The organism is Shewanella sp. SP2S2-6, assembly GCF_031931965.1.
Classification (GTDB): domain Bacteria; phylum Pseudomonadota; class Gammaproteobacteria; order Enterobacterales; family Shewanellaceae; genus Shewanella; species Shewanella baltica.
Map to the genome: position 1 here is coordinate 1 of NZ_JAUOEQ010000027.1, position 57,671 is coordinate 57,671.

At 44.9% G+C, this 57,671-nt stretch carries 48 protein-coding genes, 1 pseudogene and 1 other annotated feature (1 of these 50 running past the window's edge); of the genes and pseudogenes, 25 read left to right on the forward strand and 24 right to left on the reverse strand.

Features of this window, described 5'->3' with window-relative positions:
- The first annotated feature begins 293 nt into the window (after window positions 1-293).
- From Q4Q57_RS16260 to Q4Q57_RS16305, 10 genes are all read left to right on the forward strand, one after another.
- Complete coding sequence (locus Q4Q57_RS16260) at window positions 294-650, forward strand: STAS domain-containing protein (protein ID WP_006083683.1); 357 nt, start codon at window positions 294-296, stop codon at window positions 648-650.
- Window positions 651-673: 23 nt separating this feature from the next.
- Complete coding sequence (locus tag Q4Q57_RS16265) at window positions 674-1,915, forward strand: polysaccharide biosynthesis/export family protein (protein WP_311891389.1); 1,242 nt, start codon at window positions 674-676, stop codon at window positions 1,913-1,915.
- A gap of 13 nt (window positions 1,916-1,928) precedes the next feature.
- Window positions 1,929-3,344 (forward strand): hypothetical protein, encoded by a 1,416-nt coding sequence (locus Q4Q57_RS16270; protein WP_006083681.1) that lies wholly within the window; start codon window positions 1,929-1,931, stop codon window positions 3,342-3,344.
- Window positions 3,299-4,552: an O-antigen ligase family protein gene (locus Q4Q57_RS16275; protein WP_311891390.1), complete on the forward strand. Its 1,254-nt coding sequence runs from the start codon at window positions 3,299-3,301 to the stop codon at window positions 4,550-4,552. The genes Q4Q57_RS16270 and Q4Q57_RS16275 overlap by 46 nt, the downstream gene beginning before the upstream one ends.
- Window positions 4,553-4,763: 211 nt before the next feature.
- Window positions 4,764-6,104 carry an oligosaccharide flippase family protein gene (locus Q4Q57_RS16280; protein WP_311891391.1) on the forward strand — a complete coding sequence of 447 codons (1,341 nt, stop codon included), beginning with the start codon at window positions 4,764-4,766 and terminating at the stop codon, window positions 6,102-6,104.
- Window positions 6,101-7,156 (forward strand): glycosyltransferase family 2 protein, encoded by a 1,056-nt coding sequence (locus Q4Q57_RS16285; RefSeq protein WP_063883077.1) that lies wholly within the window; start codon window positions 6,101-6,103, stop codon window positions 7,154-7,156. The genes Q4Q57_RS16280 and Q4Q57_RS16285 overlap by 4 nt, the downstream gene beginning before the upstream one ends.
- Before the next feature lie 277 nt (window positions 7,157-7,433).
- Window positions 7,434-9,371, forward strand: a complete 1,938-nt coding sequence (locus Q4Q57_RS16290; RefSeq protein WP_311891392.1) for a WecB/TagA/CpsF family glycosyltransferase — start codon at window positions 7,434-7,436, stop codon at window positions 9,369-9,371.
- Window positions 9,372-9,381: 10 nt separating this feature from the next.
- Window positions 9,382-10,827 (forward strand): sugar phosphate nucleotidyltransferase, encoded by a 1,446-nt coding sequence (locus Q4Q57_RS16295; RefSeq protein ID WP_006083677.1) that lies wholly within the window; start codon window positions 9,382-9,384, stop codon window positions 10,825-10,827.
- Between the two features lie 2 nt (window positions 10,828-10,829).
- Window positions 10,830-11,261 carry an adenylyltransferase/cytidyltransferase family protein gene (locus Q4Q57_RS16300; RefSeq protein WP_006083676.1) on the forward strand — a complete coding sequence of 144 codons (432 nt, stop codon included), beginning with the start codon at window positions 10,830-10,832 and terminating at the stop codon, window positions 11,259-11,261.
- 8 nt (window positions 11,262-11,269) lie between these two features.
- Complete coding sequence (locus tag Q4Q57_RS16305; RefSeq protein WP_006083675.1) at window positions 11,270-12,517, forward strand: CDP-glycerol--glycerophosphate glycerophosphotransferase; 1,248 nt, start codon at window positions 11,270-11,272, stop codon at window positions 12,515-12,517.
- Here Q4Q57_RS16305 and Q4Q57_RS16310 read toward each other — a convergent pair.
- Window positions 12,510-12,947 carry a hypothetical protein gene (locus Q4Q57_RS16310; protein WP_006083674.1) on the reverse strand — a complete coding sequence of 146 codons (438 nt, stop codon included), beginning with the start codon at window positions 12,945-12,947 and terminating at the stop codon, window positions 12,510-12,512. The two genes, Q4Q57_RS16305 and Q4Q57_RS16310, sit on opposite strands and share 8 nt — an antisense overlap.
- A 269-nt stretch (window positions 12,948-13,216) precedes the next feature.
- Window positions 13,217-13,354, reverse strand: a complete 138-nt coding sequence (locus Q4Q57_RS16315) for a hypothetical protein (RefSeq protein ID WP_311891393.1) — start codon at window positions 13,352-13,354, stop codon at window positions 13,217-13,219.
- A gap of 209 nt (window positions 13,355-13,563) precedes the next feature.
- Here Q4Q57_RS16315 and Q4Q57_RS16320 point away from each other — a divergent pair, with 209 nt between their 5' ends.
- Both Q4Q57_RS16320 and Q4Q57_RS16325 read left to right on the forward strand, forming a co-directional pair.
- Window positions 13,564-15,030, forward strand: a complete 1,467-nt coding sequence (locus Q4Q57_RS16320; protein WP_311891394.1) for a hypothetical protein — start codon at window positions 13,564-13,566, stop codon at window positions 15,028-15,030.
- Complete coding sequence (locus Q4Q57_RS16325) at window positions 15,023-15,886, forward strand: hypothetical protein (RefSeq protein ID WP_311891395.1); 864 nt, start codon at window positions 15,023-15,025, stop codon at window positions 15,884-15,886. Before Q4Q57_RS16320 ends, Q4Q57_RS16325 begins: the two co-directional genes overlap by 8 nt.
- Before the next feature lie 525 nt (window positions 15,887-16,411).
- Here Q4Q57_RS16325 and xthA read toward each other — a convergent pair.
- The 16 genes from xthA to Q4Q57_RS16405 form a co-directional block, all read right to left on the reverse strand.
- The gene (gene xthA / locus Q4Q57_RS16330) at window positions 16,412-17,224 is read right to left on the reverse strand and encodes an exodeoxyribonuclease III (RefSeq protein WP_259579260.1); all 813 of its coding nucleotides are present in this window, start codon (window positions 17,222-17,224) and stop codon (window positions 16,412-16,414) included.
- The gene (locus Q4Q57_RS16335) at window positions 17,224-17,523 is read right to left on the reverse strand and encodes a YciI family protein (protein ID WP_006082200.1); all 300 of its coding nucleotides are present in this window, start codon (window positions 17,521-17,523) and stop codon (window positions 17,224-17,226) included. Before Q4Q57_RS16335 ends, xthA begins: the two co-directional genes overlap by 1 nt.
- Window positions 17,523-18,068 carry a septation protein A gene (locus Q4Q57_RS16340; protein WP_012587356.1) on the reverse strand — a complete coding sequence of 182 codons (546 nt, stop codon included), beginning with the start codon at window positions 18,066-18,068 and terminating at the stop codon, window positions 17,523-17,525. The genes Q4Q57_RS16335 and Q4Q57_RS16340 overlap by 1 nt, the downstream gene beginning before the upstream one ends.
- A 120-nt stretch (window positions 18,069-18,188) precedes the next feature.
- A complete protein-coding gene (locus Q4Q57_RS16345) occupies window positions 18,189-19,322 on the reverse strand; it encodes an IucA/IucC family C-terminal-domain containing protein (protein ID WP_311891396.1) in 1,134 nt (377 codons plus the stop codon).
- Window positions 19,323-19,463: 141 nt separating this feature from the next.
- A complete protein-coding gene (locus Q4Q57_RS16350; protein WP_311891397.1) occupies window positions 19,464-21,707 on the reverse strand; it encodes a TonB-dependent siderophore receptor in 2,244 nt (747 codons plus the stop codon).
- Window positions 21,708-21,785: 78 nt separating this feature from the next.
- Window positions 21,786-23,711 (reverse strand): IucA/IucC family siderophore biosynthesis protein, encoded by a 1,926-nt coding sequence (locus tag Q4Q57_RS16355; protein ID WP_311891398.1) that lies wholly within the window; start codon window positions 23,709-23,711, stop codon window positions 21,786-21,788.
- Window positions 23,712-23,720: 9 nt separating this feature from the next.
- Window positions 23,721-24,386, reverse strand: coding sequence for a GNAT family N-acetyltransferase (locus Q4Q57_RS16360; protein ID WP_311891399.1), 666 nt, complete (start codon window positions 24,384-24,386; stop codon window positions 23,721-23,723).
- Window positions 24,386-25,891, reverse strand: a complete 1,506-nt coding sequence (locus Q4Q57_RS16365) for a SidA/IucD/PvdA family monooxygenase (protein WP_311891400.1) — start codon at window positions 25,889-25,891, stop codon at window positions 24,386-24,388. The genes Q4Q57_RS16360 and Q4Q57_RS16365 overlap by 1 nt, the downstream gene beginning before the upstream one ends.
- Before the next feature lie 857 nt (window positions 25,892-26,748).
- Complete coding sequence (locus tag Q4Q57_RS16370) at window positions 26,749-27,033, reverse strand: DUF2798 domain-containing protein (protein ID WP_006082193.1); 285 nt, start codon at window positions 27,031-27,033, stop codon at window positions 26,749-26,751.
- 236 nt (window positions 27,034-27,269) lie between these two features.
- The gene (locus tag Q4Q57_RS16375) at window positions 27,270-27,680 is read right to left on the reverse strand and encodes a glycerate kinase (protein ID WP_311891401.1); all 411 of its coding nucleotides are present in this window, start codon (window positions 27,678-27,680) and stop codon (window positions 27,270-27,272) included.
- A gap of 363 nt (window positions 27,681-28,043) precedes the next feature.
- Window positions 28,044-28,865 carry a tryptophan synthase subunit alpha gene (trpA, locus tag Q4Q57_RS16380; RefSeq protein ID WP_311891402.1) on the reverse strand — a complete coding sequence of 274 codons (822 nt, stop codon included), beginning with the start codon at window positions 28,863-28,865 and terminating at the stop codon, window positions 28,044-28,046.
- 5 nt (window positions 28,866-28,870) lie between these two features.
- Window positions 28,871-30,061, reverse strand: coding sequence for a tryptophan synthase subunit beta (gene trpB, locus Q4Q57_RS16385; protein ID WP_311891403.1), 1,191 nt, complete (start codon window positions 30,059-30,061; stop codon window positions 28,871-28,873).
- A 188-nt stretch (window positions 30,062-30,249) separates the two neighbouring features.
- A complete protein-coding gene (gene trpCF, locus Q4Q57_RS16390; protein ID WP_311891404.1) occupies window positions 30,250-31,737 on the reverse strand; it encodes a bifunctional indole-3-glycerol-phosphate synthase TrpC/phosphoribosylanthranilate isomerase TrpF in 1,488 nt (495 codons plus the stop codon).
- Window positions 31,738-31,741: 4 nt separating this feature from the next.
- On the reverse strand, window positions 31,742-32,815 hold the full coding sequence (trpD, locus tag Q4Q57_RS16395; RefSeq protein WP_311891405.1) for an anthranilate phosphoribosyltransferase: 1,074 nt from the start codon (window positions 32,813-32,815) through the stop codon (window positions 31,742-31,744).
- Window positions 32,812-33,414 carry an aminodeoxychorismate/anthranilate synthase component II gene (locus tag Q4Q57_RS16400; protein WP_311891406.1) on the reverse strand — a complete coding sequence of 201 codons (603 nt, stop codon included), beginning with the start codon at window positions 33,412-33,414 and terminating at the stop codon, window positions 32,812-32,814. The genes trpD and Q4Q57_RS16400 overlap by 4 nt, the downstream gene beginning before the upstream one ends.
- A 9-nt stretch (window positions 33,415-33,423) precedes the next feature.
- Window positions 33,424-35,097, reverse strand: a complete 1,674-nt coding sequence (locus tag Q4Q57_RS16405; protein WP_311891407.1) for an anthranilate synthase component 1 — start codon at window positions 35,095-35,097, stop codon at window positions 33,424-33,426.
- A gap of 98 nt (window positions 35,098-35,195) precedes the next feature.
- Window positions 35,196-35,303 (reverse strand) — a sequence feature (Trp leader region).
- Between the two features lie 210 nt (window positions 35,304-35,513).
- Here Q4Q57_RS16405 and rnm point away from each other — a divergent pair.
- From rnm to Q4Q57_RS16435, 6 genes and pseudogenes are all read left to right on the forward strand, one after another.
- Window positions 35,514-36,374, forward strand: a complete 861-nt coding sequence (gene rnm, locus Q4Q57_RS16410; protein WP_041411197.1) for an RNase RNM — start codon at window positions 35,514-35,516, stop codon at window positions 36,372-36,374.
- Window positions 36,371-36,991, forward strand: a complete 621-nt coding sequence (locus tag Q4Q57_RS16415; RefSeq protein ID WP_311891408.1) for an L-threonylcarbamoyladenylate synthase — start codon at window positions 36,371-36,373, stop codon at window positions 36,989-36,991. The genes rnm and Q4Q57_RS16415 overlap by 4 nt, the downstream gene beginning before the upstream one ends.
- 159 nt (window positions 36,992-37,150) lie before the next feature.
- A complete protein-coding gene (locus tag Q4Q57_RS16420; RefSeq protein ID WP_011847143.1) occupies window positions 37,151-37,939 on the forward strand; it encodes a segregation and condensation protein A in 789 nt (262 codons plus the stop codon).
- Window positions 37,940-37,942: 3 nt separating this feature from the next.
- Window positions 37,943-38,539: an SMC-Scp complex subunit ScpB gene (gene scpB / locus Q4Q57_RS16425; RefSeq protein WP_012089553.1), complete on the forward strand. Its 597-nt coding sequence runs from the start codon at window positions 37,943-37,945 to the stop codon at window positions 38,537-38,539.
- Window positions 38,532-39,407 carry a 23S rRNA pseudouridine(2605) synthase RluB gene (rluB, locus tag Q4Q57_RS16430; protein ID WP_011847141.1) on the forward strand — a complete coding sequence of 292 codons (876 nt, stop codon included), beginning with the start codon at window positions 38,532-38,534 and terminating at the stop codon, window positions 39,405-39,407. Before scpB ends, rluB begins: the two co-directional genes overlap by 8 nt.
- A 101-nt stretch (window positions 39,408-39,508) precedes the next feature.
- A pseudogene (locus tag Q4Q57_RS16435) lies at window positions 39,509-40,474 on the forward strand (exo-alpha-sialidase).
- A gap of 145 nt (window positions 40,475-40,619) precedes the next feature.
- Here Q4Q57_RS16435 and Q4Q57_RS16440 read toward each other — a convergent pair.
- Complete coding sequence (locus Q4Q57_RS16440; protein WP_311891409.1) at window positions 40,620-41,357, reverse strand: YciK family oxidoreductase; 738 nt, start codon at window positions 41,355-41,357, stop codon at window positions 40,620-40,622.
- 262 nt (window positions 41,358-41,619) lie between these two features.
- Here Q4Q57_RS16440 and Q4Q57_RS16445 point away from each other — a divergent pair, with 262 nt between their 5' ends.
- Together Q4Q57_RS16445 and sohB are read left to right on the forward strand one after the other, a co-directional pair.
- Entirely contained in the window at window positions 41,620-44,100 is a 2,481-nt protein-coding gene (locus Q4Q57_RS16445; RefSeq protein WP_311891410.1) for a VolA/Pla-1 family phospholipase, read from the forward strand.
- 111 nt (window positions 44,101-44,211) lie between these two features.
- Complete coding sequence (sohB, locus tag Q4Q57_RS16450; protein ID WP_311891411.1) at window positions 44,212-45,228, forward strand: protease SohB; 1,017 nt, start codon at window positions 44,212-44,214, stop codon at window positions 45,226-45,228.
- Window positions 45,229-45,435: 207 nt separating this feature from the next.
- Here the strand turns inward: sohB and Q4Q57_RS16455 are convergent, their stop codons facing one another.
- A complete protein-coding gene (locus Q4Q57_RS16455; RefSeq protein ID WP_311891412.1) occupies window positions 45,436-45,618 on the reverse strand; it encodes a hypothetical protein in 183 nt (60 codons plus the stop codon).
- Window positions 45,619-45,827: 209 nt separating this feature from the next.
- On the opposite strand from Q4Q57_RS16455, the gene mprF reads away from it, so the two are divergent.
- On the forward strand, window positions 45,828-48,380 hold the full coding sequence (gene mprF / locus Q4Q57_RS16460; protein ID WP_311891413.1) for a bifunctional lysylphosphatidylglycerol flippase/synthetase MprF: 2,553 nt from the start codon (window positions 45,828-45,830) through the stop codon (window positions 48,378-48,380).
- A gap of 7 nt (window positions 48,381-48,387) precedes the next feature.
- Window positions 48,388-49,113 carry an AcvB/VirJ family lysyl-phosphatidylglycerol hydrolase gene (locus Q4Q57_RS16465; protein WP_311891414.1) on the forward strand — a complete coding sequence of 242 codons (726 nt, stop codon included), beginning with the start codon at window positions 48,388-48,390 and terminating at the stop codon, window positions 49,111-49,113.
- A gap of 90 nt (window positions 49,114-49,203) precedes the next feature.
- On the opposite strand, the gene Q4Q57_RS16470 is transcribed toward Q4Q57_RS16465, so the two are convergent.
- Both Q4Q57_RS16470 and Q4Q57_RS16475 read right to left on the reverse strand, forming a co-directional pair.
- Window positions 49,204-50,271: a DUF3083 family protein gene (locus tag Q4Q57_RS16470; RefSeq protein WP_006082174.1), complete on the reverse strand. Its 1,068-nt coding sequence runs from the start codon at window positions 50,269-50,271 to the stop codon at window positions 49,204-49,206.
- A 145-nt stretch (window positions 50,272-50,416) separates the two neighbouring features.
- On the reverse strand, window positions 50,417-51,016 hold the full coding sequence (locus tag Q4Q57_RS16475; protein WP_311891415.1) for an arylesterase: 600 nt from the start codon (window positions 51,014-51,016) through the stop codon (window positions 50,417-50,419).
- Between the two features lie 52 nt (window positions 51,017-51,068).
- On the opposite strand from Q4Q57_RS16475, the gene Q4Q57_RS16480 reads away from it, so the two are divergent.
- The 3 genes from Q4Q57_RS16480 to lepB all read left to right on the forward strand — a co-directional run bounded on the left by Q4Q57_RS16480 (window position 51,069) and on the right by lepB (window position 55,588).
- Window positions 51,069-51,797 carry an ABC transporter ATP-binding protein gene (locus Q4Q57_RS16480; RefSeq protein ID WP_311891416.1) on the forward strand — a complete coding sequence of 243 codons (729 nt, stop codon included), beginning with the start codon at window positions 51,069-51,071 and terminating at the stop codon, window positions 51,795-51,797.
- A gap of 2 nt (window positions 51,798-51,799) precedes the next feature.
- Complete coding sequence (locus tag Q4Q57_RS16485) at window positions 51,800-54,328, forward strand: FtsX-like permease family protein (RefSeq protein WP_311891417.1); 2,529 nt, start codon at window positions 51,800-51,802, stop codon at window positions 54,326-54,328.
- Window positions 54,329-54,925: 597 nt separating this feature from the next.
- A complete protein-coding gene (gene lepB, locus Q4Q57_RS16490) occupies window positions 54,926-55,588 on the forward strand; it encodes a signal peptidase I (protein WP_107404292.1) in 663 nt (220 codons plus the stop codon).
- Window positions 55,589-55,707: 119 nt separating this feature from the next.
- Here the strand turns inward: lepB and gltS are convergent, their stop codons facing one another.
- Both gltS and Q4Q57_RS16500 read right to left on the reverse strand, forming a co-directional pair.
- Entirely contained in the window at window positions 55,708-56,931 is a 1,224-nt protein-coding gene (gltS, locus tag Q4Q57_RS16495; protein ID WP_006082169.1) for a sodium/glutamate symporter, read from the reverse strand.
- A 529-nt stretch (window positions 56,932-57,460) separates the two neighbouring features.
- Window positions 57,461-57,671 carry the end of a TIGR01777 family oxidoreductase gene (locus Q4Q57_RS16500; RefSeq protein WP_311891418.1) on the reverse strand. Its footprint extends 683 nt past the window's final position, so only the last 211 of its 894 coding nucleotides appear in the window; its start codon lies off the right edge, out of view — the gene reads right to left on this strand; the stop codon is at window positions 57,461-57,463.

Below are 57,671 nucleotides of genomic sequence, written 5' to 3' on the forward strand. Positions count from 1 at the left end.
TTGTGGCGAAACTATTCAAAAAATCCTATTCACACTTACTACAGTGATGTGATGACCATTATTTAACAGGTTAATCAAACAAGAATAATCATAGTAGAATTGAGTACTACTTTTATATGGTTAGCAATTTGCAATGCAAATTGCTAACCGACCATAAACAGAGTTGATAATTTAGAAAATCAATTAAAAATCAATTAAAAATCAATTAAAAATCAATAGCTAAAGTATTGGCCTAATAAATGCTTTCCCAATATGCATACTAAATTGTTAACAGCCTTAAAGAGGAAAGCATCATGAAATTCTCCCCGATAGAAAAACAGAATGCGAGCATAGTGACATTCCCAACTGAAATGATAATGGCCAATACTCCAACTCATAGAGCAGCTTTGTTGCGGCATATGGAAAATGGTACCAATCGGCTAATTATTAATCTTGAAGAGGTGAAGTATATTGATTCAAGTGGATTATCAGTGCTTATCTCAGCCCTTAAATATGCACAGTTACACGATGGTGAGATTTTACTCTTATCCCCATCTGATAATGTTAGATCATTAATTGAGCTCACTCGACTACATCAAATCTTCACTATTTATGAATGCCAAGATGCTGCTATCGCACATCTAAGCCATAGTTCGATGCAAGTTAATTAAGCATCAATATCAAGGGGAAGCTCATGAATAACCGTCAAGGTAACCAATCATTAGTACTGAACTGCAGCTCCGCACTGCTTTGCTTAGCCTTAAGTGCCTGCACCACCCCTATGCACTCACAACAAGATAAGCTGTGCCAGCAGCAGTCAGATCAATATTGTCATTACTTCGGTACACAAGTTCCTTATCAACGACAGGCAAATCTCGCACTACTCAATAGTCAAACAGAGGGCGTGGTACTTAATTCTGATGAAAATCAGATGATTAGTGCGGACTTTTATCAAGAAACCGTCCTTAACTTACAGCTTTCTGTGGGGGATAAGCTACATATTAGTATTTTTAATGGGGATGATTTCAATGCCGACGTTGAGATTGATGCAAACGGACAAATTTACTTACCTTATTTACCGCCGATTTTAGCTAAAGGCAGTAATATTAATACGCTTAAAACAAAGATCGCTCAAACCTTGGTAAACGAGCAACTAATGCACCCTAATAAAATTAGGATCAGCATCAGTCCAATCGCTTGGGCTCCTATAGAGGTCACTGTACTTGGTGCCGTGTTTGAACCTGGCCAACATTTGATAAATAAAAAATCCGATACCGAAATCAAAGACGACGATAAAATTCATAGCGGAGATCAAGCACTAGACAGAACTATTAGTGCCGCACTGCGTTCATCTGGTGGTGTGCGCCCAGATGCAAAAATAAATCAAGTCTGGGTTATCCGAGGAGATAAACAGTATTCTTTTGACTTAACGGGCGTAATGAACGGTGAACCAGTTCCCGATTTTTTATTAAGTGCGGGAGATCAAATCCTCGTTCCCAGTTCCCACAATTTCCAAGACAAACTAGTACGGCCTTCACAAATTACTATACCAGGTATAAGAGTTTTTATTTCAAATTTAACACAGCCAGCCAGTAGCAATTCTCAATCTGGGCTCGACACTGAAGCAACGCGTTTCCCCTATGGCACACGCTTACTCACAGGAGCGATAGCGGCAAATTGTATAGGTGGAGCTCAAAGTACTAATGCTAGCCGTCATGTACTTTTAGTAACCCGAAATCCCTTATCCGATGAAACCGATATTGTTGAGCGATCAATGGATAGCTTGATCCGTCAGTCTTGGCAACCCCAAATGAATCCAGTGCTGCTGCCTGGTGACGGCATAGCCTGTTATGACTCAGGTATAACCAATATTCGAGAGATAGCTCGCAGCCTGACCGATGTGCTGATTCCCACCAGTATTTTGGGTTTACTCTAATACTGAGGACATTATGATGAAAGCACGTCATGAGACACATCAACTGTTGTGGATAAAACGCGCTCTCGTCAATGGCAGCAATTTATCTCCAATAGCGCGCCGTAAGTTATACATAAAAACCGTACTATTAACTTTAGCTTTGATCTGGCTACTTGTACTCGTGATACTGTTCATCACTCCAACGCGCTACACCAGTAAATGGGTATTAATTTTACCCGGCGCAGGTGCTGGCGCCATGGTAAGTTTAGATAGTATTGGTCAAGCAAGCAGTTCAAGCAGTTCACCTTATTTAAGTTCGGCAATTGATCCTCGCGAAAACTATAAGGCTATTGCTTTGAGCGATATTTTACTCAGTACAACGGCCAAAGAACTAAATATCACGGCTTCGGCATTAGGTATGCCTAAACTGAAGTTACCCAGTCAAACCGGCTTAATGGAATTCACTATAAATGCCGCGACTCCAGAGTTAGCCGAGAAAAAAGCATGGGCACTATATCAACATTTACAAATAATGTTGTCACAGCTCAGAACAGATGAAATCCTTATCCGGGAAAATGGGGTCAGAATTGGACTCGAAGGATTCGCCAGTAAAGTAAAACAGAGTCAGTCAAATATTTTAGCATTCCAATCAAAAACAGGGCTGGTTTCTCTCGATCAATTTAAAGAAGTGGCACTCACAATAGAGCGCCTTCGTCAAAGCCAAGTCAATCTCAGAGCCAAACTTGAAGGCGGGCTAGCCAGTCAACACCTATTGGAGTCTAGCCTGTCGCTTACTGCCAGCCAATCTGCGGATCTACTCAAACTTAAGAATGATCAATTATTCCAGCAGTTATTGCTCAAATATACTGAGTCCAGCTCACTCTTAGTCAGTTTAAGCGGTAATTTTGCTCAACAACATCCCCAAGTTTTAACTGCAAAAACTGAACAAAAAGTCATGCTAAATGCACTTAATAGTCGTTGCCAGAAACTCCTTTTACGTTGCGATCCACAATTAATGGTGATCCTATCTGTGGATGATATTGATGGCCGAGCCGAATTGATGCAAAAACTAATTAATTTCGCCACTGAAAATGCAGGGTTTAGCGATGAACTAGCATCATTAACTGAACAAATTGACCTATGGGAAACTCGCTTAAAACACAGTAACGATGATGCCGCTAAATTAGAAGATTTACATCGAGATCATCAACTGGCGACGGCAGTATTTACCTCTGCAATTGCTAAAATAGATGTAGGTAAAGCTGATATTTTCTCTGCATATCCTTTATTACAACTATTTTCACCGCCCAGCCGTCCAGAAAAAGCCGATAAGCTAGGGTTTATTTTGACTCTCATTGGTGGCATTGCCGCCTCTATCATGGTAATTGCAGGATTGAGTATATTATGGATACGCAAACCCTTACTCCAGAGAATCCTGACGAACGAGTAGTTTGGCTAGCAATTACTGGGACCTACATCTTTTGGATCCTTGGCGCTATGTATTTAATAGCACCAGTAATTGGTTGGATTTTAGTTCTTAAGATCATTGGACGAGTACTCTTCCATGCCGAAGGTATACGCATTTCTTTTCCCGTAATAAGTTGGATTGGCGCGATGCTACTCATGTTATTTGCCCTAGTCATTGGGCATTTAATAGAAGGGTTGGGTCTTGCTCAGCTGATAAAATCCTCTATCGGCTGGGCAAAGGGCTGGGCATTATTGGCTATTTTCCCACTCATAGGCGGAATGCAAATAAGACCAGAATTAATTTATCGGGCTAGCTGTGTGGTCGGTAAACATACATTAATACTATTTCCATTATTCATTTTAGCTTGGAGAGTAGGTTTACCAAGTACGCTCTATGTCTCACCGTTAAGTATTATTGGTGGTCCTGGTCCTGAGTTTTTCAGCGTAAGCTTATATGAAATCGACCCTGGTAGCGGAATTCCACGCTGGCGCCTATTTACTCCATGGGCTCCTGCTCTTGGTATGGTGGGTAATCTGTATTTTTTATTTGCTCTTCAGGAAACGGATAAACGCTATCGTTTGTACGGGATCATTGGGAGCATAATCATGGTACTCATTTCCCAGTCAAGACTTGCGATACTTTGCTGTTTTGCACTAATCGTTTATTTCAATTTTATTCGTTATGCTAAATATCCTTGGCTTTATCTGCTATTGAGCCCAGTCTTTTTATTGGCCGGGGTGCTCGGAGAGACTGTGCTATCCACGATAGAATCAAGCATTCATAGCGTCAAAGCTGCCAGAGCAGATTCAACTCGTGTGCGCGAAGCTCTTGGGAATATTGCCGTCGAACGCTGGGCAAATGAGGCCGTAATATGGGGTCATGGCATAGTTGAACGTGGTCCCCATATGGTTGAATACATGCCAATAGGCTCACATCACACTTGGTATGGGTTATTATTCGTAAAAGGTATTGTCGGTGCTATAGCGCTTGTATTACCACTGATAGTAAGCGTTTGCTGCCTACTATCCTCTGTTATGCAATCACGGCTTTCTGCCGTTGGTATGGCAATTATACTCATACTACTGTTATATACTTTTGGAGAAAATCTCGAGATCCTTGCTTACCTTTTCTGGCCTGGATTAGTTATTCTCGGCGCCGCTCATACTCAAACTAAATACCCCACCAATTAAGCCTTATTTTACGATACCGGCCTCTTACGTGTTATTTGCATCTTGATTTGCATTTTGCAACCAACAAATGTTTATAACAAAAGCATCGACTATACTCATTATCACAAGCAAACCTAAGATATTGTTATTTAATAAAATAAATAAAATTTTGAATTATGGCACAGAAACTGTATTACCTCATCAGGACAAACTCAGTTGAATAGGTTGTTTGATGAAAACGTTAGCGCAGATAGGTGCCATATGGCACATACAAGGCACTAAACGCCTTGCAACTAATATGCTTTGGCTTGGTTCAGCACAGGTATTAGGGCGTGTCGTTCGTTTAGGCAGCAGTATTATTCTTGCGCGTTTACTCACGCCAGATATCTTTGGCCAAGTGGCAATTATTCTAACTTCGTTTGAAATTATAAGTATTTTTATTCGCAGAATAACCTCTGCACCATTAATAAAAATGCAAGACTCTGATTTCATATCCCATTTAGCCAGTGCCAACGGACTTAACTGGTTTGTGTGTTTATCGTCTTTTGTTGCCTTGAGCTTACTCAGTGGCCCCATCGCTATTTACTATCAAGATATGTCGATAGTTAAGCCTATGATACTCATGGCAACAAGCTTCTTATTACTCCCCTTTGGTATGATCTATGCCACAGCAAACTTAAGAAACAATAGAATGCGCGTTGTTGGTAGAGCAAGTCTTTGGCAAACCATTGCTGATAGTGTTCTTACTGCAATATTGGTACTTTGTGGTTTTGGAATATGGGGAATAGTTATTCCCAAAGTGTTGGTAGTATTAATTTGGATAGGGATCCATCGTTATCACAATCATCTCACCATCAGTTCGACATCAATTTTTGATAGACAAGGGAAATATTTTATTAAACATTCCTGTGCACAAAAATGCCGGAATTTATTGCACTTCGGACTTATGGTAGGTATTGGGGATTTTAGTTTAGCATTAAGACAGAATATCGATTATTTATTAGTAGGTTATTTTTTAGGCGCAGAAGCACTTGGTGTATATTTTTTTGCAGTAAATGCCAGTTTAGGTGTAAGCCTTGGCCTAGTACAAAGTTTTGGTACCGCGTTTTACTCCCACCTCTGTCATCCCGATAGTGAAAACGCATTACAGAAATACCGTCACGCCCTGCTCAGTATCATGTTAGTTACACTTCCCATTATTAGCTTGCAAAGCATACTCGCACCTTGGTATTTACCGATTGTTTATGGCGAACATTGGCTTGATGCTGGCGCTTTGCCTATATTTATTTTGCTGTGCTTAAGTGGTTTAACGCGCCCATTAGGTGAAGCTGCAAGCCAACTGCTCATCTCAAGCGGCCTAAATCAATTAAATCTCTTGTGCAATTTTGGATTTGTTGCGCTTCTCACTCTTGCTATAAGCCTAGGATCACTGTGGGGACTTACAACTGTCGCCATGAATATCTTCGTTTGCTACCTGATTTACATGCCACTATTTGCTTATTTTGTTATGAAACCCACGGCCAAAAAACTTGGCTTAATCACTCTATCTCCCTCATTAGGAGGTTCATTATGATCCCTTCAGTTTCAGTCATTATGCCTGTTTACAATGTTGAAGCCTTTGTGTCTAAGGCGATTCAGTCCGTGTTAGCTCAAAGTTATACTGATTTTGAACTCATCATAGTGAATGATTGCGCAACCGATAACAGTTTAGCTAAATGCCAGAACTTCTCCGATAGTCGCATAAGAATAGTGACCCATACTGCTAACAAAGGGCTGGCCGCGGCGCGTAATACTGGAATACGCCACGCAATTGGTCGCTATGTGGCTTTTATCGACTCGGATGACCTTTGGCATCCTGATAAATTAATGCTCCATGTTGAGCACCTGAAAAACTCTCCAAAGGTAGGGATCAGCTTTTCACGGTCTAGTTTTATTGATTACCATGGAAATCCTATTAACTTTTTCCAAATGCCACAATTAACCAACATAAATCCTGGTCATCTACTGTGCAGAAACCCAGTTGGTAATGGTTCCGCCCCTGTGATCCGCCGCGAAACATTGAATGAAATCCGTTTTCAAGCATTGAATCATACCGAAAGCTACAGTTGTTATTTTGATGAAAATTTTCGCCAGTCAGAGGATATTGAATGCTGGTTTCGTATTTTGGCCACCACACAGTGGAAAATGGAAGGTATTCCCGAACCCTTAACTTATTACCGATTAAATCATGGTGGTTTATCGTCAAACTTAACTAAGCAGCTCGCGTCTTGGGAGCAAATGATAACTAAAGCACGCCGTTTCGCGCCTAAAATCTTAAAGATTCACGAAAATGCAGCTAGAGCCTATCAACTTCGCTATTTAGCACGGCAAGCTATTCGCCTTGGGGATGGGAAAATGGCAAAAAATCTAGTTAATCAAGCTTTAATTACCTCGCCGACAATATTGATCACAGAGACGAGTCGCACACTAACAACGCTATTTGCAGCTTATTTGCAGTGGTTACTACCCAGCAGTATCTACAAAATCTGTGAAACTGCGGGGCAGTATTATATAGGATACCGCCAAAAAATGCGGATTAAACGTGATGGTGTAAAGCCTTCAGTATTGTCATCAAATCTTAAGTAATCTTTATCGACCTTATCCCGCATATGCACATGCGGGTTAATAACCCTAACGTTAAACTTTATCACTGTAGTTCGTTTGATTTATTCCGACTTTTATTTGCAGCTTGCATTGCAAACTGCAAATAAGAAATTTTCTTTGTTAAAAAATAAGTTAAATCAATGATTTTCAATGAGTTTAAAGTATGGCCTACATTGTGCATTGTTAGGTAAAGGCTCTGAGTTAAATAATAAGTAGCAGTAACTCTTGAGCAACCAATAAAGTCAGTTAGGAGTTAATGATGAACACATTGAACCTGAGTAAAACATGTATACCAACTCTTTGGTCAATACAATTCGCAGATCGCATTATCGCACTAGCTGCATTGCTGCTTTTCTTCCCTCTAATCTCATGTATTTATCTTTATCTCAAAGTCATGAATAAAACTAAGCTAGAGCGCGTTTATATTCATGGAACCGATAACCTGGTCGGTTTATATCAATTCCCCTATCAAGGGTGGACTCATCAACTACCTGTTATTATTAATATTATAAAAGGTGATATAGGTCTACTGGGTGATGAAGTTCATTTTTCGTTTGAACCAAAACCAGTGCTTTTTTGCCGTCCAGGCTTAGTGTCAATTTCATCGATGCAACGCAGGATAGGCATCGACTTTGAAGACAGTTTACCCTCTTTACGGAAAGCATATTCAAGTCTGTGGAATTACCTTTTAGCTTTAGTCAGAGTCACAATTAATAGTGCATTAACTTCCAACAAGACATCACAAGCAGAGCGAATTTCACTATTTGGGTTGTCACTACACAATGCAACGATGAATGGCATGCTAAATCTTATTGTGTCGAAAGCAAAAACACCGGCGAAAAGCCTAACTCAATTTGCTTTTGTTAATGCTGACTGCCTCAATAAAGCTTACACAGACAGTCAGTACCATCGTGAGTTAAATAACTGTGAAGCGATTTTTGCCGACGGAATCGGCGCTAGAATAGCTTGCCGTTGGCTAGGTGTTGGATTAAAAGCTAATCTCAATGGCACCGATATGCTCCCACTACTTTGTGAGCAATTGATAAAAGAAGAACTGTCCCTGTTTTTATTAGGCGGCGCACCAGAAGTGGCACATCAAGCTGCGCAACAATTACAACTTTCACATCCTATGCTTAAGATTGCGGGAACTCATCATGGTTTTTTCCATGAAGCCGACACGAAATCGGTTCTTAAAATCATTAACTCATCAGGTGCAGCAGTTTTACTTGTTGCAATGGGTGCACCTAAACAAGAACTGTGGCTTGCAAAATATCATTCTAAGTTAAGCCCCGCCGTTGGTATTGGTGTAGGTGGTCTATTCGACTTTTATTCTAATCGCATCAACAGAGCACCACTCTGGTTAAGACAAATGGGTATGGAATGGATTTGGCGCCTAATACAAGAGCCTAGGCGCATGTGGCGTCGCTACATATTTGGTAATCCTTTGTTTTTATTAAGAGTAAGAAAAGAAGTACGCCAACTTAATAATCAGAAACCACATCAATCTGAAACAAAAACCAACGTAATCAACTATCCAAATTTGAGTAAATCCAGCACACAGCAACGCTGCGGCCGTATTCAACTGCGCTTATTACTTAATCGTATTGCCAAACGCAGTTTGGATGTGAGTGTTGCAGCATTTGCATTGGTGTTACTGGCGCCCTTACTTCTGCTTGTGGCGTTATTCATTCGCCTCGAATCACCAGGAGCGGTCCTTTTTAGCCAACAAAGGGTTGGGAAGTTCAATCACACTTTTACTATGTGGAAATTCCGATCTATGTATCAGGATGCAGAGGCTCGCTTAGCAAGCCTACAAAAGACTAACGAAATGCAAGGTGGGGTTATTTTTAAAATGAAATGTGACCCCAGAATCACTCGCATCGGTAAATTTATTCGAAAAACCTCTATCGATGAGTTACCTCAACTTTGGAATGTCATACTCGGCGATATGTCCCTTGTTGGACCGCGCCCAGCATTACCTAGAGAAGTCGCTCAATATAGCCCCAGTGACCGCCGTAGATTACAAGTAAAGCCTGGAATTACTTGTATATGGCAAGTATCTGGACGCTCAAATATTCCTTTTGACAGGCAAGTCGAGCTGGATGTTGATTACATCTATCAACAGTCTCTAACTGAGGATATCTATTTGTTAATTAAAACAATCCCTGCAGTTATCTTCAGTCGCGGTGCCTATTAAGGAGAATGCTATGCAAGCCATTATTTTCGCGAATCGTCATGGAAATGAGTTATCGCCATTGGATGAGCAATATTGCCCTGCGCTACTACCAGTGGGAAATCGAGCCTTAATTGAGTATACGCTCGAAGATGTTGCAGATGCAGGAATCACTCAAGTTAAGCTGGTTATTTCAAGCCATGCTGAAAAGATAGAAGCTTATTTAGGTGATGGTAGCCGCTGGGGTGTAAAGATTGAATATTTCCTGACTAAAGTACAGGAATCGGTTACTCAAGTTATGTCACGAATGAAACTGGATTTAAATGAGGAAACCTTAGTTGCTCGAGGCGATATATTGCGCTCTCCTTGTATAAATTGCTTCGTTAATTATAGCAAAAACATAAAATTACGCTTAGTACGCCCGAAGCTAGCTGATTTAAATCCAGGATTATTAATGCTGCCAGCGGCCCAAAATCACTTACATTTACTCGATTGGCCATTAGACAACACCACATTATGTGCGGAAGCTATAACTGAAATTTTACATGGTCAATGCGCCATGCTCGATAGCTTTGAATCCTATCTTTACGCCAACTTGACAATCGCAGATGCAAGCTTTTACGGGCTGACAGCCTCGGGACGTCCGAGTGCCAGTATCAAACCGACTAAATATTTTTACTTAGGAGCCAAAACAAGAACAGGGTTACTTTCGCGACTACATGCTTGGGGAGCCATAGGTGAACAAACATGGATTGCACCTAACGTAAACATGCAAAATAAAATTGTTATTGGCAATAAGTGTCTGATTGAAAAAGATTGTAATTTAAATGATTGCTTAATTTTAGATAATAGCTTTGTTGGCGAAGGTCTCAATATTGATAACTGCATTATTAGTCAGAATGTACTTATTAATGTAGGGCTAAAATCCGCGATAAAAATCAATGATCCTAGATTAATTTCCACAAGTCATAAACAGATACCCCATACTGAGTCTTTTTTAATTCGGCTAATTTCCCTATTATTATTATGTTTAAGCCTGCCACTCTGGCCCATACTGTTTACTTGGGGAGTCATACATTCATGGCATGGCTTTATCAAAATGCAATTAATAAGTAATCAAAATAAATTGCTTAACAGTTGGCGCTTTAATATACCATATCAAGGTCTTGCATTATTACCTCAGCTTTACCATGTGTGCCTCGGAAAATTGCATCTAATGGGATTGAGTGCAAAAACAGAGCAATCACCATATACAGCACAAGAACCAAGTAAGCATGGCGTTTATGGCCCAGTTCAATTACTCGCACCATATGCTATACCAGAAGAAGAAAAAATCATTATAGAGCAAGACTTCAAGACAAAGAATAAACGTGATCAAGTTCGTCAACTATTAAAACAAAATTCTAGGGCTGTACATTCAGCCTTGGGTACACAATCAATACAAGCCCATATTGACTCTCACTCAAGCAAGAGGAATTAATCATGAAATCAATCATCACTTATGGTACCTATGATCTGTTCCACTATGGTCATGTGAGATTATTTCAAAGACTCAAAGCGATGGGAGATAAACTTATTGTTGGTGTATCAACAGATGAGTTTAATTCTCTCAAAGGAAAAGTGGCTTTTTTTAATTACCAGCAACGTATAGAGATGATAAGTGCCTGTAAATATGTAGATTTAGTGATACCTGAAACTCACTGGCAGCAAAAAGCTAAAGATATTGTAGAACTCAATGTGAATATCTTTGGTATGGGTTCTGATTGGCAGGGGAAATTTGATTATTTAAAAGAGTTTTGCCAAGTGATTTATTTGGAAAGAACAGATGCTATTTCAACCACTGAAATCAAAACCAACTTGGCAGTCCCTCGCTCAAACTGCATCAGATTGCCATCCTCCGCCTTGATTAAGTGAGGTTCATCATGAAAACAAACTTATTTACTTCATTATTAAAGAAATGTATTTATGGTCTTTCATGGTTTTTTCCGCGGCAAGGAAATAAAGCTGTATTTGGTTGCTATAAAAACCTTTTTGCGGATAACAGTAAATATTTATATCTGCACTGGCACAAAAATAAATTTATGCATGTAATTTGGATTAGTGGTGATGCATCACTAGTTAACGCGCTGAGGAAAAAAGGATTTATCGCCTATGAACGATGGAGTTTAGAAGGTGTTTATCATGCACTAACGGCAAGATTTTACATATATAATAGTTATATTGGTGACGTCAATCAGTGGTTTGCTAGTGGTTCAATTAAAATCAATCTCTGGCATGGTTCCCCGTTGAAAAGGATTGAGTTTGATATAGACCACGGACCTCTAGCGCATAAGTATCAATCCAATTCATATTGGCAAAAAACTTGGCATTCACTACTGTATCACCAAGAATATGTTCGACCTCAGTTGATGCTCAGTCCAAGTCCATTAGTTGACCGTTTATTTTGCAGCGCCTTCAGATTACAAAAAAAACAATTGCTCAGTTGCGGTAATCCAAGAACTGATTTTTATCGCCGCTATCCGGATAAATGTCAAAGTATCAATTCAAAACCTGATGGTACAAGCTATAAAAAGGTCATACTGTATGCCCCATCTTGGCGAGATGCCAACTTAAGTAATACTGAAACAGTACAATCCCCCTACGAAAAAGCCTTCAACTGGGGTGTGTTATCCCAGTTTTTAGTCAATTCAGACTGCTTGTTTTTGTTAAGATTACACCCGAATGAAAGACATTATGCTAAACACTTTAGTGCATACCCTAATGTAAGAGATATCAGCAGTTGGGAGGATGTCTACGGTATCTTACATCAAGTAGATCTGTTACTTACGGATTATTCATCTTTATTTATTGATGTATTACCGTTAAATATCCCTATAGTTTTCTACCTTTTCGACCATGAAAGCTATATTAAAAATAGCCGTAATTGTTACGAATATAGTCAATGTCTACCACAAGCTGGGCTAATTGCATATGGGTTCGAAGAATTAATAAACATATTAAAAAATAATACATCAAAAAAACAGACAGAAACGTTACATCTTGCCTATACACAATTACAAAAACTCTATTGGCAAGAAATGAATGAACATTCAGACTGCTTTGAGCTGCTTGAACGTTATATCTGTCGCCGCAATTTACTAAAGTCTCCATTAAATACACAAATTAGTTAAATAGGTCTTTAAACCAATCCCAAATTCCTAATGATATCTCGGGGAAAATATTAATACCTAGGGATGATTTCAGTAGATATAAGAGCAGCAGTCCAAACAGTACGCTCAGTAGCATAAAACCGAGCACTAATGTAGAGAAGGCCAGCAATGAAAACCGCTTTTCACGGCGAGTATAAGCGCGTTTATTTTTACCTAAGAGAAACACATAGTAAAAACGCCACTTAATAAATGGAAGCGAAAAAGTACCACGACTATCAACAAAATGCTTACCCCAAGTACGGTCACCTAAGGCAATTCTAATACCCATTAGTTGCTCATTCGTATAGCTATCACTTATCTCCGGCGGCAACTTTGAAAGTAACTTGGAAATAATGGGATCTTGTCGAATATTCGCTAGTTCGGCTATGTAAAACTCTTCTAATTTTTCCATTTTTTTTAAGAAAATAGTAACTCACATTATAGACCGAAAGCGATAAAGCCACAAAATACATAATGTTCTGGTCTAACACCATCGGACATATATGGGGTTCAGTCTGTGGTGGCTTAACAATATTAAGCCATTGCCAAGATTTGTTGAGGACGTGAAAGTAGAAAAAACTTCAAGCCGTTGCGGTCGAGTTCGACAGTGTTCCATGAATGGGAGGCAATCAAATCGACAAAATAGCGCTTCAAATCATCGGTAGTCAGGGTGTAGGGGCATCAGTTAAAATAAGTCGCAATGCGGCGTATCGCTCGGCTATAGGCATCAATGATTGCAGGCCGCTTGCCTTGCAAGGTTAAGTTGGTAAGATGTTGTTCATAAAGTAAATCAAAGTGTTGTTGTTCGTGAATGTCCATGATTATACTCCTAGATTTGCGACCGAAGCTGGGCGCGCCTAACAAGTATTTAGGACGAGGGTGAAAAGGATGGCTTTATCCTGTTCCTACCGCAAAGCGGCTTCGTTCAACACTTGGGATAAGGTCGCGGCTACGCGCGGCCTATCCTTATTTGTTATACTTCTCGAAAGGACAGAAACTTAGCAGAAGTTATTGACCCTCTGCTCTCAGTGAAAAAACTCAATCCTAAGTTTGCTAGAAAATATACCAAAAAGCTTAAGTATCTCACTGATGCTGTTATGAAGCATACAGAAGATGGTAAAGATACCAGATGGTTAACTATAGAATGGTTTGAGGTATTCCTAAAAGTTGATTACTACTTAGCATCCAAGTATCTTATTAATGAGCTATTAACCAATGGAAATTTTTGGAAATTAGAATATATGTTTGTAGACCTATTACTACATAGTAATAAGGTAGAACCATACATTTTAAATTTTCTGTACAAACTATCGCCAACTAACACTAAAGAATCTTATCTTAATGGATTTTTAGATGTAATTGATCGTCTCAATACTAGCGATAGGAACGTCGGTCGTTTATCGATGATAAATCTATCTTCAAGAGATTGGAATAATTCTTATGATACTTTAAGAACCGAAACAATGATTAGATATAATCAAACTAGCAGAAGACTAGGTTTAAATGTCTCAATAGATCACCAAGTCAATGATAACACCGTATCAACTGGTATAATTGGTAATAGAAATTTGTCAGAGACAATATCCAAACAACTTTGTATAGAAAAAATACCTAGTTTGAAAGATCAACGAGATTTGATTGAATACCTTGTTGATAAAGATACTTTAGAAGACCATCATCTCAACTTTCTTTACTTCTATTTAAAAGAAGATTCAAATATAGAACTTGCTAATGAAATACTATTGCCAATCATTAGAAAGAGGTTTCCAAGAGGGCATGAACACTACGAAAATATTAGGTATCTGATTACTCGTTTAAATATTCCTAATAATGATAAAATTAGTCTATACATCAACAACTTTGTATATTCTAAAGATGGTTGGTATTCTGGTTTTACTGATAAGGACTCATTGCGATTTGCAGTAGAGACTGACAAAGGGGATGCATTGAAAGAGTTAGCTAAAACTTTACCTCACTATTATAGCAATGCTGACTTCATATCCAAATCGACTGCTAACTTGATCATTGCCTTTGAATATTCTGGCTTAAATGAAACCCTAGTTTTGCCAATGTATAAAAAAGGGTTTGAATTTATTGAAAGCAGGTTAACAAATAAAAGTAACTTTAAATGGGATAACTTAGATTATCTAGAGTTTTGTCATTTTAATGATAATGAGTTAGCAATAATTTTTGCTCTTAGCAAAACGAATAGCTTTGATTCTTCAATACAAAAAGATGTTATATCAGCCTTGTCCTATATAATCAGAAAAGACGTCAATATCTTAATAAAACCACTTAACTGGTTCTTTAACAATTTAGATTTTTTTCATCAATTGACTATTGCATCAATTCTTGAGTTGCTTTCTATCGAGTCGAGAAGAACTAGACCATTAATATTTGAAATTAAGGCTTCAATAGAAAAAGCTAGAGTTATAAATAATCTATACATAAATAACATCCTCGATGATATTTTGGGTGGTTTAATCAATGAATGAACAAGTAATTAATTTAATTGATAGTAGTAAATTTATCGTTTACTTGAATAGCATCGGTGTAGATGTTACTGATGTAAGGAAAAATGTAATTGATAATTTTACTGAAGAGGAGCTAAATATATTTGTTAATAGTCATCATGAAAAGCTATCTCCAAACATATATGTTGAAGATTTGGTTTTTAAGTATGCTAATGAGTATTTATATGAGCAATACAGTGACTCTGTGATATTTGAAGGTATAGGTAAGATAGATATAAGAACAATGATCGCTACATCTGCGTCACTAGTGAGTAGGCCTCGGATAGAAAAACCATCGGAGATGGTTAAAGGTTTTAAAACTCCACATAGTGAAGAAGGCTTCATAACACTTTCAAGATTTGAACGTCAATTTATTACAGAGAGATATGGAGTTAATGATGAAAGTAAAGCCTTCATCGTATTTGAAGGTTTTCTTCCAGGGAAATTTGAAACAAATCCTTTACTTGAAGTACCTAATACAGAGGACATTTGGTCACACAGCTATTGTTCAGGTCTCCCTATGATTCAAGGCTTCTGTGCGAATTTTCATAGTATTGAATGTCAGTGTGTGCTTTGGTTGAATAGCGAACTATTAGATATCTTGGGCTTAATGTTAGATGACTATACTAACGGCCTAAGGGCATTGGATCAGAGCGAGGAGGTAGTTCTAGTATATAGATACTGGAGAGAAGATCTGATCGATAATGGTGCGTCCTTTGTCGGAACGAACGCTAATGTCCCTAAACTAGAAGGTTGTGACTTGATTATCAGAGAAGATTACTTCTACAAGCTAAAAAAGGCCGTACCTAACTTGTTTTTCTATACGCACCTTATCTGAGGGTAATGATCTTGGCTTAAAGCGGTCAACTTAAATTGACCACTATATTAAAGGAGAATTTGTTAGGTTGTGATTTCTTTGAATGAGCCTATACGATACCTGACCTAATTCACTGCATGCTAAATTAGCAAAATCACTAACACGCTTTTGTCCAAAAGCTTGCTATGTATTTCTTTAAAATAAACAGGCTTCGCCGATGCTAAACAGGTTAGCCATGGTGATTTGCGAGACGACCGTCCGCCCCATAGCCGCTCTTTGGCGTCCATGCCATCGCGGCATTTGTGAATCCTTTCACATCAGATGGGGCGGTCGAGCATCTAAGGATGGACTGGCTGCGCGTCGATGAGTGAATGCTATGGCTCACGATTAATCTGTGGCTGAAGCTAAGCTCACAACTTTTTGCGATGTATGCTGTTCATTTTTAACTTACTTGTGCCAATCTCATTCTGCTTAAGTCACTCTCAAACAAAAACATCGGCCTAAGCCGATGTTTTATATCTACTAAGATGGTCGAACGTTAGCTGATTAAGCCTCTTTGAACGTGCTCCAAATGGGCGCGTGGTCTGATGGTTTATCTATGCCGCGCAGATCGTAATCGACATCGGATTCGACTAAACGTGCTGCCAGTGAAGGTGTTGCTAAAATCACATCAATACGAAGGCCGCGGTTGTCATCGAACCCTTTGCTGCGGTAATCGAACCAAGAATAACGTTCGATGCGCTCTGGGTGTAATTGACGGAAAGTGTCGACTAAACCCCAGTCTTGCAAGGTTTTCAACCACTCACGTTCTTCCGGTTGGAAGCTACATTTGCCGGTTTTTAGCCAACGCTTACGATTGACTTCACCTATGCCTATGTCTAAATCGGTCGGTGAAATATTGATGTCACCTATGATGGCGATATCTTCATCGTTGCTGTGATTTGTCTGCAAGTAGTGCATTAAATCCTGATAAAACTTACGTTTAGCAGGATATTTTGTTGGGTGTTCTATGCTTTCGCCCTGGGGGAAATAGCCGTTGAATACGGTTAACGGACGACCATTCGCTTGGGTAAATGTGCCGATAATCATGCGGCGCTGGGCATCTTCGTCATCGGTTGGAAAACCTTTTTGCAGCTTTTCTGGCGCGACTTTAGACAACATAGCAACGCCATAGTGGGCCTTGCCGCCGTGGTAATGCACTTGATATCCCATGGCTTCGACGTCGGCTAATGGAAACGCTTCGTCGTGTACTTTGGTTTCTTGCAGGCCGATAATATCGGGCTGGTGGCTGTCGATCAAGGCTTGTAATTGATGCAAGCGCGCGCGCAGACCATTGATGTTAAAGGACACTATTTTCATTAGGGCAGGACTCGTTTGAAAGGTTTAACGACCACGCTTTTATACACGCCCGCTTCGATATAAGGATCGGCATCGGCCCAGTGTTTTGCTGCCACTAAGGATTCAAAATCGGCGACAACCAGTGAACCACTAAAGCCAGCATCACCTGGGTTTTCGCTGTCAATGGCTGGATGTGGGCCAGCGATCAGTAAACGACCTTCATCGGCGAGAGCTTGCAGGCGAGCTAAATGGGCAGGGCGAGCGGCTAAACGTTTTTCTAAACTGTTCTCAAAATCTTGAGCTGAAATCATATACCACATTATTTGAGTTCCTTGCGTTGATCTTCGGGAAGGTGTTTATAAAGATAAAATACGGTCAGGACAGTATTAATTAAGGTTAAAGCGGTTAAACCAAACACTTTAAAATTGACCCACGTTTCTAATGGCAAACTAAAGGCAACATAGATATTGACTAGGCCGCAGCTGGCGAAGAAGACGACCCAATACCAAGTTACTCGAGCCCAAATCTTGTCTTCTACTTGCATTTCTTTGCCTAACATCGACTTTAATATCGATTTATTGAGCAATTGGCTGACGCCTAAGGCGATGGCAAACAAGCTGTAGATGATGGTCACTTTCCACTTGATAAAAGAATCATCGTGGAACACTAAAGTGAGTGTGCCAAACACTGTCACCATAGCAAAGGTGATTAAGTGCATCTTTTCAAGTTTCTTATATAGCGCATAGGTCACGATCAATTGAAGCGCTGTGGCTGCGATCAATGCGCCGCTGGCGATATAAATATCGAAAAATTTATAGACGGCAAAAAAGATGACGAGGGGCAGGAAATCAAGCAGTTGTTTCATAATTAATCGTGTTAAAGAGACATGGGCTTGAGTGTAGCATGTGCAACATAAGGGCAAAAGCATCATGGGCCTAGGATTGCGATCTTGCCCATTAAACCGATTTAATCTTATAAGCTCGCCTCACGTTGGCTTGGCGGCGTTGACGTTAACCTTTGCACGACTTAACAGCGGGCAATCGTGGCATTGGCCAGTGTTGGCGAGTTGATACCTTAAGCAGCAAGTACGGCGAATGCAGTGGATTTTGGGACTCGTTGAGCTCGATGCTGTACTCGTTACTATTCTCGCAACTGTGTTCGGTGTTGCGCTATCTTGCTCAGGTTCGATGAGTAAGTTAATGCTGTTATACAGCGGATTTGTGCTGCCATCTAAAAAGGTCGTGCGGCGAAACAGGGCTTGTTTTAGTTGCTGGCTGTACTGCTCAGTGAGTCCCAGCTCCCCAAGATACCAGTGGATAAGATAGCCTAAGTGGCTCCAATATAACTTGGCGGGTACAGGGCTCAGAGTGAGCAGGCGCTCAACACTCGGCTGCAGTAAGTTTAAGATAAAACCTTGTAGGACAAGTTCTTTATCAACTGGCGGCTTATATGGGCTTAATGGCGAGTGCACCTCAGTGTCTATCTTGATACTTGGCTTAGTGTTGGTTTGGGAAAGTGGCTCGATACCGTGATGTTTTTTAAAGGTCAAAGCGGTATTTGGCTGGTGTTTTGCGATGTTAAATTCAAATTTGGCCACTCGGCCACTGGCATGTAGCTGCATAAACACGGACCGTGGCTGCCAGTGAACAGACTCGAATGCGGCTTTTGGGGCGTTGAAAATCCACTCCATCATAGGCGGAACTAAGAGGCCGAAATACCATTGGCCCCAAAGTGAATGCAGCGCTTTGCGAGTGTCTTTTCGATTGGCCTCTGCGTTTTTACTGACCAAGGCGCTTTTACTGGCGAAAGCGGGCGTTTGGCTGGTTGCAGCTGTTTTATCCGTCTCGGTTTCGTTTTCGGTTTTAGTTTCAGTCAGAGTTTCGGCGCTAGGGTGCGCTATGGCAAAACGCGCGAGCAGTGTTTGGTAGGTATCGGCACAGCTCCATTCATCGAAACTGAGTCCCGTGGGTGAGGACGTTGCGCTAAGGTGCTCGCCATAGAAGGGCGCCCGCTCATGTAACAGCTGATTGAGTGTCAAAATGGTGTGATTCAAAGCGTCGTGGCTTGGCGAGGTATCGCGCAATAGTTGCAGTCTGGTGTCTCCTCGTTGGCTTGCCATAATGACTCCTTAATGGCTGTGATTGATTGCCGCTGTGCTTGATAAGCCACGCTATTATTGATAAGTCCAATAGATGAGGACCTTGTGGGCCCAAGATTTGGGCTCACAAGGGTTTTCGAACTATCTCAATAAAAGTCTGACTTAGAAGCGATAGTCCAAGGTTAAGCTGGCACTGCGCGGCGTACCGTATTGGAATTGGCTGTATTGACCGACTTGGCTGTAGTAGGTTGTATCTAAGGCGTTGTGCAGGTTGGCGCTAAGCTTAAGTTGCTCGGTGAAGGCGTAACTTGCCATCAAACTTGCCAGTGCATAGGAGCCTTGCTCGACTTCGACTCTAATCTTGTCTATACCATTGCCTACCGGTTTATCAGCCTCTTGGTAGACGCGGCTCTGCCAGTTAACCCCTGCACCAATTTGCAATTTATGCCAATCACCACCAAAGGTATAAGTGGTGAAGAGTTTTAACTGCTGACGTGGTGATGTGGTATTGATGCGTTTGCCCTTAGGATCTTCGGTGGTGAACTGGGTGTAGCCTAAGTAAACATTCCAGTCATCAGTGATTTTACCCGTTGACTCAAATTCGAATCCCTGTGTTTTTGTACCGTTTACGCCTTCATACACTTGTGTTGTGGTACCAGGGATCACATCGCCAGTGCTGATTCCAAGATTGTCTTGCCTGATCTCAAACACCGATAGCGACATATCTAAAGCCTCATCGAACAGGCTCGCCTTAATCCCACCTTCGTAGTTTTTCCCTTTGACCGGATCTAAATAGCTTTTATCGATTCTTTGTTTAGTTTGCGGCGCAAAAATGTCGGTATAGCTGGCATAAAGCGAATATTGCTCGGTCAGAGCGTATGTGAGGCCGAAGTAAGTAGTGAGTTCGTTGCTGATGTTGAAATTGTATAGGCTTTTAAAGTTATCTTGGTCGGTTTCCCACTCATTGAGGCGTAATCCGACGAGGACTGCTAAAGCGTCGCTGAGATTGAGCTGCGTCGCCACATAGGCGGCACTCTGCTTGGTTTCGCCAGATGAGCCAATGTCTGAGGTATCTTGCCATTGAGGTTTAGGGTACTGGAAGTTCGGATCGCGAAAATCTCCCAGTGGTGGCGCCTTTACTGTGGGATTATAGTAGGGATTGGCGAACTCTTGGCGTTGGCCATTCCAGCCAAACATCAATTGATGTTCCTGACCAAAGAGCTGGAATTGTCCTTCGGCGCGCAAATCCACATTGTGTTGGGTGCGACTGCCGTCGACATAGGCGATAGAGCCTGCAGTTGCGCCGATATTGGTTACAGGATCGGGATAGCCCGTGGCCCATAGCACATCGAACTCCAACGAGTTGTCTCCATAAGTGTAAGTCCCTTTTAGGTTCCAGCCATTATCAAATCTGTGTTCTAGACTGGCAAAGGTATTGAGGCCTTGGGTATGCGCCGAGCCCCAATCGGGCGCCGTTGAAGTGGCGCGATCATAGTTAGTGCGGCTGCCATCACTGTAAAATAGTGGTAAGCCGCCCGACATAGTGCCGCTCGGAGTGGCATCTTGGTAATCAACCCCTAGGGTGAACAAGGTGCTATCGCCAATATCGGTTTCGACTATGCCGTATAAGGTGGTGCGCTGCTGCTCGTACCTGTCTTGAAACGAATCTCTATCCTGATAGGCGGCCACCACGCGACCGCGCACAGAACCTGAATCATTTAAGCCGCTGGAAACATCGACCATACCACGCACATTATTCCATGAGCCCACACTTAACGAGGTGTTGCCCATAAACTCTTGAGTCGGGCGTTTACGGATAAGGTTAATGGCCGCCGAGGGGTTACCGGCTCCCGTCATGAGGCCAGTCGCGCCGCGTACCACTTCTACTCGCTCGTAGATGGCGGTGTCGATCAGATTATCCCCATAGTTGAAGCGGGTGTCGTAGGTGGTGGGTACGCCATCGTACAAAATGCTGGTTACGGCAATGCCGCGGGCACTAATGCTGTATCTGTCGTTATCCATTGGGCGGGCATTGATCCCCGCGACGCTGGTCATAGCATCAATCACACTATTAAGCTGTTGATCGTTCATCATTTGACGGGTGATAGACGTGACCGACTGCGGCGTTTCTAAATAGGATAAATCGAGCCCAGTTGCCGTGTTCATCGCTTGGGTTTTATAGCGATTGTCGTGTAAATCCTTAGCGCCAATGACATTGATGACTTCAATTTCTTTCTGGTGCTTTTTAGTCTTACTATCCGCATCGACAGTGTCAGCTGTGGCATGGGGAACCGTGGCTAACATGGCTGAGCACAGCAATAGCTTCGGGTTAACGAGGGCTTGCCGACAGACGAGTGCGATGCTGGAGAGAGGAAAAGTCTTCATAATGGTGATCTTTAATTCCATTTAGGTTGGGTTTAAATAAAGTGGGCCAATTAGTAGCCCACACAAACGTTTCGTAAAGTTTCAGGTCTGAGCTGCGCGTTAACGTGTTTTCGGCTCAGCGCTGCCAAGTTTGGGGCGCTTAAAGGCATGACTTTGCCTAAAGGCCGCCAAGGGATTGTCGATACCGCCAGCGAAACGCAGGTTTTTCTCCCTGTCAGCGAGGTCTATCATTTGTTGGTTGTTATTCAATTGGATACGATTAAGGCAGGTGCGTACAAAGTTGTCCTTAAACAGATCATATTGGGCAAATTTGGCGGCCAAATGCGGATGCAGAGCTTGGTAATCACGTACATTGTCCGCCACTAACTCCCAGAATTGGCTTTCACTGACACTGGTTTGCTCATCGAGCAGCGGTGCTAGATAGCGGAAAATACAGTCAAAAATATCCAGTAAGATGTAGTTAAGCTTCATCTCTTCTTCAAGGCTTACCGCAAGGCGTTTTACATCTTCAGGTAGCGGCTTCGCGCCATTGAGTACCGCGACTTCTTCGCCTATGTCTTTCATTAAAATCTTGACTGGCACATATTCATCCAGCACTAAGATCAGGTTTTCCCCGTGGGGCATAAAGACCAGATCGTAGGCAAAAAACGCATGCAATAAAGGCGATAAATACAGGTTGAGGTAACGGCTCAGCCAGTCTTTGGCTGGCAAGCCTGAGGCGGCTATCAAGGCTGCAATCAGCGCTTTATCTTCATGATCCGTATGCAGTAGCGCAGCCATGGTCATCAGATTTTGCTTAGGCTCAATGTGCGGCAGTGGGCTTTCGCGCCACAGGGCCGAGAGCATTTTTTTGTAGGCGCTGTCTTGGGTGAGCGCCTGCTCGTAATAATGGTGGTGGTAACCTATCGCGGCAATTTCCTTCAGGATCACAAAGCCTTGTTGGGCAAAGTAAGGATCGTTTTCAACCAAGTTCGCCACCCACGCATTAATTTGCGGTGTGCAGCTCATGTAAAGGGGCGACAGGCCGCGCATAAAGCCCATGTTTAAGATGGAAAGCGCGGTTTTGACATAGCACTTTTGTGGCGATGAAAGATTGAAGAAAGTGCGTATCGATTGCTGTACTTGGTACTGTTCGCTGCCTTCGCCAAGGTAAACCAGATCGCCACGGGCGATGTCGCCGGCAAAGACGCGGGCGATTTTTTCACGCCACTGCCAAGGATGCACAGGCATAAAGTAGAAGTCCTGTGGATCATGCTGCTGGGTTTTAAGACGTTGTTGGAAGTTAGTGAACTGCTGGCCAAGCTCCTCCTTTAGTAACGCGTCGTGACTCAAGTTTTCGAGGGCGGCAAACGTGGTTTTGTTTTTGCGGACTCCAAGCCAGACTAACTGTATCGGCATCGCGCTTTCTGGGGCAAATTGACGATAATCCTGCATATCAAAGCCAATACGGCCGTTATTGGCAATAAACACTGGGTGACCTTCTGTCATACCCGCTTCTATGCTCTGATAATCGGCTCGCGCCAGCGTGGCGGCGGGGATCGCCTGATGCGCTAACTTGTACGCCTTGCTGTAGAGGGTGCTAGTGATTTCCTCTAAATACGTGGGCAGTAAGGTTTCGCTGATCCCTAAGTCATTTTTAAGGGAAATGATCAGCGACATCGCATCGAGAATTTGCTCTTGTCCTGCGACTGAAACGCGGATGGAGTCTGCATCAATCGCAAGATGATCTAGCTGATAATGTCGTGCACTAAAATAATAAGTGCTGTCTTTGAGCCTGAGTTCATAGTGGTTAAGCCCCGCTTTTTGCCCGTATAGGGTCGGCGTGATGATTTTCTCGTGGGTGAATTCGCAGAGGATTTTCTTCACTAAATGCCGATTAGCCGCTTGCCAATATGCGGGAGTCAAATGCTCTGGCATAGAAGTCGAGGTTGACGACAGCGTTGGCTCGAGTTGAGCCGCTGCGTGAGTTGGATGATCCTGCGTTGGCAATGAATTTATTAATAAGGCTTTTGTGGGTAAGTTCATCTAGTTCACCTAAAGAGTCGAAAATGTTATGGGGGAGGTTGCGGGTGCTTTGAACGAGCTTGGCAGCACTGAGCTTGTCTGGGCTAAGCCCGTCGAAGAGGGCGTGTTCGATGCCAGCTGGCGTTCGGCCGCAGTGCAAAATCCGAGGTAAGCTGCTTTAGTGCTTAATTGAATCGCTTTTTCATAGCGAATGCCCACTCGGCTATTTAAGTGATGAATTTTGCTATTGAGTTGATCGGGTTCAACCACTAGGCGGTTAAAGGCCAATTTTTCAAGCACGAGCTGCGCTATCGCATCCATCACTTTGAAGGATAAGCCGTTGATTGGGCTGCCATCGGGCGGCGCGATAATCAGATGCATACCGCAATCCCCCGGCGCAACAGGATAGTGGTGACCGATTTCATCGTGGGCGGGATCGTAAAGTTCCACCATAAAGAGCGCTTTGCCCTGCCACTCACCCATCAAGGTAAACTTGTGCTGCGTGGTTGCCATAAGGTTCTCTATGGCGGCGAGATTCAAGCCCTGCATGCCCCAAAACTGCGCGTACTCTTGGTTAAACCAAGACTGCAGTGTTGGCAAGTCTTGCTTGAGATCTAACGCTCTGAACTGGAAACCATTGATGCTTGTAATAGCTGATAGCTGCGTTAAACAATGGCTGCTAAATTGACTCGCCATTATTGCGCCTCCTTGTTTGGCGCCATCAAGACCGACATCTTGGTTCCCGCGCCTGCGCTCATACTCGAAGTCGGCGTTTGGGTTGGGTAGAGATGCGGCGATGCATCAGCGTTATTGCTGTGCGGCGACGTCTTAGGGAAATGTTTAGGGTTAAGATTCAGTGTGTTAATTGCATTGCTGCCGCAGGGCTGATGATTGGCAAGTTTGGCCGGATCGAAGGTTTGAAAGGCGATGTGTTCTTCAATGTGGTAGGGCGCATAGCCGAGCACTGCCTTTAAGATGATACCGTTGCGATAACAGCCCATGCCAAGATCCGGTGAGCTTATTCCATGGGTATGTAAACCGACATTTTGGACAAAAATATCACCGCGAATATCTATGCTGTAGTCGCGTTGCACGCTAAGTTGTCCCGCATCATCGAACTCGATCTGTTGCTTTATCTCTTTGATAAATTCAGGTAAACGGTAGTGATAGCCAGTGCCTAACACCACTGCGCCCGTGGTTTGGCTCAAAGGGGTATCTTGCTCTTGATGCTGGAAATGTAATTTGAGTGCATCTGGGTCAGTTTGAATACGGGTTAACGCCACATTGGTCATCAATTGGCACTGGAAATCCGCAATCAAGCGCTTTTGATATAACAAGTCATAGATGTCGTTGATAAGCTCTGCATTAATGCCCTTGTAGAGCGATTTTTGACTGGCAATCAAAGCACAGCGTTTTTCCGGTGCTAATTCGTGGAAGTAATCGACATAATCTGGCGAGGTCATCTCCAACGTCAGCTTAGTGTATTCCAAGGGATAGAAACGTGCTGACCGTGTCATCCAATTGAGTTGATAGCCATAGGTATCAATGTCTTGCAGTAGATCGTAAAACACTTCCGCCGCACTTTGACCACTGCCAATTACAGTGATGGCACTCTGACTCTGCAGGTAGGTTTTTTGCTGCATATAGCTGGCTGTATGCATGACCCGCGCATCTTGAATGGGGCAATCCTTTGGCAGATAAGGCTCTGTTCCTGTGCCTAACACTAGCTTTCGGCATTGATAGGTATGGGTTTTGCCACTGCGTCTATCAAAACCTGTGACTCGATAAATACCTTCACCGGCGTTGTAATCCACTTGAGTGACCTTAAAACCAAATTTTAGATTGCTGAGTTGTTGGCTTACCCATTGGCAGTACAAGTTGTATTCGTGGCGAGGTAAAAAGAAATTCTCACGAATGTAAAAGGGATAAAGTCTACCCGTCTTTTTGGCAAAATTAAGGTAACTGTAACGGCTGGTGGGATCGGCCATAGTCACTAGATCTGACATAAAGGGGGTTTGCAGTCTCGAGGATTTGAGTAGCATGCCTGGATGCCAGTCAAAGCTGGTTTTAGCATCTAAAAATAAGCAGTTAAAGCCGTCGATAGGTTCTGATAAGGCGGCGAGACCAAGATTGAATGGGCCAATGCCGATGCCGAGTAGATCAAAGATTTCGCGATCCATTTCCCTTTGTTGAGTAGTCACTTACGCCTCCTTTGGCAGCATGCTGTTGCGTGTTGCCGATCCAGTAATCAGTTACCTAAGGACGCAAACCAAGTTAATGCGGCTGTCAAAATAGCCTGTTTAGCTATCTATCTTGCTGTGGTTAATTCGCTATGTTTAGCGCAGTCCTTAGGCCATTTTTCCTGCTGCCTCTGTCCCGACAACGGCGAGTAAATTAGCACGTGAAAATATTCAAATGCAAACCATTCTCATTTAGGAGATGGTGAGGTTAATACTTTTAACTTACGGATAAGCGGGCTAAGTACGGTTAATAACGTATGTGACGGCAAGATAATTGGCTGGCAAAAAGGCTAAACTTAAGGGGTGTATAATCGAGTTGATTACGAGTAATTTGACTTTTATATCTATAAATACAAGTGGTTATATCGATATTTGTGTTGGTTTATTAATCGAGGGGAATTGATTTAGATTGCGGCAATGTCGGCTGAGTCCAATGGGGATAGGTGCCGCTAAACAGTCAGTGTAAATCCATTGTAAAGCGCAGGCTGGAGCCTCGCTCAAGGCACTGGGTAAAATGAGTCGGGTGTGGGTTAAGTTTAAATGGATTGGCTCAGATGCATTGGTCCAGATTTATTGGTTTTGATGAATGAGTTCAGAGGCATTGCCCCCAGATGTATTCGCTTAGCTTGGTATTTTCTCAGAGAGCTATTCGCTTAAAACTGCTATTGGCTGGAACTGTAAATAGGGCGGTTATCTCGGTATGGATAGCGGCAGTGCGCGTTTATTAAGGGCATGATCTTAAGCTAAAGCCGTCCTAAGACGGCTTTGAAATGTGGCTGTTAACTCAGAATGCGAGTTCGAAAGGCTAAATCGTAAAGCTAGCGTAAATCGACAAAGTGTCCGGTAATTTTACGCACTAATGGCAATACCATCAGTAATGTCGGGAAGGCGACCACCCATGAGATAAGCCAAGCACCGAGCCAGAGTTCGATAAACTGCGGTGAAGCGCCAACGCCATTGAAAGTACTGATCCCAGAAACGATACAACTCATGAGAATAGAAAGGAAAAAGGGCATTACAACCGTGGCATACTTGGCTGGTAATTTAGGCGTGCCCAAAAAAGTACGAGGTTTGTCATCGGGCAAAGATTTGGAAATGGTCATCGGATCCTCTATTGGAGATGTATCAGGCGAATGATTTGTCACAGGCTAACACAGTCAATTGCGTTATCGACTTCATTTGCTTTCCCCATCGGGTTCAATAGCGGAAGCAAGGTATTTAAGCGATTGATGAAGTTTAGCCCGCGCGGCGACATTCTAGGTATTGCACCGATAAAGCGCAATCATTAAAGCCCAAGCTCGCCTATCTGTACGTTCACAGTTAGCGCAGGGATCAAGACTCAATTCATTCCATTTGTTACCCAAAGCTCGCCCGTCACATGGACCCAGTGACCGAGCGAAATAGGGGATTTGCCCAGTTCAGTATCAAAGGGGAGTGCAAGGTTTGAGTGCGACAGGTAAATCGTATCTTCGGGTGTTTGGCTGATGTCGACGATTTGTCCTGAAGTTTCAAAGTTCAATTGAATTGGTAGGCGTGGAGCTTGCTCAATGATGTCAACTTGAACACTTGCTAGTCGGCCGAGTAATTCAACCGTCACCCATTGGTTAACCGGAAAGCGCATTTTTGCCAGTTGATCGCTGCCTTGGTAATAAAACCAAATCGGCGCGCCATTGTCGCATTTGCCTGCGACTTCACCTTCAACACCATTGCCACATGGAGTTAGCTCGAGAATATAGATCCGATACTGCATATAAAGTCCATTTTATTTCGATACAGACATGCTACCGAGGAACTGTGACTAAATAACTGCGACTAAATAACCGCTAAGCTATCAGTTTGATTTTTTATCATGGGGTGTTTGAGGCGTGATTGTTGAGAAAGATAAAAGCCGTAAGAGAACACTAACAATGAGGTGAGCAAGGCAGGGTAAACATAGGAGTCGGTCAATCTAAAGCAAAATAAGTGAGGCTGCGAATGTGCCCCACTTATTCTGTTTATTTTTCTCTTTCTTCGCGTCTTAAGCACTAGCGATTTAGGCTATCAATTTAAATCAGTGACTTAGTTTATCAATTTCAATCAGTAATTTATCTCAGAGATTGAAATCTTGATTAACTTAGGTCGCCGCTTTCATGGCGCGAGTAAAATCGCCAAGTGTCTCCAGTAGCTTAGCTTCATCGTGCTGGTGGGTTTCGATGATCTTCACAACGGCAGAGCCTGAAATCGCCCCAGCAGCGCCCGCTTTGATAGCGGCGGTTACTTGAGCCGGTTCGGCAATACCAAAGCCGAGTAGCGGTGGCGGCGCGTTAAAGGTTTTCAATTTGGATAGAATTTCTTCCACCGGAACGCCAGCTTTCGTGTCGGTACCTGTCACTCCAGCGCGGGATAATAAATAAGTGTAACCTTCACCGCTGGCGCTAACCTCTGCAAGGGTTTCACTGTCGGCATTAGGCGGCGCGATAAAAATGGGTGCGATACCATGGACTTTAGCCGCTTCGCTAAAGGGCGCCGATTCTTCTACTGGTACGTCGGCAATAAGCACTGAATCCACACCCGCTTGCTGCGCTTTGGCGTAAAACGCATCTATGCCGTTAGCAAAGACTAAGTTTGCATACAGCAGCAAACCGATTGGCAGTTCAGGATATTTAGCACGCACTTGCGCCAGTAATTCAAAACACGCCGTTGGTGTTGTGCCCGCGGCTAAAGAGCGCAGGTTAGCACCTTGGATCACTGGGCCATCGGCCAAGGGATCGGAAAACGGAAAGCCCAGTTCTAAGGCATCGGCACCGTTTTGCACTAAGGTATCGATAATTTTTAGCGATAACTCAGGGCTAGGATCGCCAAGGGTGACGAATGGGACAAAAGCGCCACGACCTTCAGTTTTGAGTTTGGCAAAGGTGGCTTGGTAACGGCCAGTGTTGGTAGACGTGTCACTCATGTTTATTATTCCTCTTTACCATTCAAAATGTCAGAAACGGTGAAAATATCTTTGTCGCCACGACCGGAAAGATTGACCACTAAAATGGTTTCCTTGGTGCACTCGCGTGCCATTTTCACGGCATAGGCGATAGCATGTGCCGATTCCAATGCAGGGATAATACCTTCACAGCGAGCCAATTGTTGGAAGGCTTCTAACGCTTCATCGTCGGTGGCTGATTCATAACGGGCGCGGCCTGTGGCATTAAGATGCGCGTGCTGCGGGCCAACGGATGGGAAGTCCAATCCAGCTGAAATCGAGTAAGACTCTTCGATTTGACCTTCGCGATCTTGCATCAAAGGCGCTTTCATACCGAAGAAAATACCTGTCTTACCGTGTTTAAGCGGCGCGCCGTGCATTGGCGTGTCGATGCCTTTACCCGCAGGTTCGACGCCAATCAGTTCGACACTTGGCTCGTCGATAAAGTCAGCAAACATGCCGATGGCGTTGGAGCCGCCGCCCACACAGGCGATAACCGCATCGGGTAGGCGACCTTCGCGTTCCAGCATTTGCTTCTTGGTTTCTTCGCCAATGATACGTTGGAACTCACGCACGATTGTTGGGAATGGATGTGGCCCCGCGGCCGTGCCGAGTAAATAGTGGGCTTTTTCGTAGCTGCCAGACCAGTCGCGCATCGCCTCGTTACAAGCATCTTTTAAGGTGGCAGAACCTGAGGTGACAGGAATGACTTCCGCGCCCATCAAACGCATTCTAAATACGTTCGGTGATTGGCGCGCAACGTCTTTAGCACCCATATAGACTTTACATTTTAAGCCTAATAGCGCGCAGGCAAGGGCGGTGGCAACGCCGTGTTGTCCTGCGCCAGTTTCAGCAATGATTTCCTTTTTGCCCATGCGTTTAGCCAGCAGAGCTTGGCCTAACACTTGGTTAGTTTTATGTGCGCCGCCGTGGAGTAAATCTTCTCGTTTGAGGTAGATTTTTACCATAGGATTGGGGCTTAAATTGCGGGTTAAGGTCAGTGCTGTAGGGCGACCCGCATAATTTTTCAGTAAATCGGTAAATTCGGCTTTAAAGTCTTCATCTTCCTGCGCTTCCACAAAGGCAGTTTCTAATTGCTTAAGGGCTGGCACTAAAATCTGTGGCACATACATGCCGCCGTATTCGCCGAAATAAGGGTTAAGCTTTAACTTGGACATACCTTTTTCCTTATCTTATCAATCAGTTTGTCAGTGGCTTCGATTGTGCTAACCGCGTCTTGGTGTTAAACGTGTTAACTGAGCCGTTATCTATTTGGTCACTGGCATTAATAGGTTCATATTTTTTGTGGAGCATCACGCTTGTCGGGCACCAACTGCATCTAGGGCTTCTTGCTTAGCGCGATAGGCTAAAGACGTAAATGGGTAAAAGCCATTTGGATAAGTTGCGCCGATTTAATCCCTGCGGCGGTTTCTAGGCCTGAATTAAAATCTAAACCGTAAAATCCTTGGGCATTGGCACTGGCCGCATTGTCGGCGTTGAGTCCGCCCGCCAACATGGCATGGGCCTTTTGCTGGCCTAAGGACTTCACATCAATATTTTGCCAATTAAAGGCTTGGCCCGAGCCGCCAAATTGACCTGCCGTTTTACTATCAAACAGATAACGCTGTGCTCCCTGAGGTATGTTACCAAGCTCACCCGTTTGCGCATCGACGCTGACGGCTTTCCAAATTTGGGTGGTGAGTCCCGCTTGCTCAAGTCGCTCAGCGAGCTGTGCGATTTCAAGCTCAGTCTCAGTGCCATGCAGCTGTACGGCAGATAACTGCAAACTGGCAGCGATATCGGTGATGGAGCTTGGCGCGGCATTAACAAACACGCCGACAAATTCAATGGCGGGGGCATCGGATGCGCGATACGCCCTGAGCAGTTGTTCTGCAGCATTAAGGGTTAACGCGCGTGGGGATTTTTCAGCAAAAATTAGCCCACCATAGACAGCGCCTGATGTTGCCGCGGCGCGAATATCTTCCACACGGGTGAGGCCGCAGACTTTATTGTGACCGAAGATCAATTTACGGCAGGCCAAGTCGATATCAGTCTCGGCCATAATCGAGCTGCCAACGAGGAAGCCATCAACCAGCGGACTCAGGCGGCGTACTTGCTCATTGTTGTAGATGCCAGATTCGCTTATCACCACGCGGTCGCTGCCAATGTGTGGCGCTAAGGCTTCTGTGGTGGCGAGATCGGTACTTAAATCCCTTAAGTTACGGTTGTTGATGCCGATGATCGGCGCATCTAATGCGATGGCGCGCTTAAGTTCTTCTTCGTTACTGACTTCGGTCAGTACATCGAGTTGATACTTAGCGGCTTCTTTCGCTAGACCTTGATATTGTTCATCATCAAGCACGGACAGCATCAACAGAATCGCATCGGCGCCTTGGTGGGCGGCGAGTTTGATTTGGTATTCGTCCACAAAAAAATCTTTGCACAGAATTGGTTGGTTGACCCGAGCGCGCACCTTAGGGATATAGTCCATATCCCCTTGGAAAAATTGCTCGTCGGTTAATACCGAAATGCCCGCCGCATATTTACCGTAAATATCGGCGATGGCTTCTACATCAAACACATCGCGGATAAGCCCTTTGGACGGACTGGCTTTTTTGCATTCTAAAATGTAACCCGCCTTGGGTGCCTTGAGTGCGGCAAATAAACTGCGATCAGAGATTTTTGGCGACAGACTCGCCTCAGGAAAACGCAGTTTCAGGGCGGCAATATGGGCCGCTTTGGTATCGACAATACGGGTTAACACATTACTTTTTGGCATAGCGTTTGTGGCTGCCTCTGGCTGAGTGCGCAGGTCTTGAGTCATTGCTGTTAGAGTCACTTCTACTTGAGACATTTGCTTATCTTCCTCTTTCTTGACCGTTGACTAGGGCTTCACCGCTGACTTTTGCGAGCTGGCTTAATAATTCAAAGGCTTTGCCGCTTTGAATGGTAGCGAGCGCAAGTAAGGTTCCGGCTTTGACTGAATCAGTAATTCCACAGACATATAAAGCACAACCGGCATTGATGGCGACCGCATTGGCGTGTGCTTCAGTGCCGCGACCTTTTAAAATTGCCTCGGTGATCAAGGCATTCTGCGCGGGTTCGCCACCTTCTAAGTCTGTTATCTGCGCTAAAGGCACGCCTAAATCGGCGGGCGTGAGTTGATACTCAATAATGTCGCCGTCTTTTAACTCTGCAACTTGGGTGTTGCCGTGCAGCGCGACTTCATCTAAACCGCTGCCGTGCACTACCATAGCGCGTTTTGTGCCAAGCGCCTTTAATACTTTCGCTATCGGTAAGACTAACTCAGGGCTATACACGCCAAGTAACATAAATTCAGGTCGTGCGGGGTTAATTAGCGGCCCTAACACATTGAATAAAGTGCGCGTTTTCAGTGCTTGTCTTACGGGCACCGCATGTTTTACCCCGCCATGGTAGTGGGGCGCAAACAAAAAGCACAGATTCAATGCGTCGAGGCAACGACTGGCAGTCTCTGGCGACATAGTTAAGTCGATGCCAAATTGCGCCAAAAGATCCGATGAACCCGATTTACTCGACACGCTACGATTGCCGTGTTTGGCGACCTTAGCGCCTGCCGCCGCGGCAACAAAGGCTGCTGTGGTGGAAATATTAATGGTATTAAAGCCATCGCCACCCGTGCCAACAATATCAACTATGCCATTATGAAGCGGATTGTTGTTTCGCTCAGGGCAAGGAAAAGGTTTGGCAGCGGCGCGCATGGCATCGGCGGCGCCGCTGATCTCATCAATGGTCTCACCGCGCATTTTCAGCGCAACTAACATTCCCGCCATCGCCGCTTCACTCATCTCACCGCGAATTAACGCGCCAAAAAGTTCGGCGGTTTGCTCGCGGCTTAAACTTTTACCTTGGTATAAAACGTCGAGTAAAGGCTGAATAGGGTTGGTACTCATGCGGTTACTCCTGTTGTCATGTCTTGGGTAAGAAAGGCTAAGGTTTGAATGAGCAATGTGCTGCCCAACGTCGTCAGAATTGATTCAGGGTGGAACTGAAAGCCAACGGCTCTGTGCTCAGGGTGCAGAATCGCCATCGGCATAGCGTCAGTGGTTGCGATTATTTGTAAGCAATCAGGCACGTGAGTGGCGACCAGACTGTGGTAACGGGCAACGGGCAAGGGAGAGGGCAAACCGGCAAATACGCCAGTACCATCATGGAAGGTTGGGCTTGCCTTGCCGTGCACCACAAAAGGCGCGCGCGCCACTTTGCCGCCGTAATATTCCACCATAGCTTGATGCCCAAGGCAGATGCCCAGCATGGGGACTTTACCGGCGACTTTGGCGATAAGCGCCATCATAGAGCCTGCTTCATGGGGCGCACCAGGACCGGGTGATAACACTAGGGCTGCGGGTTCTTGTTCGTTAAGTAGTTTTTCGGCAATAAAATCGGCGGCAACATCGTTGCGGTAAATTACCACTTCACAGCCTAGGCTGCGAAATTGATCCACTAAGTTGTAGGTAAAGGAGTCAAAGTTATCGAGTAGATAGAGTTTCATGTTTGGCTCCTATTTAGATGGTACTGAAGTGGATTGCACAAAAGTCGATTGAGCCGACGCGTCATTTGCTGGTGATTCATTGACTCGCAGCCCAGCGCCCATTTTGATGGCCGAAATCACGGCTTGAGCTTTTTGACGGGTTTCATCAGCCTCACTTTGGGGATCGGAATCAAACACGACGCCCGCGCCCGCTTGAATAAAGGCGGTGCCATTTTTAACAAAGGCGGAGCGGATCACAATACAGGTGTCCATATCACCAAGAGCATTAAGGTAACCCACAGCGCCGCCATAGCTGCCACGGCGGGCTTTTTCTGCTTGGCGAACCAGTTGTGATGCGCTTACTTTTGGCGCGCCGACTAAAGTACCCATATTCATACAGGCCTGATAAGCATGCAGCGCATCTAAATCTTGGCGCAGTTGACCCGTTACGCGACTGACGAGGTGCATCACGTGGGAATAACGGTCCACTTTCAATAATTCGGCGACTTTACGGCTGCCGCTTTGGCTGATGCGCGCGATATCGTTGCGAGCTAAATCAACCAACATTAAGTGTTCTGACAGTTCTTTTTTATCTAAACGCAGTTCAAGTTCAATGCGGCTGTCTAAGTCAAAATCAATCTCGCCCGTGGCGGTTTTGCCGCGTTTGCGGGTGCCAGCAATCGGGTAGACTTCGACTTGATTACTGCTGGCCTCGTACTTAAGCGCACTTTCTGGTGAAGCACCAAAAAGCGTGAAATCTTGGCCTCTGAAATAAAACATGTAAGGGCTTGGGTTAGTCAGACGCAGGGCGCGATAAGCCCCTAAGGTATTTGGGCAAGGCAAACTAAAGCTACGCGATGGCACTACTTGGAAAATATCGCCCGCAATAATGTGTTCTTTCAAATCGATAACGGTTTGTTTAAACACCTCATCGGAGATATTGACTTGCTCAGTTGCGTCGATGGCGACCAGTGTCGGCACATCGGCAGGTGAATTACCGAGAGTTTTACATTGTGTGCTTAACTGCTGTACTCGCTCGCTCAGCGCTGCGGTGATGGCGGCATACTGGACTGAATCACGGCTGAAATTATGGGTAATGATGTCGGCTTGTTTCAGTTTATGGTCGATAAGGATTAAGGTTTCAGCGAGGTAGAATAAGTAGTCTGGGCAATCATTATCGCGGTTCGGTACGGCTGGCAGCGGTTCGACGGTATCAATCAAGTCGTAGGCCAGTACGCCACCTAAAAACAGATCCTCAAAGGCGGGTTTACTTTGGCTGTCAGTATGAGCGCCACAATCAATCTGCTGGATAAACATCCGCAGGCCATCGAGTGGCGAGGTCGATTTTAAGCGTGCATCTTCATCCTGCAGCTGAGTGTCTTTTTGCAGCGTCACCACTAAGGTCAAGTTATCACGGACTAGATTGGCTGCTGTACTGAAAAAAAGTGTGATGGGAGCAAGTAAGCTCGCGCCATTGTCGGTCAGTGCGGTAAAGGTCAGTTGATAACCGTCGCAGCGGATCATCATGGCGGCATGGGTCATCACCATGCTTTTTAAGTGATCTTTACTGTCGATTTCGGCCGACTCCAACAACATAGTATGGGGCGCATCTTGGGTAATGTGCTGATACAAGCGCAGTGGATCGCTGTGGTAGGTTAATGCCGCCTTGAGTGTGCTTGAGCGTGCGAATGTCTGTTTGGGCATGTTCATACTCCAGCTACCTTATAAAATGTCTTTAACATCATGAGTTATCTCGCTTTCTTAATCTTGTTACCCGAGTCTGCCGACATTTTTCGCACCTAACAAAAAAGCCCGCATTTCTGCGGGCTTCTTGTTGATTCTGGTCACTTTCAAATGAGCACAGAGCTTCACACCACCCGCTAAGTTGGGAAGTGCCACCACCAAATGATGTTTAATGAAGCGTTAATGTGTGTCATTCAAAAGGGTCTCGCTAATTCAGTAATTGGTGTATAGAAAACCTTAGCTGGGGTCGAATGTCAATTGAATATTTTTCATTTTCTGCGATTTATTCACTTTAATGACGCAGAAAATTTAAGTCACACAGCCACAAAATGCGAGATAGCAGCGCATTTATTAACAAATTCACGTACAATAGCCCCATGAATACTCAAAGCATATTGGCTGATCTGCACAGCCACACGACCGCATCCGACGGTCAGTTAACTCCGTCTGAATTGGTGGCTAGAGCCCTTGAAAAGGGCGTGCAGTTATTTGCGATTACTGACCACGACACGGTAGCAGGTTTACCCGAAGCCCGTGCCTTTAATCTATCGCAAGCAGAACCATTGAAATTGATCTCTGGCGTAGAAATCTCTACTCGCTGGAACAGTTATGATATCCACATAGTGGCGCTTAACTTCGATGCGGATAATCCTGCGTTATTAGCATTTTTAGAAAACCAGCGTGAGTTACGTGAATTACGCGCTCAAGAAATTGGCCATAGATTAGCCAAGGCCGGTATTGAAGGCGCTTACGAAGGTGCCAAGGCGTTGGCGGGTGAAGCGGCATTGAGCCGTGGACATTACGCCCGTTGGATGGCTGAAAATGGTCATGCTGTGGATATGCCGAGCGTGTTTAAACGCTACCTTGCCCGTGGTAAAACCGGTTATGTCCCCAATAATTGGGGTGATATGGCCAGCGCCATCGATATCATTCATAACGCGGGTGGGTTGGCTGTGTTGGCGCATCCCAGTGGTTATAAGTTATCGGCAAAGTGGCTTAAGCGCTTAGTGCGCGAATATAAAGAAGCGGGTGGAGATGCCATGGAAGTGGTACTTGGCCAGCAAACATTAGACGACAGGGCCAACCTTGTGGCCTTGAGCTTACAAAATCAATTGCTTGCATCGATAGGGAGTGATTTTCACTTTCCAAGTAATTGGATCGAATTAGGTAAAAATCTGTATCAGCCCCAAGGTATTGATTGGGTCTGGCAATCGGAATCTTGGGTGGAACGACCATGAGTCAGTTTTTTTATGTACATGAAGTAAATCCGCAAACACGCCTTATCAGTCAAGCTGTTGCCGCCTTAAAAGCGGGCGGTGTGATTGTTTATCCCACCGATTCGGGCTATGCCTTAGGCTGCTTGATTGGTGAGAAAGACGCGATGACGCGGATGGCGAGAATTCGTCAAATCGAGAACGATCATAACTTTTCATTGATGTGCCGCGATTTATCTGAGCTTGCGACCTACGCCAAAGTGGATAATCAGGCGTATCGCATTCTAAAAAGTTGCACGCCTGGGCCTTATACGTTCATTTTTAAAGCGACCAAAGAAGTGCCGCGTCGTCTGCAAAATGACAAGAAAAAGACCATAGGTATTCGTGTGCCCGACAATGTGATCGCACTGGCGTTGCTTGAAGCCTTAGATGCGCCGCTGATGTCGACCAGTTTAGTGATGCCAAATGCAGAATTTGCCGAGTCTGATCCTGAACAAATTCGCGACTTGCTCGAGCATCAAGTGGATGTGATTATCCATGGCGGTTATTTAGGCGAAAAGCCGACGACAGTGATTGATATGTCTGAAGATGGCACCGAAATTTTGCGTGAAGGCGCGGGTGATATCACGCCTTTCCTCTAAATCTGCCGTATTAGATTTATCGCTAATGGATACGAGTGAGTGATGCGGCGAGTGGCTGTGCACATTTGGCAGTTTTATCGCCGCAGATTTACAGGTATAATCGCGCGTTTGGCGTTAGCCTAAGTTGGGTAGCGCAGCGTTAACGGAGCAAGATAGCGGATGCAGGGCACGCAACAGAGTTTACCCTTAGCCGTTATTCGTGGTCAGGCAATGACCGAAATGCCGCTGGATTTGTTTATTCCGCCGGAGGCATTAGAAGTGTTCCTTGAGTCCTTTGAAGGGCCATTGGATTTGCTTTTATATTTGATCCGTAAGCAAAAATTAGACGTTGTCGATTTACCCATTCAGCAAATCACCGCGCAGTATTTAGAATATATTACGTTGCTGACTCAGGCTCGAATTGAACTCGCTGCCGATTACTTAGTGATGGCGGCAACGCTTGCCGAGATTAAATCCCGTTTGCTGCTGCCGCGTATGGTGGCTGAAGATGAGGTTGAGGAAGATCCTCGGGCGCAATTGATCCGTCAGTTGAAAGCCTATGAAGTGATTAAAGAAGCGTCGCAAAAACTCGATGATTTGCCGCGGCTCGAGCGGGATGTGTTTCAAGCCAAAGCAGTGGCAGCACCTGACATTAAGCCGTTAATGATCCCGCCAGAAGTCTCGTTGTTTGAAATTGCCCGCGCCTTTGGCGATGTGCTCAAACGTATCGATGCCAATGAAGATCATCACGTTAAGCGTGAACAGTTATCGACCCGTGAGCGCATGAGCCAGATTTTAGCCATGTTGAACTCGGAAGATTTTACGGCATTTGAACGTTTATTTACCGTAGCAGAAGGCCGTGCAGGCGTGGTCGTGACTTTCTTAGCACTGATGGAATTAGTCAAAGAATTATTGGTTGAATTGTACCAAACAGAACCGTTTTCAACTATTTACGTTAAGGCCTATTAATTGATGCAGATAAATCCGACTCAATTAAAACAGCTTATTGAAGCGAGTTTGTTTGTATTGGGGAAACCCTTGTCGGCGAAAATGTTGAAAGACACGGTATTGGTGGATTTCACGGTTTCCAGAGACAAAATAAAAGCTGCATTGGATGAGCTGCAGCAGGATTATCAAGACAGAGGTGTACAACTTGTGAAAGTCGCTGGAGGTTATCGCTTCCAGACCTTAGAAGTCTTGAGTCCTTTTTTGCAGCCCCTGTGGCAAGAAAAGGCGCCTAAATATTCGCGTGCGACATTAGAAACCTTGGCGGTGATTGCTTATCGTCAACCTGTGACTCGCGGCGATATTGAACAGGTGCGCGGTGTGGCCATTAGTAGTCACATCATAAAAAGTTTGTCAGATAGACATTGGATTAAAGTAGTTGGCCATAAAGAAGTACCGGGGCGACCCGCTTTGTATGCCACTACCTTAGAATTTTTAGCATATTTTGGCTTAGACACCTTAGCGGATTTACCGCCGCTGTCGGATACTGAGTCATTGCAGGCGGTTTTTTCAAGTGTGAAATTAACGCCGGAACAGTCAGAAGAGCAAAATACTAATGAGTGAAAAATTGCAGAAAGTCTTGGCCCGTGCAGGCCATGGCTCCCGTCGTGAGATGGAGGCATGGATTGCTGCAGGCCGAGTTAGTATTGATGGTGAAATTGCTAGCCTTGGGGATCGGATTGAAGCCGATGCCAAAGTGCGTATCGATGGCAGAGCCATTTCGTTAAAGTCTGCCGAAGACGTGATCTGTCGAGTATTGGCATACCATAAACCCGAAGGCGAAATTTGTAGTCGTAAAGATCCTGAAGGCCGTCCAACGGTATTCGATCGCTTACCTAAAGTGCGTGATTCACGCTGGGTTGCGGTAGGTCGTTTAGACATCAACACCTCAGGTTTATTACTGTTTACCTCAGATGGTGAATTAGCGAACCGCTTAATGCATCCATCGAACGAAGTCGACCGCGAATACGCAGTGCGTACCTTCGGTGAAATCCCTGAAGCGACAGTGCAACGTTTGCGAACTGGTGTGATGTTAGAAGACGGCCCTGCGCAGTTTGATAGCATCAAGCCAGCGGGCGGCGAAGGCATGAACCAGTGGTGGCATGTGTGTTTACGCGAAGGTCGTAACCGCGAAGTGCGCCGTCTGTGGGAATCCCAAGAAGTGCAAGTGAGCCGTTTGATCCGTATCCGTTACGGTATGGTTGAATTGCCAAAATCACTGCCACGGGGTGGCTGGGTTGAATTGCCAATGGAGCAAGTTAACTACTTGCGTAAATTGGCAGGTTTAGAACCAGAAACCCGCACTATGCTTGCTGCCGATAAACACAGTGTAGCCCGTGCACAGGTGAAGAGTGCCAAAATTCGCCGCGCCGTGCGTAAGCATAAAGTGACAGGTTCGGGAAAACCTAAGCCATCGCGTCAGCGCAGCTAAGTTGTTTTATCCCCATGAAAAAGGCCGCTTAGCGGCCTTTTTGCTTTCTGTTATTTGCAGCTATGTTATAACAAGAGTCAGCTGGATTGAGGAGTGAATGGATGAAGCTAATTTCAGTGCGACGGATTTGGGAGCAAGCTGCCCATAATGCGTTTACCGATTTAATCGCGTTTCAGGAAGCACTTTTTTGTGTTTTCCGTGAAGGGACTGCCCATGTGTCACCCGATGGCGCTTTGCGTATTCTACGTTCAGTGGATGGCGGCGAGGCGTGGCAGAGCGTGGCGCTTATTCGTTCGGAAGAGGCTGATTTACGCGACGGTAAACTGATTGAATATCAAGGGGAATTGCTTTTACTCGGTGGCGGGACCTTACATAATAAGTCGGGTCTTCAATCACATCTTTGGCGCTCAGCCGATGGGCGATTGTGGTCAGATGCGCTAAAGGTAGCAGATAAGGGCTATTGGTTATGGCGCTTAACTGAACATCAAAATACACTCTATGGTGTGGGCTATCGCCCAGGACCTGATGGTGACACTCGTTTGTATAAGAGCGATGATGGCGTACACTTCAAGACTTGGCTAAAGCTGTTTAATAATCAAGGTTATGTCAATGAAACAGCCATTGTTTTTGATCAAGACAGCGGCTTTTGTCTCTTGAGGCGCGATCCCGTTTAGGGCCCTGAATTTGTTGGTTTACTCGGCCGCAGCCTAGCGCCATTTACCGATTGGCAATGGCAAGAACTCGATAAGCGCATTGGTGGGCCTGTGATGTTGATGTATCAATCCCGGCTGTTGGCTGTGGTGCGCTTATATGATGAACAAGTTCGAACGGCTTTAGTTGAAATTCATCCAGATACTGGCGTGGTTCAAGAACTACTGACACTGCCATCGAAGGGCGATACCAGTTATGCGGGCGTAGTGATTGATGGAAATGAGTTGTGGGTAAGTTATTACTCAAGCCATGAGTTAGCTGACTCACAGCTGGATACGCAAAATTCGCTTGATGAATCAAACGGAGTCGCCAAAGCTAAAACGATGATTTATTTTGCAAAAATTCAGTTAAGCTAAGATTGGCGGTGCGCTATCTTTGTCGTACTTAATGTCATCGACAAGTTCGGGTTTCATTTTGAGAATATCTAAAATAATAAAGAGCCATAAATAGGCCCTTTATTATTGCTGAATCATACAGGCAGAAACTCAATAAGCGATTCGATTACTGTGCGTTAAACTGCTGACCGTTCACTGCGCTAGCATCTTGACCCATCAAATATAAATAGGTCGGCATGATCTCTTCTGCGGTTTTGAGATCCAATGGATTCTCAGCAGGGTAGGCTTTAGCACGCATCTCAGTGCGGGTAGCACCTGGATTGATACTGTTGATGCGAACCGAGGTGCCATCGCACTCATGGGCGAGGACTTGCATCATGCCTTCGGTGGCAAACTTAGAGAAGGCATAAGGTCCCCAGTAGGCGCGGCCTTGACGACCCACACTGCTCGACGTAAAGATAATCGATGCACTGGGTGCTTGGCGCATCACAGGTAGTAATGCTTTAGTTAGCATTACTTGGGCCGTAACGTTCACTTTGAGCACGTCTTCGAGTGATGGAATATCTATGTGTTCAAACGGGCCTAAGGCACCGAGCTGGCTCGCGTTATGTAATAAGCCGTCTAAATGATCGAATTGCTCGGCTATGGTATCGGCCATATCGCGATAATTTTGCTCCGTCGCGCCCTTAAGATCTAATGGCACTATGGCAGGTTTTGGATAACCGGCTTGTTCGATGACATCGTAAACCGCTTCTAGTTTTTTCACTGTTTTACCGAGTAAAATCACAGTGGCGCCGTGCTTTGCAAACTCAATGGCAGCGGTGCGACCTATGCCTGCGCCAGCGCCTGTCACTAAAATTGTTTTGCCTTTGAGTAAATCTTTTGCTGCTTGATATTCCAACATGAGTCTCTTTTTCCTCTTGGCGAGAATGCCCGCCACTTCTAGAGTCGCCGAAGTGATAAACACATGTTTCAAACAAATGAATGAAACTTTGTTATAAATAGCTAAAATGTTTGTGACAAACTTGTGGCTAACTCAATATTTTTACGTTAACTTGAAATGAGTTAGGGGCTAACATAAGCCCTATTGGTCACAGATTTAAAAGCTATTGTGACTAATTTCTTGGGGAAAACAAAACTATTACAACAAGATTTGGGGAAAAAAGATGAAAAGACTCATTTTGGGTGTTGCGATTGCATCTGCACTGGGCCTCACAGGATGTGGTGAGGACAGTTATAACGATCTCAAGGATAAGACAGAACCGCTCGTCCCTGAATCGCACATGGTGTTCGACCCTGCTAATTCAAAAGTACCATTACCGAATGATTTGCTATTCAGTGGTACCAAGGATGGCACATTATCGATTCCGGGTGAAAGCTCAGGCAATTATGTTGATCCACAAATAGCGCTTGGGGCGTTAGATGGCTGGTCGACAACATCACCGATTTCCATTGATATCGATTTAGCGAAAAAACACGACGGCACACCGCTGACCTTAATGGCGGCATCGGTTGCACAACCTGGCGCAGTAAGAATGTTTGAGGCCACTGTGGGTGGTCCATTGTCTTCTGATGCTGATTGTACTGCTAAACCGTCAGTTTCAGCGTGTAAAGTCGGAGCAGAACTTCAGTTTGGCGTTGACTTTGTATCCACCGCATCAGGCAATAAAGTGGTGATCGTGCCGCTTAAGCCACTCAAAGCTGGGCAGTCGTATATTTATGCGACAACCAATCTTATTCAAGATTCTGAAGGTCGTGGCATTGCGCCTTCAACTACCTATGGTTTGTTGAAGCTAGACATCACGACATTACCTTTAGAAACACCCGATCAATTGATGCTGCAAACCTTAGTGAACAGCTATGAGAAAGGCATTGCTGCGGCCCATAATGTCGATCCTTCGACCATAAGCTACTCTGGACTGTTTACGACTCAGTCTGTCGCTAACGTCTATGAAACCACTAAATTGCTGATGGCAAAGGGCGCGCCTTATGCACCCAGTTTTGCTCAGATGCCAACGCCTGCCGGTTATACTGTTGCACAAGCGGTGGGATTAACGGACTCAAATAGTGCTGCCTTTAAAGCCGCTGATTTAGCCGATGTGTATACCGCAAAAATCAAACTGCCGATATACGGTGACTGTTCTTCGGTCAGTTGTTTATCAACAGAAGGTAAACCATTAATTAATGGTCATTGGAAAGCACAAGGCGATAGCCCTGTCTCTGTACTATTAGCTTTGCAAGCGGGCACACTCAGCCAGAATAATTTTGGTATGCAAGCCGTGGCCAATGGGATTGCGAACCCTGCCGATGCGTTAGCCAATCCGTCTCTAATGGCAGGTAAAACTTGGTTGTTAGACGATGGTACCGCGGTAGATAAAACTAAGCATCTGACTAAGTTCAATCCAATTCCAGCGATTAAAGGATATGAAACCGTACCTGTACTGATTTCAATCCCTAATGCAGCTAAATTAGCAGCGTTGTACAATAATCCTGATCTAGCGACTGCGCCATTGGCTGGTTGGCCAACAACAATCGCACTGCACGGTTTAGGTGGCGGTAAAGAAATGTCACTAGCCTATGCGGGTACGTATGCGGCCATGGGCATTGCAACAATTGCTATTGATATGCCACTGCATGGTGCGCGCTCATTCGATGCTAACGGCGATGGGGTTTATGAAGTCTCTGCGACCGATCCTTCTTTTGGGGCTGTAGTCGGTACACCAGATGCCTTTAAAAATGGTAATCCGCTGGTGTTCGTGAATATCTCTAGCACTTTGTCGGTGCGTGATAATTTCCGTCAAGCGACGATGGACCATTTAGGTGTTCGTCTTGCTCTAACAGGATTAGCACAGGGCTTAGCACAAGCAGGTCAGCCACAAGTATTTGACGTGTCTAAAATCAGTGCTCAAGGTCTGAGTTTAGGCGCGATTGTCGGCACCGATTTTGCGACCTATGCCAGCACAGGCATGAAGAACCCAGCAACGGGCTATACCTTGCCAAATGCCTATGGCATCAAGGCCTTATCCCTAGCTGCGCCAGCGGGAGGATTAGCGGGATCATTTGCGGGTTCTGCAACCTTTGGTCCAGTGCTGTTTAGCAATATCAAGGCATCTGCGACTTTCCAAGCGCTGGTCGATAAGGCTAATACTGCAGGATATGAGGTGGGGAGTCCTGAATATGAGGCACTGGTGCAGGCAGTATATGCCCAGTTTATTCCAACGTTTGCCTTTGCGGTTCAAACTGCTGTGGATTCTGCGGATCCAATTAACCATGCCGCTACGTTAAAAGCGACGGGTCTACCTGTTCATTTAATTGAAATAGCCGGTGATGGCAACGGTAACTTACCTGATCAAGTGTTACCGAACCGGGTAGATAACTTCCCGTTATCGGGCACTGAGCCGCTGATCTCTGCTTTTGGCCTACCTTGTGTCGATAGTACGAGTAAAGGTCATGGCGTTGTGCGTTTCTCTAAAGGTCACCATAGTTCGATTGTGAGCCCAGGTGAAACGGACGCTACAGATGGTATGGCTGCCGCAGCTACCGTTGAAATGCAGACTCAAGTAGCAACCTATGCTGCGACTGCAGGTAAAGGCGATGCGACGATTTTAGTGACAAACAGCGATGTCATTGCGACTTGTCCTAACTAATCTGCGCTTAATCGGAAAAACCCAGCGAATGCTGGGTTTTTTTATGGGCCTTTAGGCTGTTAGAATAGCGCGCAATTGACTGATTGATGTAACGCCCTAACGGAGAGCACTTTGGAATTTTTATACGAGTATGGAATGTTTTTGGCGAAAGCCGTCACGATAGTGGTCGCAATCGTTGCGGTTATTATTGTGGTGTTGGCTTCCACTGTTAAACATAAGTCAGATAAGGGCGAGCTGAGGATCACTAACCTGTCTGAAGAGTTAGAAGAACTGAAGCATGGCTTAAAAGAAGAACTCCTTTCAAAGAAGCAATTCAAAGCCTATGAGAAGCAATTAAAGGCTGAAGAAAAGGCGAAAGACAAAGCTGCTGATGATACTAGCACGGGCAAAGTGTTCGTGATCGATTTTAAGGGCAGTATCGATGCCGCTGAGGTTGCGTCACTGCGTGAAGAAATCAGTGCCATTTTAGCTATCGCGGAAAAAGGCGATGAAGTGGTTGTTAATGTCGAGAGTGGTGGCGGTATGGTGCATGGCTATGGTTTAGCCTCCAGCCAGCTTGACCGTTTACGCCAAGCCGATATTCCGCTAACAGTCTGCGTTGATAAATTGGCTGCCAGTGGCGGTTATATGATGGCCTGTGTTGCGAATAAAATTTATGCGGCGCCTTTTGCAATTGTTGGTTCAATTGGTGTTGTTGCTCAACTGCCGAACTTTAATCGTTTGCTGAAAAAGCATGAAATCGATTATGAGCAACATACGGCCGGTAATTTTAAACGTACCTTGACAGTGTTTGGTGAAAACTCCGATGAAGGAAGACAGAAGTTTCAAGAAGAACTCGAAGAAACCCACGTCTTATTCAAAGCGTTTGTCGGTAAATATCGCCCTGAGTTGGATTTAGTGAAAGTAGCCACGGGCGAGCATTGGTATGGCCAGCAAGCCATTGAATTAGGGTTAGTCGATGCGATTTCGACCAGTGATGATGTGATTATGTCACTTGCCGCAGAGCTTACTGTGTATAAGATGCGTTATCAGGTGAGAAAGAAACTTGCCGATAAAATTGCCCATGGCGCATCTTTATCTGTGAATGCTATTTTTAATCGTCTTATCGAGAAAAACCGTCCAATGTAACGGAATCTAGTGTGAATACTTTTTGAGTATTCACACTTTTTTGTTTGGCTTAACGCCCAAAGCTGCGTATCTATTACAGATTTTTTTGGCTTTTATTTTATTCCCCCTCAATTTAAAATCATTCACTCACTATTGCTATCAGCTTGTTAAGCACATTAATAAAACGTCATGCAGCAAATGCGTAAATCCATTGCGAATGAAAAATCCCTATGTTAAAAATCCCGTCGATAAAGTGGTGTTAAAAATAATACCAATCGTATTAAATATCTGTTCATTCAGCGGGAGTTCAACGCTCTTTAGACAAGGCGAAGGCTTGAAGGCATAGTGGTGCTCTGTCGAAAGCCTTAAACGCAGTATAAAGTGCGTTGAAACCCGCCCTTCGGGAGCCACACAGGCATCCCACTCCGGTGTTGCATTGACTTAAAAGGGAATAACCCTTTCTGCGTCAATGCGCCTTGGATTGAGATGCCTGTGAGGTTCTGAACTGATTAGATATTTAATGTGACTGGTATTAAACTAAGTTAATTAATTTTTAATGCTGTTTCAATGTTGACGTTAAATAGCCTTAGCTGAATCAGTCTTAGGTGCTGGAGATTAACATGAGGAGACGAGTGCGGGTGTTTATTAGCCTTATAATATTCACTGTCTCATTACTCTTGCTTTATAATTTAGAGCAAGAATATCAATTAAGTGACATTATTAAAGAGGTTAAAGGTTTTTCATTTTTTGAGTTGTTATGTGCAGCGCTACTCACAGTGGGAAGTTACTCTTTATTAACCTTGTACGATTTTATTGCCGTTCGAAATGTCGAGAAGGAGATACCTTATCGTAAAATAGTCCCTATTTCCTTTCTGGGTTTTACCTTCTCCAATACCATAGGTTTCTCGCTGTTAACGGGGACGTCGATAAGATATAAGTTTTATTCCGAACTCGGCTTAAGTGGTAATAAAATCACTCAAATAGTCATTTCATGTTCAGTGACATTCTTCCTCGGACTCTTTTTTATTTGTGGTATTGCACTGGTATGCTTTCCCGCGGAACAATTATCAGCCTTACCTTTGCCAACATGGCTATTTTCATTAACGACAGTAATCGGTATTGGCATGCTGCTCAGTGTATTAGGCTATTTACTGATGAGTGTGCTGCGGAAAAAGCCATTTAACTTTCGAGGCTTTGAAATTACGCCACCTCTGTTATCTGTATCTTTAAGACAGTTGTTGGTGTCTTCACTTGATTGGATTGTCGTAGGAACCTTGTTTTATAGCTTACTGCCCGCGGTAGAGAATTTGGGCTATATACAGGTCTTAAGTATTTTCTTTGTTGCGAATGCGCTTGGGGTGCTTGCCCATGTGCCGGGTGGTATTGGGGTGTTCGAGTCCGTCGTGACTGTGGCCTTATCGCAATATTTACCGGTTGAGCAAATCCTCGGCGCCATTATTGTCTATCGGATCATTTATTACATTATTCCATTTTTAATTTCTTTGGCATACTTTGTTATTACGATCGCGCTGTCAAATAAAGATAAAATTGTAAAATTAAATACTCGAATTGCATTTATCCGCCAACTGTTACCACCGCTACTGAGTATCAGTGTATTTAGCTCGGGTTTATTATTACTCTTATCAGTGGTTAACCCTTCTATTATTCATAAGTATCACTGGTTAGGTGAGTTAGTACCGCTGCCGATCATCGAAATATCGAGCATCATTTTGAGTGTGAGTGGTGTCTTGCTATTGTTGTTATCCCATGGGTTATTTAAACGCTACCATAATGCCTTTGAATTAACGAAAAAACTGCTGTTGGTGGGCATGTTATTTATTATGCTTAAGGGCGCGGAATGGGAAATATCACTCGCGATAGGATTCGTGTACGCATTGATGTTGCCATGTGAGAATTTGTTTTATCGAAAGGGTTCTGTCGTCGGGATTAAATACTCTTTGGGTTGGCTGTTATCACTTTCTGCCGCTTTATTCTTAATGATTTGGGTATTATTTTTCTCCTATCAAGATGTTGATTATGATCATTCACTCTGGTTTACCTTCTCCCCCGATAGCCATGTATCACGAGCATTGCGAGGTGGTGCGATTGCTATTTTTATCGTGCTTGCCTTTGCCGTGCGTTATTTCTCGTCACGAACTCAGCTTAAATCACCACAACTGGACACGCCTTCATTAAAGCAGGCGATGGAGATTGTCGCACAGTCGCCGAGCAGTCATGGCTATTTGGCCTTAGTGCAAGATAAATCAATCCTATTTAATGAGGATAAAGACGCCTTTCTTATGTATGCAAGGACTGGACATTGCTGGGTGGTAATGGGCGATCCAATTGGTAATCAACAGAAATTTGATGATTTGTTGTGGCAGTTTAGGGAGTTATGCGATGCCTACGACGGTTGGCCGGTGTTTTATCAAGTGACGCAAAAATACCTGCCGAACTTTTTAGAGCAAGGATTAGGTTTATATAAATTAGGCGAGGAGGCAATTGTTCAGCTTGACCAATTTGACTTAACGTCGAGTCGCTATAAAAGTTTGCGCCAGAGCCATGCCAAGGCGCAGCGTGAAGGCTTAAGTTTTACTGTGATTGAGGCGAGTGAAGTAAGGGCCATACTGCCGCAATTAGCCGCCATATCATCGACTTGGCTAAAGGCGAAGCAAGGGCGCGAAAAGGGGTTTTCTGTCGGCTATTTCTCTGCCGCTTATCTGTGCTCGACACCTATGGCATTAGTGTATGCAAAAGGTGAACTCGTGGCGTTTTCAAATATTTGGGCGAGTGCTGCTCAGGTTGAATTTTCTGTCGATCTGATGCGTTACGAGCCTAAATTATCGAGCAGTAATATCATGGATTTTCTGTTTACTGAACTATTGCTATGGGGAAAACAGCAAGGCTATCAGAGGTTTAATCTTGGGATGGCGCCTATGTCAGGCTTGACCGACAGAGCGTTAGTGCCATTTTGGACTAAGCTAGCGAAGGTTGTGTATAAGAAGGGTAATAAGTTTTATAACTTTCAAGGGCTTAGGAGGTACAAGGATAAATTTAATCCAACGTGGGAGGCCAAGTATTTGATTTGTTATGGCGGATTATCTCTGCCAATTGTGGTGGGCAGTTTAGTGACATTAACGAGTCGTGGTGCAACCGGTGTATTTAAAAAGTAGGTGAACGATGAATAAATCCTTTGTGAAAATACTAAGCCTTATGATGATGTTTTGCAGTAGCTTTAGTGTCTTAGCCGATGACTTTGCTGACTCACTCGGCCTGACACTTCTGCCGGTCGCTAATAGCGCAAATGACAAAGCGAGTGCGAAAAAGCCGCCCTTAGTCATCTTTATGAGTGGCGATGGTGGCTGGGCTAATTTAGATCAAGGTGTGAGCCAGTTATTGCAACAGCAGGGCTGGCCAGTGGTGGGGTGGAGTTCGCTAAAATACTACTGGAAACAAAAAGATCCCAAGGATGTGACTCAAGATACTATGGCCATTATCGATATGTACGAGGCCGAATTTGGCACACAAAAGGTGGTATTGGTTGGCTATTCCTTTGGTGCCGAAATCATTCCTTTTGTGCTAAATGATCTGCCACTTAAGTATCGACATAAGATCCTCGGCGGGGTGTTATTGTCACCTTCGCAGACGTCGGATTTTGAAGTGCATGTGAGTGAAATCGTCACGTCTAGCAATGAGTCCGCGAGTTATCTGACGTTGCCCGAGGTGAATAAGCAGACGACAGTGCCTATACTGTGCTTATATGGCAAAGACGATGATGCCCCTAAGCATTTGTGCCCAGTAGTAAAACAGCCGAATGTGACTGTGATGGAGTTAGACGGTGGCCATAGCTTTGATGATGATTACGATAAAGTGGTGACTATCATAAAGCATTGGTTGAAAAGCTAAGTTATCACCCGATATCAGCTTGAATACATTCAGAAAGAAAAGGGCGCTTAATGCGCCCTTTGGGTTTTCGCGAATTGAATGTCGCGTTAATCAGATTTGATAGCTGATATGTTGATGGAAGCGTACGACGAGATCTTCACGCTCTGGGTCTACACCGATATCTGCGGCGAAGGCCTTCAGGGCGGTTTCGACATTATTCATAAAGCGTCCGAAGCCTGAATCATCACAGTCTTTGGTGCCCGCGACTATGGTGAAGTGCGCGGCTTCGACTAAGTTATCGGCATTCCAGCGACGGATCACTTGCTGCTCAGTCGCATTAGGATCGAACCCTATCATTTGTACTTCGGCTTTGCTGTCGAGTTTTTCAAACTTACTGTTACGCACCAGCGGGGTTAAGCCGTTTGCTATCATGGCAAGACGCGTCAATTGTCTGTTGGCTGCCGCTTTGAGGAAGCAATCTTCAAGGTGTTGATATAACGGCGTAAAGTCGGTTGCTGAGTCAGGTAATAAACCCTGTTTGAGTTTGCGGCTCAGTGGCAAGCTGACTGTCACATAAGTGAGAGAGCTGACGTTCTCTGGTAATTCGCACTTTCTGGCTTTATATCTTGGGCCGATGGCACGCAGTTTATAGCCATAGGTTTCTTTATAGCCCTTGGCTTTTGCGAACAGATCATAGGATAAATGCTGATGGTCGCGGACCTTCACCTTAAGATCGCTTATCGGCATTAAAGGCATCAATTCTGTCAGTAATTCGCGCACTCTGATGTGGAAACTGGCGGAATTACTCCGGATATCTTCACCGGTTGCAAGGAAGACAATGCGCAGTTTACGGGCGCGATAGTTTTCTTGCGAGAATAAATTTTGGGCTTCGTGATAGGCTGGATTATAAAAAAATAGAATTTGTTCAGTGGTTTGGAAGCAATAGGCTTCGGTGTGGTAACGGACAACAGGCAGTTTATCGTTAGTGATCACGTGGACATTACGCAGATCGTGTTGTTCTGCCAAATTAAATATCAAACGGCTTAAGGTTTGATAACAGCTTTGATAATCAGGATATTGACTCAGTAGTTCATCCGTCACCTTGATTTCGGCTGTGATGTATTGATTGGTACGGGCTTCCTTGGGTATGTACACTTTTTGCTGATGGCTAAGGGACATATTGACTCCTTGTTTGAGTTAACCATTTGCTAACACGAATTTTACTGTTTATCTATAGGGTTAATCTTGCGTTAGAACACGTTTTTATCCGTTGAGTATGAGTTTAGCTAAGTAAGCGGTTCGATAGCTTAAAATAGCAGCTATTTTATTGGGTTAACGCATCTTCTATCCATGGTTGCATCCAAGTTGCTATCTGCGCCTGCGCCTTTTCGTTGGGGTGAATGCCATCTCGTTGCATTAATTCTGGATGGGGCGCGATATCCTGCATAAAGAAGGGGATCAACACGATATCCTGTGCTTTGGATATGTCTTGATACACTTGGGTGAACTTTTGGGTGTAGCGAGGGCCATAGTTAGGCGGTACCATGATCTCGGTCAGCAGCACTTTTGCGCCGCTATCTTTGGCTAGGGTAATGATTTGGATTAGATTATTTTCAAGTTGCGTTGGGGGGAATCCACGTAAACCATCATTGCCACCCAGTTCAACGACTACAAGGTCGGGGGCGACGGAATCGAGTAAGGCGGGTAATCGGCGTAAGCCGCCCGCTGTGGTTTCGCCGCTCACTGAGCCATTAGTAAATTGATGTTCGGGCAGATTTTTTTGCAGCAGCGCCACCCAGCCTGACTGCTCTGCCATGCCATAGCTAGCGCCTAAGCTGTCGCCGAGGATCAACACCTTTGCCGCGTGCGCTGGCGTGGCCATGAATACACTCAATAGGATGAATGCCCCCAGGGTCTTCGCCATTGATGTTAATCTTAGCGATTGATACCAGAACGATTTATATAAGAAGGATCCTATGTCTAACGTCATCTTAAAAAACAGTGCCATCAATGTTGTTAACCTCGAAAAATCAGTGACTACTCAGGAAGGAACGCTCACTATCCTCAAGGGCATTAACTTAGATGTCAAGCAAGGTGAGAGTGTGGCCATTCTTGGTCCGTCTGGTTCGGGTAAGTCTACCCTGCTCGGACTGCTTGCGGCGCTTGATACGCCTACCTCTGGCGAAATTTGGCTCGATGGTGTGGCGTTATCCCCACTGAATGAAGAGCAAAAAGCGGCACTGCGTAAACAGAAGGTCAGCTTTATTTTTCAATCCTTTATGTTAGTGGATACCTTAACCGCGCTGGAGAACGTCATGTTACCCGCCGAGCTTGCGGGCGTGAGTAATGCTAAGGAAAAAGCCCAAGCCATGCTGGTGCGGGTCGGTTTATCCCATCGTTTGACCCATTTACCCAAACAATTATCGGGCGGAGAACAGCAAAGGGTGGCGATTGCCCGTGCCTTTATTTGTGAGCCCACAGTGCTGTTTGCCGATGAGCCCACGGGTAACTTGGACAGCGTCAACGGCCATAAAATTGCCGATATGTTGTTTGCACTGAATCAAGAAAGCCACACCACTCTTATCCTCGTCACCCACGATTTACTATTGGCAAAGCGTTGTGAGCGGCAGCTGGTGATGGATAACGGCTATTTACAGGAAGATACGGCGCACACAGCACCGCTCGCCGATGCTAAGGAGGCTTAATAATGGAGTTAAGTCTGGCATGGCGCCTGTTTAAGCGCGAGTTACAGCAAGGGCAATTGTTATTGATTATCCTTGCTATTACGCTCGCGGTATTGTCTGTTAGTGGGTTGGCGCGGGTGAGTGAACGGCTGCAAGTGGCTATTTCAGGCCAAGCTTCACAGTTTATTGCCGCCGATCGGATTATCGATTCGCCAGTTAAAATTGATGCGGCGATTTTAACCAAAGCCGAAGATCTTGGGCTTAAGCATGTGACGAACATGCAATTTAATTCCATGGTCTATTCGGGTGATAAGTTTCAGTTAGTCACAGTTCGCGCCGTTGAAACGGGTTATCCACTCAAGGGCGACATTGAACTCACCAGCGGTAAAACCAAGGCTTTACCCCAAGCGGGCGAAATCTGGTTTGAGACTCGCTTAGGTGGACTCCTCGGTTATCCTAAATCCATCGAACTAGGTAACAGCGAATTTGTGCTCAGCAATGAGATCAGCCGCTTACCCGACGCGGGCTTTAATCCTTTTGCTTCATCGCCCGTGGTATTAATGCGTATGGAAGATGTCGCCAAAACGGGAGTGATTCAACCGGGCAGTCGCGTGACCTATCTGTATCAATTTGCTGGCGATGAAGCCTCGCTTACGGCCTTTGAGCAAAGTGTTAAACCGCGTCTCAATAGCACCCAGCGCTGGGTCGATGTGCAATCCGGTGATTCGCCGATAGCGGGAGCAGTTAAGCGAGCTGAGCGCTTCCTACTGCTAGCTAGTTTGATGGGCATTGCACTGGCCTGCGCCGCGATAGGCATTGCCGCCCAGCGTTATTGTCAGCGCCATTACGATGTGGTGGCCATGCTGAAAACCTTTGGCGCCTCAGCAAAGCAAATTCGGTTGTTGTTCGGCACTCACTTATTGTTAGTGACGTTAATGGGGATTGTGCTTGGCCTTGTCGGTGGTGTGTTACTCGATTTTGGGATCAGTTATCTATTGCCGCCCGAAATTGCCGCCTATTCGCCGCCACTCACTCGGCCATTACTGCTTGGTGTAAGCACAGGGCTTATCAGCGCCTTTATGTTTTCGGCTTATCCATTGATGCGCTTACTGGCTATTCCGCCACTACGAGTGCTACAGCGTCAGTTAGAGGGCCTGCAACTTGGGATGTGGCTGCATCTGCTTTTGAGCTTAGGGGCGATGGCGTTACTGGGCTATTTGTATTCCCAAAGTTGGGCTTTGACCCTGACTGTGGTCGCGGCCGTGTTGCTGCTCGGTGTGCTGTTAAGCGTGCTTGGCTTTGTGATGATACGTTTAGGCCACAGTGTCGGTATGAAGACCACCAATCCCTTACAGTTGGCACTGGCAGGGCTCAGACGTCGTGCGCGGCAAAATGCGGTGCAATTGGTGGGATTTAGCGCTGCACTGGTATTGTTATTGACGATTCTAGCGTTAAGACAAGACTTGCTCAACGAGTGGCAAAAACAGTTGCCCGAAAATGCACCTAACTACTTCCTCGTCAATATTGCACCCGACGATGCTAAGCCCTTGAATGATTTTATGACGACTAAGGGCATAGTCGCGACGGACATTTATCCTGTGATCCGTGGCCGTTTAACTCAAATTAACGGTGAAGCGCTGATTTCGAATGAACAGTCTGAAGCGGGTGAAAAGGGCCGAGTGGGTATTTCCCGCGAGTTAAACCTAACGTGGCGCAATACGCTGCCTGCTAACAACGAACTGTTAGAGGGGCATTTTAATCAAGCGGCCGATGAAGTGTCGGTGGAATCTGGCGTGGCGGACCGTTTGGGTATTGCCATTGGCGATAAGTTGACTTATGTGATTGATAATCAAGAGCTCACAGTTAAAGTTGCCAGTATTCGTGCCGTGCACTGGGAAACGCTGCAGCCGAACTTCTTTATGATTTTTACCCAAGAAGCCCTCGCGCCCTTTGCTTATACCTCGATGGCGAGTTTCTATCTGAATGATCAGCAAGCTACGAATGACCAGTCAACAAGCGACCCAGCAACAAACGGCCAAGCGCTAAGTGCCGATGGTACGCCTAAGGATGCGGTGATCCTTGCGCTTATTCAGCAATTCCCGACCATATCGATCATCGATGTGGGCGCTATGGTGGGGCAGTTACGGCAGATCATAGAGCAAGTGTCGCTATCTCTGACCTTAGTGCTTGCCTTAGTGTTACTGGCCAGTGCCTTAGTATTGATTGCACAGACTGAAGCGGGCATGGCAACTCGGCAGCGGGAACTGGCGGTGCTGCGTACCTTTGGCGCTTCGGGATGGTTATTGCGCAGTGCAACGGGTTTAGAGTTCGCCTTGCTTGGCGGTATTGCGGGCGTGTTAGCCGTCATTGTGGCTGAATTTGCGTTATATCTACTTAAGACGCAAGTGTTTGAGCTTAATGTGTATATGCACTGGCCTTGGTGGGGAATCGCCCCTGTTTCTGGCGCTTTAATCGTGGCCTTACTTGGGGTGTGGCGTTGCCGACAATTGCTCAGCCAATCTTGCTCTGAGCTATTAAAGGCGGGTAGCTAATGGTTGCTTGCACGGGCTAACACTATAAGTTTATGACTTAAGTAGACAGCGTTAACAATAAAAAGCACTGATGCCGCATAAGCTCAGTGCTTTTTTATTGTCTTGCTGATTCTGCTGAGTTTGAGCATGACTCGAATATGAATATGAATATGAATATGAATATGAATATGAATATGAATATGAATATGAATATGCGTTTTTACATTGGCTTACAAATTGATCTGTGCAATACCAATCGTATTAAATATCTGTTCATTCAGCGGGAGTTCAACGCGCTTTAGACAAGGCGAAGGCTTGAAGGCATAGTGGTGCTCTGTCGAAAGTCTTAAACGCAGTATAAAGCGCGTTGCCATGCCGTTAACATCAGCCGCCCTTCGGGAGCCACACAGGCATCCCACTCCCGTGTTGCATTGACTTAAAAGGGAATGACCATTTCTGCGTCAATGCGCCTTGGATTGAGATGCCTGTGAGGCTCTGAACTGATTAGATATTTAATGTGGTTGGTAAAAGTTGATAGCAACAGAACTTAGTGCAACGCAATGGGTCTATTTATCTGAGAAAAGCGACTCGCTTATACATGCCATAGAGAGGGAATATATGTTCAAAGGAATAACAAAACTACTTAAGGATAACCGCTCCTTTTTTCTGTTTATCAGTTTAATGTTAGTGTTCAGGAGCGCTGTGGCTGATTGGAATACAGTGCCATCGGGTTCTATGCTGCCGACTATCGTCGAGGGCGATCGCATTCTGGTGAACAAGATGGCCTACGATCTTAGGGTGCCATTTACCCATATCGCCTTAGTCAAACTGGCGGATCCCGCCCGCGGTGATATCGTGGTGTTCGACTCGAAAAAGGCCGATAAAAAACTCATTAAGCGGGTGATTGCTGTGCCAGGCGATACTGTGATGATGCGGGATAATCGTTTGTATTTAAATGGAGAACCCCTTAGTTACACATCCCAAGCATTGAGTCCTTATGCTCCCGCTGATGTCACAGAAATGCAGGAGAACTTACTCGATATGGCCCACAGTATTCGCCTTAATCCTGTAGCCTCAAGGCTCGCCAACTTTGGACCTGTCACTGTGCCAGACGCGCATTACCTAGCGCTGGGTGATAATCGAGATAATAGCGCTGATTCTCGGGTCATTGGCTTTGTGCCACGGGATGAGATTGTTGGCCGTTCCAGCTCAGTGGTTTTCTCCCTTGATTATGATGATCATTACTTGCCTCGACCTGAGCGTCTCATGCGCGAGTTTTAGCATGCGCGGATTCTAGTATTCGTGATGTTGCTCCATAAAGAAGGGCGCCGAATGAGGCGCCCTTTTGTTAGCTGGTTGATTCAACGATGCTTTACTTTAAGCAACTTCTTCAAAAGCAACTACTTCATAAAGCTCAGATAGCCCTGCAAGACAATCAAGTTAACGATGTCGATAAAGAAAGCGCCGACGATAGGCACAACCATAAAGGCTTGGGGTGACGGCCCTGTGCGCGAGACGAGCGCGCCCATGTTCATTACCGCCGTTGGTGTTGCACCCATACCAAAGCCGCAGTGGCCACCGGTGATCACTGCCGCATCGTAATTACTGCCCATCACTTTGAATGTCACGAAATAGGCGAACACCGCCAGTACTGCGGTTTGCACCAGTAAGATGACGAGCAGCGGGATGGCTAAATCAAAAATCTCCCATAGCTTTAATGTCATCAAAGCCATAGAAAGGAACAGTGACAAAGCGACTGTGCCTATGACATCGATACTTTCAGTATGGGGCTTATAGCCGCGGGTGAGTTCGGTGATATTGGCGATGATAACGCCAAGGAAGAGAGCATAAACAAAGTCGGGCATTTTGAGCCAAGCTATGCCCGATTGGCTGATCCACAGCGTGAGCCATTTTGAGCCTGCAACACACAGCAGCAGTACAAACAGGGTTTCTAATATGGTTTTGGCTGTGACTTGATCTTCTTCTAACTGATCGTAAGTCACTAAATGCGGATGTTCACTGTGATGCTTGCGACCAATCCCATAGCGAGAAACAAGATTATGTTTACCGATTAATCGCTGCGCAACGGGGCCACCTATGATCCCGCCCATGATTAAGCCAAAGGTCGCAGCGGCCATGGCAAATTCTAAAGTATTGATACCGTAGTTTTCCGCAAAGGTTTGTGACCAAGCGACGCCCGTTCCATGGCCACCCGACAGGGTAATTGACCCTGCGATAAGGCCCATAATCGGGTCGAGCCCTAACAGATTGGCTAGACTGACGCCGACGGCGTTTTGGATAACAATATAAATCGAGGCAACACCCAGAAAGATAAAGACTTTTTTACCACCGCTGAGTAACAGCTTGTAGTTTGCCGAGAGGCCAATCGTGCTGAAAAACATCAGCATTAAGGTATTTTGCAGCGATAAGCTGAAGTCGAGACTGATATTTTGAAAGTGAAGAAATGCGACACCCGCGGCGACAACGAGGCCACCCACTATGGGTTCGGGGATATTATATTGCCTAAAGACACGTACATGGCGATTGATGGAGTGGCCGATAAACAGCACGAAAATGGCAATTAAAAATGATTCTAGCTCGCCAATCGTATAGGTCGTGTGCATGAAAATTCCTTACAAACTGTCTTAGTGTGGGCATTTCAGTGAGCACAATGCCCATTGAGGAGTCACCCATCTTGTTATTAAGTACCTGCTAATGCTGGATGTTAAGCGCTTGATGTCGAGGACAGATCAGTGTCAATCCGATAAAAATTTAAAGGATGAGTGAGCGCGAGTGTGTTTCGTTTTATGGTTTATAGGCCAAGAACAGCAGATTAAATAGCCTATTCTTGAGCATAAATAACTGTCTATTTATGGGGTGTTGCTGAGTCTTTCTGTGGTCAAGGTTGAGGCGATTAATGCGTGCCTCCTATGACCGAATGGAGGCGAGTTTAGCAGAAAAGTGCCGCGCTGTCGCTAAATCACATTACAAATCATGATGTTACGATATTGTTTTTCTAGTGTTGCTAAAGTGGCGCTTGTGCTTACGTCAACATCTAGCCAGCCTTAGCACCGAAATTCGTGCGCATTAGCGCCCGAATATGTCGATGTTTTATGCAAGATTTCGCAAGATTGTTAGCATCAGCGTGCTAGCCTATTTGGCTAACACGTCGGTTAAGGCATTGTCGAGGTCACTGAATTGAAACTGAAAACCGGCTTCGAGGGCGCGTTTAGGATAAACAAACTGTCCTTCGGTCAGCAGCTCAGACATTTCACCCATAGCCAAGCGTAATGCAAGCGGCGGGGTCGTGATAAGGGCAGGGCGATTGAGTGCTTTTCCCAGTGCTTTGGTAAACACAGCGTTA

Excerpts from the sequence above, each read along its gene's own strand:
- Q4Q57_RS16260 (WP_006083683.1), top strand. The coding sequence starts at position 294 with ATGAAATTCTCCCCGATAGAAAAACAGAATGCGAGCATAGTGACATTC.
- Q4Q57_RS16265 (WP_311891389.1), top strand. The coding sequence starts at position 674 with ATGAATAACCGTCAAGGTAACCAATCATTAGTACTGAACTGCAGCTCC.
- Q4Q57_RS16270 (WP_006083681.1), top strand. The coding sequence starts at position 1,929 with ATGATGAAAGCACGTCATGAGACACATCAACTGTTGTGGATAAAACGC.
- Q4Q57_RS16275 (WP_311891390.1), top strand. The coding sequence starts at position 3,299 with ATGGATACGCAAACCCTTACTCCAGAGAATCCTGACGAACGAGTAGTT.
- Q4Q57_RS16280 (WP_311891391.1), top strand. The coding sequence starts at position 4,764 with ATGAAAACGTTAGCGCAGATAGGTGCCATATGGCACATACAAGGCACT.
- Q4Q57_RS16285 (WP_063883077.1), top strand. The coding sequence starts at position 6,101 with ATGATCCCTTCAGTTTCAGTCATTATGCCTGTTTACAATGTTGAAGCC.
- Q4Q57_RS16290 (WP_311891392.1), top strand. The coding sequence starts at position 7,434 with ATGAACACATTGAACCTGAGTAAAACATGTATACCAACTCTTTGGTCA.
- Q4Q57_RS16295 (WP_006083677.1), top strand. The coding sequence starts at position 9,382 with ATGCAAGCCATTATTTTCGCGAATCGTCATGGAAATGAGTTATCGCCA.
- Q4Q57_RS16300 (WP_006083676.1), top strand. The coding sequence starts at position 10,830 with ATGAAATCAATCATCACTTATGGTACCTATGATCTGTTCCACTATGGT.
- Q4Q57_RS16305 (WP_006083675.1), top strand. The coding sequence starts at position 11,270 with ATGAAAACAAACTTATTTACTTCATTATTAAAGAAATGTATTTATGGT.
- Q4Q57_RS16310 (WP_006083674.1), bottom strand. The coding sequence starts at position 12,947 with ATGGAAAAATTAGAAGAGTTTTACATAGCCGAACTAGCGAATATTCGA.
- Q4Q57_RS16315 (WP_311891393.1), bottom strand. The coding sequence starts at position 13,354 with ATGGACATTCACGAACAACAACACTTTGATTTACTTTATGAACAACAT.
- Q4Q57_RS16325 (WP_311891395.1), top strand. The coding sequence starts at position 15,023 with ATGAATGAACAAGTAATTAATTTAATTGATAGTAGTAAATTTATCGTT.
- xthA (WP_259579260.1), bottom strand. The coding sequence starts at position 17,224 with ATGAAAATAGTGTCCTTTAACATCAATGGTCTGCGCGCGCGCTTGCAT.
- Q4Q57_RS16335 (WP_006082200.1), bottom strand. The coding sequence starts at position 17,523 with ATGTGGTATATGATTTCAGCTCAAGATTTTGAGAACAGTTTAGAAAAA.
- Q4Q57_RS16340 (WP_012587356.1), bottom strand. The coding sequence starts at position 18,068 with ATGAAACAACTGCTTGATTTCCTGCCCCTCGTCATCTTTTTTGCCGTC.
- Q4Q57_RS16345 (WP_311891396.1), bottom strand. The coding sequence starts at position 19,322 with ATGGCAAGCCAACGAGGAGACACCAGACTGCAACTATTGCGCGATACC.
- Q4Q57_RS16350 (WP_311891397.1), bottom strand. The coding sequence starts at position 21,707 with ATGGAATTAAAGATCACCATTATGAAGACTTTTCCTCTCTCCAGCATC.
- Q4Q57_RS16355 (WP_311891398.1), bottom strand. The coding sequence starts at position 23,711 with ATGAACTTACCCACAAAAGCCTTATTAATAAATTCATTGCCAACGCAG.
- Q4Q57_RS16360 (WP_311891399.1), bottom strand. The coding sequence starts at position 24,386 with ATGGCGAGTCAATTTAGCAGCCATTGTTTAACGCAGCTATCAGCTATT.
- Q4Q57_RS16370 (WP_006082193.1), bottom strand. The coding sequence starts at position 27,033 with ATGACCATTTCCAAATCTTTGCCCGATGACAAACCTCGTACTTTTTTG.
- Q4Q57_RS16375 (WP_311891401.1), bottom strand. The coding sequence starts at position 27,680 with ATGCAGTATCGGATCTATATTCTCGAGCTAACTCCATGTGGCAATGGT.
- trpA (WP_311891402.1), bottom strand. The coding sequence starts at position 28,865 with ATGAGTGACACGTCTACCAACACTGGCCGTTACCAAGCCACCTTTGCC.
- trpB (WP_311891403.1), bottom strand. The coding sequence starts at position 30,061 with ATGTCCAAGTTAAAGCTTAACCCTTATTTCGGCGAATACGGCGGCATG.
- trpCF (WP_311891404.1), bottom strand. The coding sequence starts at position 31,737 with ATGTCTCAAGTAGAAGTGACTCTAACAGCAATGACTCAAGACCTGCGC.
- trpD (WP_311891405.1), bottom strand. The coding sequence starts at position 32,815 with ATGAGTACCAACCCTATTCAGCCTTTACTCGACGTTTTATACCAAGGT.
- Q4Q57_RS16400 (WP_311891406.1), bottom strand. The coding sequence starts at position 33,414 with ATGAAACTCTATCTACTCGATAACTTTGACTCCTTTACCTACAACTTA.
- Q4Q57_RS16405 (WP_311891407.1), bottom strand. The coding sequence starts at position 35,097 with ATGCCCAAACAGACATTCGCACGCTCAAGCACACTCAAGGCGGCATTA.
- rnm (WP_041411197.1), top strand. The coding sequence starts at position 35,514 with ATGAATACTCAAAGCATATTGGCTGATCTGCACAGCCACACGACCGCA.
- Q4Q57_RS16415 (WP_311891408.1), top strand. The coding sequence starts at position 36,371 with ATGAGTCAGTTTTTTTATGTACATGAAGTAAATCCGCAAACACGCCTT.
- Q4Q57_RS16420 (WP_011847143.1), top strand. The coding sequence starts at position 37,151 with ATGCAGGGCACGCAACAGAGTTTACCCTTAGCCGTTATTCGTGGTCAG.
- scpB (WP_012089553.1), top strand. The coding sequence starts at position 37,943 with ATGCAGATAAATCCGACTCAATTAAAACAGCTTATTGAAGCGAGTTTG.
- rluB (WP_011847141.1), top strand. The coding sequence starts at position 38,532 with ATGAGTGAAAAATTGCAGAAAGTCTTGGCCCGTGCAGGCCATGGCTCC.
- Q4Q57_RS16440 (WP_311891409.1), bottom strand. The coding sequence starts at position 41,357 with ATGTTGGAATATCAAGCAGCAAAAGATTTACTCAAAGGCAAAACAATT.
- Q4Q57_RS16445 (WP_311891410.1), top strand. The coding sequence starts at position 41,620 with ATGAAAAGACTCATTTTGGGTGTTGCGATTGCATCTGCACTGGGCCTC.
- mprF (WP_311891413.1), top strand. The coding sequence starts at position 45,828 with ATGAGGAGACGAGTGCGGGTGTTTATTAGCCTTATAATATTCACTGTC.
- Q4Q57_RS16465 (WP_311891414.1), top strand. The coding sequence starts at position 48,388 with ATGAATAAATCCTTTGTGAAAATACTAAGCCTTATGATGATGTTTTGC.
- Q4Q57_RS16470 (WP_006082174.1), bottom strand. The coding sequence starts at position 50,271 with ATGTCCCTTAGCCATCAGCAAAAAGTGTACATACCCAAGGAAGCCCGT.
- Q4Q57_RS16475 (WP_311891415.1), bottom strand. The coding sequence starts at position 51,016 with ATGGCGAAGACCCTGGGGGCATTCATCCTATTGAGTGTATTCATGGCC.
- Q4Q57_RS16480 (WP_311891416.1), top strand. The coding sequence starts at position 51,069 with ATGTCTAACGTCATCTTAAAAAACAGTGCCATCAATGTTGTTAACCTC.
- Q4Q57_RS16485 (WP_311891417.1), top strand. The coding sequence starts at position 51,800 with ATGGAGTTAAGTCTGGCATGGCGCCTGTTTAAGCGCGAGTTACAGCAA.
- lepB (WP_107404292.1), top strand. The coding sequence starts at position 54,926 with ATGTTCAAAGGAATAACAAAACTACTTAAGGATAACCGCTCCTTTTTT.
- gltS (WP_006082169.1), bottom strand. The coding sequence starts at position 56,931 with ATGCACACGACCTATACGATTGGCGAGCTAGAATCATTTTTAATTGCC.